The 57,161-nt window shown below is 52.3% G+C and carries 60 protein-coding genes (1 of these 60 running past the window's edge); 39 read left to right on the top strand and 21 right to left on the bottom strand.

The window, feature by feature from the left end; genetic code table 11:
* The 15 genes from HOL66_14390 to HOL66_14320 form a co-directional block, all read left to right on the top strand.
* On the top strand, positions 1–241 hold the final stretch of the coding sequence (locus tag HOL66_14390) for a triose-phosphate isomerase (GenBank protein ID MBT5245422.1). The gene continues 524 nt to the left of window position 1, outside the view; the window shows 241 of its 765 coding nt (coding positions 525–765); its start codon lies beyond the left edge, outside the window; it ends in the stop codon at positions 239–241.
* 110 nt (positions 242–351) lie between these two features.
* Positions 352–687, top strand: coding sequence for a preprotein translocase subunit SecG (secG, locus tag HOL66_14385; protein MBT5245421.1), 336 nt, complete (start codon positions 352–354; stop codon positions 685–687).
* 165 nt (positions 688–852) lie between these two features.
* Positions 853–2,478 carry a CTP synthase gene (locus tag HOL66_14380; protein ID MBT5245420.1) on the top strand — a complete coding sequence of 542 codons (1,626 nt, stop codon included), beginning with the start codon at positions 853–855 and terminating at the stop codon, positions 2,476–2,478.
* Positions 2,479–2,493: 15 nt separating this feature from the next.
* Positions 2,494–3,342: a 3-deoxy-8-phosphooctulonate synthase gene (gene kdsA, locus HOL66_14375; GenBank protein ID MBT5245419.1), complete on the top strand. Its 849-nt coding sequence runs from the start codon at positions 2,494–2,496 to the stop codon at positions 3,340–3,342.
* 18 nt (positions 3,343–3,360) lie between these two features.
* A complete protein-coding gene (gene eno / locus HOL66_14370) occupies positions 3,361–4,623 on the top strand; it encodes a phosphopyruvate hydratase (protein MBT5245418.1) in 1,263 nt (420 codons plus the stop codon).
* A 277-nt stretch (positions 4,624–4,900) separates the two neighbouring features.
* The gene (locus HOL66_14365) at positions 4,901–6,928 is read left to right on the top strand and encodes a hypothetical protein (GenBank protein ID MBT5245417.1); all 2,028 of its coding nucleotides are present in this window, start codon (positions 4,901–4,903) and stop codon (positions 6,926–6,928) included.
* Positions 6,929–7,088: 160 nt separating this feature from the next.
* Positions 7,089–7,442 carry a septum formation initiator family protein gene (locus HOL66_14360; protein ID MBT5245416.1) on the top strand — a complete coding sequence of 118 codons (354 nt, stop codon included), beginning with the start codon at positions 7,089–7,091 and terminating at the stop codon, positions 7,440–7,442.
* A complete protein-coding gene (locus tag HOL66_14355) occupies positions 7,439–7,756 on the top strand; it encodes an antibiotic biosynthesis monooxygenase (GenBank protein MBT5245415.1) in 318 nt (105 codons plus the stop codon). Before HOL66_14360 ends, HOL66_14355 begins: the two co-directional genes overlap by 4 nt.
* 330 nt (positions 7,757–8,086) lie before the next feature.
* Positions 8,087–9,121 carry a pyruvate dehydrogenase (acetyl-transferring) E1 component subunit alpha gene (pdhA, locus tag HOL66_14350; protein MBT5245414.1) on the top strand — a complete coding sequence of 345 codons (1,035 nt, stop codon included), beginning with the start codon at positions 8,087–8,089 and terminating at the stop codon, positions 9,119–9,121.
* A gap of 5 nt (positions 9,122–9,126) precedes the next feature.
* Positions 9,127–10,485 (top strand): pyruvate dehydrogenase complex E1 component subunit beta, encoded by a 1,359-nt coding sequence (locus tag HOL66_14345; GenBank protein ID MBT5245413.1) that lies wholly within the window; start codon positions 9,127–9,129, stop codon positions 10,483–10,485.
* A gap of 14 nt (positions 10,486–10,499) precedes the next feature.
* Complete coding sequence (locus HOL66_14340; protein ID MBT5245412.1) at positions 10,500–11,753, top strand: pyruvate dehydrogenase complex dihydrolipoamide acetyltransferase; 1,254 nt, start codon at positions 10,500–10,502, stop codon at positions 11,751–11,753.
* Between the two features lie 12 nt (positions 11,754–11,765).
* A complete protein-coding gene (lpdA, locus tag HOL66_14335; protein MBT5245411.1) occupies positions 11,766–13,151 on the top strand; it encodes a dihydrolipoyl dehydrogenase in 1,386 nt (461 codons plus the stop codon).
* A 2-nt stretch (positions 13,152–13,153) separates the two neighbouring features.
* Entirely contained in the window at positions 13,154–13,594 is a 441-nt protein-coding gene (locus tag HOL66_14330) for a GNAT family N-acetyltransferase (protein ID MBT5245410.1), read from the top strand.
* Positions 13,595–13,635: 41 nt separating this feature from the next.
* Positions 13,636–14,583: a lipoyl synthase gene (gene lipA, locus HOL66_14325; GenBank protein MBT5245409.1), complete on the top strand. Its 948-nt coding sequence runs from the start codon at positions 13,636–13,638 to the stop codon at positions 14,581–14,583.
* Positions 14,584–14,677: 94 nt separating this feature from the next.
* Complete coding sequence (locus HOL66_14320) at positions 14,678–15,109, top strand: type II toxin-antitoxin system RatA family toxin (GenBank protein ID MBT5245408.1); 432 nt, start codon at positions 14,678–14,680, stop codon at positions 15,107–15,109.
* Here the strand turns inward: HOL66_14320 and HOL66_14315 are convergent.
* Both HOL66_14315 and HOL66_14310 read right to left on the bottom strand, forming a co-directional pair.
* The gene (locus HOL66_14315; protein MBT5245407.1) at positions 15,090–15,581 is read right to left on the bottom strand and encodes a CinA family protein; all 492 of its coding nucleotides are present in this window, start codon (positions 15,579–15,581) and stop codon (positions 15,090–15,092) included. The genes HOL66_14320 and HOL66_14315 overlap by 20 nt on opposite strands.
* Before the next feature lie 4 nt (positions 15,582–15,585).
* Positions 15,586–16,101, bottom strand: coding sequence for a phosphatidylglycerophosphatase A (locus HOL66_14310; protein ID MBT5245406.1), 516 nt, complete (start codon positions 16,099–16,101; stop codon positions 15,586–15,588).
* 257 nt (positions 16,102–16,358) lie between these two features.
* On the opposite strand from HOL66_14310, the gene HOL66_14305 reads away from it, so the two are divergent.
* Both HOL66_14305 and HOL66_14300 read left to right on the top strand, forming a co-directional pair.
* Complete coding sequence (locus tag HOL66_14305) at positions 16,359–17,660, top strand: peptidoglycan DD-metalloendopeptidase family protein (protein MBT5245405.1); 1,302 nt, start codon at positions 16,359–16,361, stop codon at positions 17,658–17,660.
* On the top strand, positions 17,644–18,120 hold the full coding sequence (locus HOL66_14300) for a polymer-forming cytoskeletal protein (GenBank protein ID MBT5245404.1): 477 nt from the start codon (positions 17,644–17,646) through the stop codon (positions 18,118–18,120). Before HOL66_14305 ends, HOL66_14300 begins: the two co-directional genes overlap by 17 nt.
* On the opposite strand, the gene HOL66_14295 is transcribed toward HOL66_14300, so the two are convergent.
* The 3 genes from HOL66_14295 to HOL66_14285 are packed head-to-tail and all read right to left on the bottom strand — an operon-like array spanning position 18,117 to position 21,801.
* A complete protein-coding gene (locus HOL66_14295) occupies positions 18,117–19,097 on the bottom strand; it encodes a threonine/serine dehydratase (protein MBT5245403.1) in 981 nt (326 codons plus the stop codon). The genes HOL66_14300 and HOL66_14295 overlap by 4 nt on opposite strands.
* Entirely contained in the window at positions 19,098–19,778 is a 681-nt protein-coding gene (locus HOL66_14290) for a haloacid dehalogenase type II (protein ID MBT5245402.1), read from the bottom strand. It abuts the gene before it with no gap.
* A 34-nt stretch (positions 19,779–19,812) separates the two neighbouring features.
* Positions 19,813–21,801: a lytic transglycosylase domain-containing protein gene (locus HOL66_14285; protein ID MBT5245401.1), complete on the bottom strand. Its 1,989-nt coding sequence runs from the start codon at positions 21,799–21,801 to the stop codon at positions 19,813–19,815.
* 167 nt (positions 21,802–21,968) lie between these two features.
* On the opposite strand from HOL66_14285, the gene HOL66_14280 reads away from it, so the two are divergent.
* The 3 genes from HOL66_14280 (at position 21,969) to HOL66_14270 (ending at position 23,680) form a co-directional block, all read left to right on the top strand.
* A complete protein-coding gene (locus HOL66_14280; protein MBT5245400.1) occupies positions 21,969–22,844 on the top strand; it encodes a 4-hydroxy-tetrahydrodipicolinate synthase in 876 nt (291 codons plus the stop codon).
* 10 nt (positions 22,845–22,854) lie between these two features.
* Complete coding sequence (gene smpB / locus HOL66_14275; protein ID MBT5245399.1) at positions 22,855–23,331, top strand: SsrA-binding protein SmpB; 477 nt, start codon at positions 22,855–22,857, stop codon at positions 23,329–23,331.
* Between the two features lie 85 nt (positions 23,332–23,416).
* Positions 23,417–23,680: a DUF4170 domain-containing protein gene (locus tag HOL66_14270; GenBank protein ID MBT5245398.1), complete on the top strand. Its 264-nt coding sequence runs from the start codon at positions 23,417–23,419 to the stop codon at positions 23,678–23,680.
* 3 nt (positions 23,681–23,683) lie between these two features.
* Here HOL66_14270 and HOL66_14265 read toward each other — a convergent pair whose 3' ends face one another.
* Together HOL66_14265 and HOL66_14260 are read right to left on the bottom strand one after the other, a co-directional pair.
* The gene (locus HOL66_14265) at positions 23,684–24,826 is read right to left on the bottom strand and encodes a PQQ-binding-like beta-propeller repeat protein (GenBank protein MBT5245397.1); all 1,143 of its coding nucleotides are present in this window, start codon (positions 24,824–24,826) and stop codon (positions 23,684–23,686) included.
* A gap of 70 nt (positions 24,827–24,896) precedes the next feature.
* Positions 24,897–25,805, bottom strand: a complete 909-nt coding sequence (locus HOL66_14260) for a hypothetical protein (GenBank protein MBT5245396.1) — start codon at positions 25,803–25,805, stop codon at positions 24,897–24,899.
* A 536-nt stretch (positions 25,806–26,341) separates the two neighbouring features.
* Here HOL66_14260 and HOL66_14255 point away from each other — a divergent pair.
* Positions 26,342–26,908 (top strand): helix-turn-helix transcriptional regulator, encoded by a 567-nt coding sequence (locus tag HOL66_14255; protein MBT5245395.1) that lies wholly within the window; start codon positions 26,342–26,344, stop codon positions 26,906–26,908.
* On the opposite strand, the gene thrH is transcribed toward HOL66_14255, so the two are convergent.
* From thrH to HOL66_14240, 3 genes are read right to left on the bottom strand one after another with little or no spacing between them, the layout of a single operon-like run.
* Positions 26,905–27,507 (bottom strand): bifunctional phosphoserine phosphatase/homoserine phosphotransferase ThrH, encoded by a 603-nt coding sequence (thrH, locus tag HOL66_14250; GenBank protein MBT5245394.1) that lies wholly within the window; start codon positions 27,505–27,507, stop codon positions 26,905–26,907. The genes HOL66_14255 and thrH overlap by 4 nt on opposite strands.
* Positions 27,488–28,135 (bottom strand): uracil-DNA glycosylase, encoded by a 648-nt coding sequence (locus HOL66_14245; protein MBT5245393.1) that lies wholly within the window; start codon positions 28,133–28,135, stop codon positions 27,488–27,490. The genes thrH and HOL66_14245 overlap by 20 nt, the downstream gene beginning before the upstream one ends.
* Entirely contained in the window at positions 28,136–28,732 is a 597-nt protein-coding gene (locus HOL66_14240; GenBank protein MBT5245392.1) for an NYN domain-containing protein, read from the bottom strand.
* 164 nt (positions 28,733–28,896) lie between these two features.
* Here HOL66_14240 and folK point away from each other — a divergent pair, with 164 nt between their 5' ends.
* From folK to era, 8 genes are all read left to right on the top strand, one after another.
* The gene (folK, locus tag HOL66_14235; protein ID MBT5245391.1) at positions 28,897–29,454 is read left to right on the top strand and encodes a 2-amino-4-hydroxy-6-hydroxymethyldihydropteridine diphosphokinase; all 558 of its coding nucleotides are present in this window, start codon (positions 28,897–28,899) and stop codon (positions 29,452–29,454) included.
* 90 nt (positions 29,455–29,544) lie between these two features.
* The gene (locus HOL66_14230) at positions 29,545–29,937 is read left to right on the top strand and encodes a DNA-directed RNA polymerase subunit omega (protein ID MBT5245390.1); all 393 of its coding nucleotides are present in this window, start codon (positions 29,545–29,547) and stop codon (positions 29,935–29,937) included.
* Between the two features lie 41 nt (positions 29,938–29,978).
* Complete coding sequence (locus HOL66_14225; GenBank protein ID MBT5245389.1) at positions 29,979–32,126, top strand: bifunctional (p)ppGpp synthetase/guanosine-3',5'-bis(diphosphate) 3'-pyrophosphohydrolase; 2,148 nt, start codon at positions 29,979–29,981, stop codon at positions 32,124–32,126.
* Positions 32,127–32,319: 193 nt separating this feature from the next.
* A complete protein-coding gene (locus HOL66_14220; protein MBT5245388.1) occupies positions 32,320–32,811 on the top strand; it encodes a DUF2062 domain-containing protein in 492 nt (163 codons plus the stop codon).
* Complete coding sequence (locus tag HOL66_14215) at positions 32,808–33,545, top strand: pyridoxine 5'-phosphate synthase (protein MBT5245387.1); 738 nt, start codon at positions 32,808–32,810, stop codon at positions 33,543–33,545. Before HOL66_14220 ends, HOL66_14215 begins: the two co-directional genes overlap by 4 nt.
* A 99-nt stretch (positions 33,546–33,644) precedes the next feature.
* Positions 33,645–34,421 (top strand): signal peptidase I, encoded by a 777-nt coding sequence (gene lepB / locus HOL66_14210; GenBank protein ID MBT5245386.1) that lies wholly within the window; start codon positions 33,645–33,647, stop codon positions 34,419–34,421.
* Positions 34,422–34,432: 11 nt separating this feature from the next.
* Entirely contained in the window at positions 34,433–35,134 is a 702-nt protein-coding gene (gene rnc / locus HOL66_14205) for a ribonuclease III (protein ID MBT5245385.1), read from the top strand.
* The gene (gene era, locus HOL66_14200) at positions 35,135–36,043 is read left to right on the top strand and encodes a GTPase Era (protein MBT5245384.1); all 909 of its coding nucleotides are present in this window, start codon (positions 35,135–35,137) and stop codon (positions 36,041–36,043) included. It begins immediately after the preceding gene.
* 10 nt (positions 36,044–36,053) lie between these two features.
* Here era and HOL66_14195 read toward each other — a convergent pair whose 3' ends face one another.
* Positions 36,054–36,617, bottom strand: coding sequence for a hypothetical protein (locus tag HOL66_14195; protein MBT5245383.1), 564 nt, complete (start codon positions 36,615–36,617; stop codon positions 36,054–36,056).
* A gap of 60 nt (positions 36,618–36,677) precedes the next feature.
* On the opposite strand from HOL66_14195, the gene recO reads away from it, so the two are divergent.
* From recO to HOL66_14165, 6 genes are all read left to right on the top strand, one after another.
* Positions 36,678–37,403, top strand: coding sequence for a DNA repair protein RecO (recO, locus tag HOL66_14190; GenBank protein MBT5245382.1), 726 nt, complete (start codon positions 36,678–36,680; stop codon positions 37,401–37,403).
* Positions 37,404–37,442: 39 nt separating this feature from the next.
* Positions 37,443–37,943, top strand: a complete 501-nt coding sequence (locus HOL66_14185) for a thioredoxin fold domain-containing protein (GenBank protein MBT5245381.1) — start codon at positions 37,443–37,445, stop codon at positions 37,941–37,943.
* A gap of 3 nt (positions 37,944–37,946) precedes the next feature.
* Entirely contained in the window at positions 37,947–39,332 is a 1,386-nt protein-coding gene (locus HOL66_14180; GenBank protein MBT5245380.1) for a TolC family protein, read from the top strand.
* The gene (locus tag HOL66_14175; GenBank protein MBT5245379.1) at positions 39,332–39,865 is read left to right on the top strand and encodes a biotin/lipoyl-binding protein; all 534 of its coding nucleotides are present in this window, start codon (positions 39,332–39,334) and stop codon (positions 39,863–39,865) included. The genes HOL66_14180 and HOL66_14175 overlap by 1 nt, the downstream gene beginning before the upstream one ends.
* Before the next feature lie 98 nt (positions 39,866–39,963).
* Complete coding sequence (gene parC / locus HOL66_14170) at positions 39,964–42,192, top strand: DNA topoisomerase IV subunit A (GenBank protein ID MBT5245378.1); 2,229 nt, start codon at positions 39,964–39,966, stop codon at positions 42,190–42,192.
* A 238-nt stretch (positions 42,193–42,430) separates the two neighbouring features.
* Entirely contained in the window at positions 42,431–43,369 is a 939-nt protein-coding gene (locus HOL66_14165) for a hypothetical protein (protein MBT5245377.1), read from the top strand.
* Positions 43,370–43,434: 65 nt separating this feature from the next.
* Here the strand turns inward: HOL66_14165 and HOL66_14160 are convergent, their stop codons facing one another.
* The 6 genes from HOL66_14160 to motA all read right to left on the bottom strand — a co-directional run bounded on the left by HOL66_14160 (position 43,435) and on the right by motA (position 51,167).
* Positions 43,435–46,080 (bottom strand): TRAP transporter large permease subunit, encoded by a 2,646-nt coding sequence (locus HOL66_14160; GenBank protein ID MBT5245376.1) that lies wholly within the window; start codon positions 46,078–46,080, stop codon positions 43,435–43,437.
* 8 nt (positions 46,081–46,088) lie between these two features.
* Entirely contained in the window at positions 46,089–47,093 is a 1,005-nt protein-coding gene (locus tag HOL66_14155) for a TRAP transporter small permease subunit (GenBank protein ID MBT5245375.1), read from the bottom strand.
* 192 nt (positions 47,094–47,285) lie between these two features.
* Positions 47,286–48,383, bottom strand: coding sequence for a TRAP transporter substrate-binding protein (locus tag HOL66_14150; protein MBT5245374.1), 1,098 nt, complete (start codon positions 48,381–48,383; stop codon positions 47,286–47,288).
* 135 nt (positions 48,384–48,518) lie between these two features.
* Positions 48,519–49,277, bottom strand: a complete 759-nt coding sequence (locus tag HOL66_14145; protein MBT5245373.1) for an arginyltransferase — start codon at positions 49,275–49,277, stop codon at positions 48,519–48,521.
* Positions 49,278–49,286: 9 nt separating this feature from the next.
* Positions 49,287–50,309 carry a flagellar motor protein MotB gene (gene motB, locus HOL66_14140; protein MBT5245372.1) on the bottom strand — a complete coding sequence of 341 codons (1,023 nt, stop codon included), beginning with the start codon at positions 50,307–50,309 and terminating at the stop codon, positions 49,287–49,289.
* A gap of 3 nt (positions 50,310–50,312) precedes the next feature.
* Positions 50,313–51,167, bottom strand: coding sequence for a flagellar motor stator protein MotA (gene motA / locus HOL66_14135; GenBank protein MBT5245371.1), 855 nt, complete (start codon positions 51,165–51,167; stop codon positions 50,313–50,315).
* 224 nt (positions 51,168–51,391) lie between these two features.
* On the opposite strand from motA, the gene HOL66_14130 reads away from it, so the two are divergent.
* Positions 51,392–51,868, top strand: coding sequence for a flavin reductase family protein (locus HOL66_14130; protein ID MBT5245370.1), 477 nt, complete (start codon positions 51,392–51,394; stop codon positions 51,866–51,868).
* 8 nt (positions 51,869–51,876) lie between these two features.
* Positions 51,877–52,665, top strand: coding sequence for a class I SAM-dependent methyltransferase (locus HOL66_14125; GenBank protein MBT5245369.1), 789 nt, complete (start codon positions 51,877–51,879; stop codon positions 52,663–52,665).
* On the opposite strand, the gene HOL66_14120 is transcribed toward HOL66_14125, so the two are convergent.
* Positions 52,662–53,819: a CoA transferase gene (locus tag HOL66_14120; GenBank protein MBT5245368.1), complete on the bottom strand. Its 1,158-nt coding sequence runs from the start codon at positions 53,817–53,819 to the stop codon at positions 52,662–52,664. The genes HOL66_14125 and HOL66_14120 overlap by 4 nt on opposite strands.
* Before the next feature lie 4 nt (positions 53,820–53,823).
* The gene (locus tag HOL66_14115; GenBank protein MBT5245367.1) at positions 53,824–54,456 is read right to left on the bottom strand and encodes a BON domain-containing protein; all 633 of its coding nucleotides are present in this window, start codon (positions 54,454–54,456) and stop codon (positions 53,824–53,826) included.
* A 113-nt stretch (positions 54,457–54,569) separates the two neighbouring features.
* Between HOL66_14115 and HOL66_14110 the strand changes: the two genes are divergently transcribed.
* Complete coding sequence (locus HOL66_14110; protein MBT5245366.1) at positions 54,570–55,436, top strand: alpha/beta hydrolase; 867 nt, start codon at positions 54,570–54,572, stop codon at positions 55,434–55,436.
* 104 nt (positions 55,437–55,540) lie between these two features.
* A complete protein-coding gene (locus HOL66_14105) occupies positions 55,541–56,029 on the top strand; it encodes a chemotaxis protein CheW (GenBank protein MBT5245365.1) in 489 nt (162 codons plus the stop codon).
* 50 nt (positions 56,030–56,079) lie between these two features.
* On the opposite strand, the gene HOL66_14100 is transcribed toward HOL66_14105, so the two are convergent.
* Positions 56,080–56,400 (bottom strand): hypothetical protein, encoded by a 321-nt coding sequence (locus HOL66_14100; protein MBT5245364.1) that lies wholly within the window; start codon positions 56,398–56,400, stop codon positions 56,080–56,082.
* A partial coding sequence (locus HOL66_14095) for a chemotaxis protein (protein MBT5245363.1) occupies positions 56,397–57,161 on the bottom strand: 765 nt, incomplete at its 5' end. The genes HOL66_14100 and HOL66_14095, both read right to left, overlap by 4 nt.

Genomic DNA, 57,161 nt, shown 5'->3' with positions numbered 1-57,161 from the left:
CGGCACTGGTCGCACACCAACCAGCGACGAAGTGCAGGAAGTACATGCCTTCATCCGCGCAGAGCTGGCCAGCAAGTTGGGCCAGGATGTAGCCGATGGTGTGCGGCTTTTGTACGGCGGTTCCATGAACCCGGGCAACGCCGAAGAATTATTGGCCCTGGCCGATGTCGACGGCGGCCTGATCGGCGGCGCCAGCCTGAAGCCCGAAGATTTCTGGACGATTGGCGAGAGTTGCCCTTAAGGGAAAATACATGGCGCAAACTTTCTCCTAGCAATCCCTGTCAACAGGGATTAAAAGCTGCGCCAACACTTGTTTTTATTTTAAGCCCTTAATCAATCCGGAACCTGATCATGCTCACGGTCATTATTGTTATTCATCTTATTCTCGCGATCGCCCTTGTTGGCACCGTCCTGCTTCAACGCAGTGAAGGCGGTGGCCTTGGTATGGGCGGCGGAGGCGGTGGCGGCGGTGGTATGGGCGGTTTTATGACCGGCCGCGATACGGCTAATTTTCTGACCCGGACAACGGGGGTTCTGGCTGCCGGGTTTATGTCGACATCCCTGATCCTGGCGATCATGGCCGGGGGTGATCGCAATCCGACATCGATTATGGATAAACCGGCTGCTGTTGAGGAGCCAGCCGAACCCGTTGAGCCTGATGGGCCAAAAGTTCCACAAGCCCAATAGACTTTAAGAGCCCCAACAAAAACAAAAAGAAAGAGGCGAAATGAAGCATTCCAGGGAAATAAATATGAAGGCGGCAAGTCAGCCGCCTTTTCTTTTGCATTTATTTTCGATTTCGGTGTTTCTGCTCTTCCCGTCGCCCACCCGAATCCTGTACAAAGTAATTCCATGACGCGGTTTATCTTCATCACTGGCGGCGTGGTTTCATCGCTCGGAAAAGGTTTGGCATCAGCGGCCCTGGGCGCGTTGCTTCAGGCACGTGGATTCAAGGTCCGCCTGCGCAAGCTCGATCCCTATATTAACGTCGATCCGGGGACCATGAGCCCCTATCAGCACGGCGAGGTCTTCGTCACCGACGACGGCGCTGAAACGGATCTGGACCTTGGTCACTATGAGCGCTTCACCGGCGTTCATGCCCGTCAAAGCGATAACATCACCACCGGTCGTATCTATTCTGACGTGATCGCCAAGGAGAGGCGGGGCGACTATCTGGGGGCGACCATTCAGGTCATTCCCCACATCACCGACGCCATTAAGGAATTCGTCCTTGGCAATATCGAGGATGAGGATTTCATTCTTTGCGAGATCGGCGGCACCGTCGGCGATATTGAAGGTTTGCCTTTCCTTGAAGCCATTCGTCAGCTTGGCAACGAGTTGGGCCGGGAACGGGCGATGTATTTGCACCTGACCTTGCTGCCCTATATTCCAACGGCCGGTGAGCTCAAGACTAAGCCTACCCAGCACTCGGTCAAGGAATTGCTAGGGGTTGGTATTCAGGCGGACATGCTGTTGTGTCGGGCCGACCGGGAGATCCCCGCCGACGAGAAACGCAAGATCGCCCTGTTCTGCAACATTCGCCCCGACAATGTGATCTCCGCCCTTGATGTGAACAGTATCTACGGGGTGCCGATCAGCTACCATGAAGAGGGTCTGGACCAGCAGGTCTGTCAGTACTTTGGTATCGATGCCCCTGCACCAAGCCTGGAGCGCTGGCAGGATATCCTGATGCGTGTCCTGCAACCCGAAGGTGAAGTCAACATCGCCGTTGTCGGCAAGTACACAGGGCTTCTGGAAGCCTACAAATCCCTGGCCGAGGCGCTTACCCATGGCGGTATCGCCAATAACGTCAAGGTCAAGTTGAACTGGATTGATTCGGAAGTCTTTGAAAGCGAGGACACTGTTCATTATCTGGACGGGGTTCACGGTATTCTTGTTCCCGGCGGTTTTGGTGAGCGTGGTGTAGAAGGCAAAATCGCCGCCGCCACATTCGCCCGCGAACATGAGGTGCCGTATTTTGGTATTTGTTTGGGCATGCAGATGGCGGTGATCGAGGCGGCCCGCAACCTGGCTGGCATCAAGGGTGCCGGTTCGACCGAGTTCGGCCCGTGCGACGATCCCATTGTTGGTCTGCTTACCGAATGGGAGCGCGACGGTATTATTGAAAAACGTCACGAAGAAGGTGACAAGGGCGGCACCATGCGGCTTGGCGGTTATGACGCGGTGTTGCAGCCCAACAGCCATATTCGCCAGATTTACGGCTCCGACAACATCAACGAGCGACATCGCCATCGTTACGAGGTCAACCTCGCCTACGAAGGACAATTGGCCAAGGCTGGTATGGTATTTTCAGCCAAATCACCTGACGGGGTGCTACCGGAAATTATTGAAATTCCCGGTCATCCGTGGTTTATCGGTGTTCAGTTCCACCCGGAATTGAAATCAAAGCCGTTTGCGCCCCATCCGTTGTTCGAATCCTTCATCGCCGCTGCGCTAGAGCAGTCGCGACTGGTTTAAAGGTCTGGCTAATCAATGAGTGAAAGCCGTCACGTCTCTGCCGGTTCCGTGACCTTCGGTAATGACATGCCGCTGGTCCTGATTGCCGGTCCTTGCGCCATGGAAAGTCATGACCACGCTATGGATATGGCAGGGAAGCTCAAGGAAATCTGTGCAAAACTGGAATTGGGTCTGGTTTTCAAAACCTCGTTTGACAAGGCCAACCGGACCAGCGCCGACAGCCCGCGCGGCGTTGGTGTCGACGAAGCGCTGATGGCCTTTGCCGACATTCGCAAAACTTACGGGATCCCCGTCCTGACCGACGTACATTCGGCCGACCAGTGCGGCGTTCTTGAGCGTTCCGGCGTTGTCGATGTCTTGCAAATACCGGCCTTTCTGTGCCGCCAGACTGATTTGCTGCTGGCCGCCGGCAATACCGGGCTGACCATCAACGTTAAAAAGGGCCAGTTTCTGGCTCCCTGGGATATGGCCAACGTGGTTGCCAAGGTTCGCGGCACCGGAAATGACAATGTCATGGTCTGCGAACGCGGCGCCAGCTTCGGCTACAATACCCTGGTTTCCGATATGCGGGCGCTGCCGGTGCTGGCCAGGACCGGCTGCCCGGTGATCTTTGACGCCACTCATTCGGTCCAGCAGCCGGGCGGGCAGGGTGACACGTCGGGTGGTCAGCGCGAGTTTGCTGCCGTCCTCGCCCGGGCCGCCGTTTCCATCGGCGTCGCCGGGGTCTTTATCGAGACTCATGAAAACCCTGATGAGGGTCTCAGCGATGGACCAAACATGATTCCGGTCAAGCAGTTACCGGAAATTCTTGAGACATTGATTCAATTTGACCGGCTCGCAAAAGAGCGCCCGGTTAGCGTCTAAATCTGAAAGTGAAATAACATGACCGCCATTATCGATATTCACGCCCGCGAAATTCTCGACAGCCGGGGCAACCCCACCGTTGAGGTCGACGTCACCCTTGAGAGTGGTGCTTTTGGCCGTGCCGCCGTTCCTTCGGGCGCATCCACCGGCGCGCACGAAGCTGTCGAATTGCGTGACGCCGACAAGGGGCGCTATGGCGGCAAAGGTGTGCAGACGGCTTGCGCCGCCGTTGATGGCGAGATTTTCGAGACCCTGTCAGGCATGGACGCCGAAGACCAGCTGCTTATTGACCAATTGATGATCGAACTGGACGGCACCGAAAACAAATCCCGCCTGGGCGCTAACGCCATGCTGGGTGTGTCGCTTGCGGTTGCCAAGGCGGCGGCTGACGAGGTGGCCCAGCCTCTTTACAATTATATTGGTGGCACCAACGCGCAGCTGCTTCCGGTGCCAATGATGAATATCATCAATGGCGGTGCCCACGCCGATAACCCCATCGATATTCAGGAATTCATGATTATGCCTGATGGCGCGACAAGCATTGTCGATGCCGTGCGCATGGGTGCGGAGGTTTTCCACGCCCTGAAAAAAGCGCTCCAGGACGATGGTCACAACACCAACGTGGGTGACGAAGGCGGCTTTGCGCCGGGTCTTTCCAGTACCGACGATGCCTTGAGCTACATCATGAAGGCTATTGAGGCCGCTGGATACAAGCCGGGCGAGGATATGACGTTGGCGCTGGACGCCGCTTCCAGCGAGTTTTACAAGGACGGCAAATATGAACTGGCCGGTGAGGGTAAAAGTCTGGACGCCGCCGGAATGTGCGACTACTACGCCGACCTTGTTAACCGCTATCCTATTGTTTCCATCGAAGACGGCTTGGATGAAGATGACTGGGATGGCTGGAAACAATTGACCGACGCTATCGGCTCCAAGGTCCAGCTTGTCGGTGACGATCTTTTTGTGACCAATCCAAAGCGTTTAAGAAACGGCATCGATAAGGGCATCGCCAACTCAATCCTGATCAAGGTCAACCAGATCGGCACCTTGAGCGAAACCCTGGAAGCCGTGGAAATGGCCCACAAGGCGGGTTACACGGCAGTGATTTCCCACCGTTCGGGCGAAACCGAAGACTCGACGATCGCCGATATCGCTGTCGCCACCAATGCCGGGCAGATCAAAACCGGCTCCCTAAGTCGTTCGGACCGGCTGGCAAAATACAACCAGCTGATCCGCATCGAAGAAGCACTGGGACCGGTGGCCCGTTTCGGAAGGTCATAAGCCAGGCACCCAAACCCCGGACGGGCGCATTCGCGCCATTAAGATCAAGCGATAACAGCCTCCGCTATGTGGATTGGGGGGAAGTTAATCGAGGCATGAAATTATGTCTTCTTTTGACCCTGAGCGAAATTGCAAGTCCCCCGCCCTGTTGCTTGGTCAGTTCAGAATGTTTACAAAGATTCAATTGCCGTTTTTATTTTGATTGCTTGCACATCTTTATTTCATGCGGAAGGGCAAAACGAGATGTTGTTCTACCCGCATTTAAAGGGGTCAATAATTGGCAAAGCTAAAGATATTTTTGGGTGATTTAAGCTATATCAACGCCCAAAATCGTTTCAATCTGTTTGTGCCGTTAAACATCGGATATGTGGCGGCGTATGCAAAGAAACTGTACGCCGAAGATATCGACATTACCCTGTTCAAAGACCCCGAGGAGATGCTTGAGCAGATCAAAATCCAGAAACCCGATGTGTTGGGCCTGTCCTTTTACTATTGGAATACCGCCTTAAACCAAGCCATGACAGAGAAGGCGAGGGATGTTCTGGGTGACCAGTTGCTGGTCGTTTGGGGTGGGCCTTCCGTCGATACGGACACCACCCAGCAATCCAGACTTTTTGACAGGTTCCCCCAGGTTGACGCCTTTGTCGCCAACGAGGGCGAGTTGGGGTTCGCCGGTCTGCTTGGCGAAAGACTGGCCAATGATAAGCAGGATATGTGGCAAGCGCCCATTGACGGCGTCGTTTTCAAACAAGGCGGTGAGCTTGTGCAAGGAGCGGTTGTCGGTTTGTCTCTCGACCTTGCAGAGCTGGATTCCCCATACCTGACAGGGCTCATGGACCCGTTTATTGGTGGCGACTATTTGGCCGAGTTGCAAACCTCCAGGCTTTGTCCCTACACCTGTACTTTTTGTGTTTCCGGCAAAAATCGCGGCAAGCTACGGGCATTTCCTTACGCCCAGGTGAGCGATGAAATCACCTTCATTGTCGATCACTATAAGGACAAGCCACACCTGCCCATGCATCTGGTCGATGAAAACTTTGGCATCATTGAACGCGATGGTGCGTTGTCTGAAATGATCCTGGAAAGTTCCAAAACCCGGGGCTATCCCAAGGGCATTTATTTTTATAACGACAAGCGTTTTGGTGAAACGGCTAAAAAAGTTATCGGCAACTTGGGCAATATGACGCTCTACGGCATGGCCCTATCCCTGCAGACGGAAAATCCCGATACCTTAAAAGAGATCAAGCGGCGCAATCTGACCCCTGAGCAACTTGATGAAGCGATTGGGTGGGCTTCATCACAGGGCCTTAATTCCACGACAGAGCTGATTTTTGGCCTTCCTTATGAAACCAAAGACAGTTTCATTCAGCTATTGAACAACGCTCTGGACCGCGGTTTTGACGCCATCAACATCAATAACCTAATCATGCTCGATGGTGTCGAGATGGCCCGCGACGGCTATCGCGAGAAGCATCAGGTGCAATCCCGGTTCCGCCTTATCAATGCCAATCAGGGCTATCTGGGTGACATCTTTTGCGTTGAACTGGACGAAGTTGTGGTTTCAACAAACAGCTTTTCCTTCGATGATTTCAAGTTCATGCGGCGTTTGAACTTCATGTTTTACGCCATTTTCTCACTGGGTTTTTATACGTGGTTCTTCCAGTTTGTGCGCCATAGCGGTATTCCGCTTGTCGATTACATTGCCCATTTATGCGACACCGACAGCGTCAATTCATCGATTGCCAACTGGACAAACTTTGTCAAAAATCTTGAAGCCGCCGCCCTGGACGAACTGTACGAAACACCGGAAGCGGCGAAGCAGGCGGCCTATGAGGCGTTCTGTGAAAACGGCAATCAGGTGGGGCCGCCAACGCTGTTAAATGTTTCATACGGGGCGAGAATGATTTGCCTGGACGGGGACAGCATCGCCGCCGCCCTGATCGCTACGCTTGAGAACTTTATCGACCGGCAGGAAAACCCATCTGTGTTTGAGACAGCCGAAACCCTGATCACCTTGTGCCATCAGGAGCGTATAAATCTGAAAGACAGAAAAACCCCTGAGGCACTGATCTGCGACTTTGATCTGGTCAGCTGGAAGAAGGATAAATTCAGGCGCCCATTGGATCACTACAAAATTGGACCGAAAGAGCTGAAATTCAGCGAGAATCACGAATTTGTCGCAAAATTTCCAAAATTTGAGCAATCTTTTTCTGACCTGCCTGCGTCTGAATTTTATTTTCAGGCACTTCAATTTATGGTCCCGAGATCACAGCTTAAATACGATCTGTCAATGACTGCCGATTAATATCCTAACGTCGCCTTTTGGCTATTATTTAACGAAATTGATGATTGGGAAGGGGATTTAATTCCCCTGCTAATCTCTTGTTAACTTTTCCGGCGTGATAATAGCCGTGGGTAAGGGACTGTGGGCGCTCTGTTAATAATAACAATGGCGCTCAAGTCTAATGGGTCTATTTTCTGAACTACGATTACGCGCACGCTATATTGTCGGGCCAGTCCTGGGTATTTGCGCAATCGGTTACTTCGCTTTTCACGCCATTCGGGGTGATCGCGGCCTTTTGGCTTTGCGCCAACTGTCACACCGTGTTGAAGTCGCCCGCCTTGAATACGCGACGATCAAATCAAAACGCATGGAACTTGAACACAAAGTTAGCCTTCTTAATCCCAACAGCCTGGATCCGGACATGCTCGATGAGCGGGCCCGGATTATGCTCAATTACGGTTTTGAAGATGAAGTGATCATCATTCCTGATGTGGATGTCATTTGGACAGATGACAAAGCCGGTAAAACCGAATGAGCAAACCCTGTACGTGCCCCGAACCACCGTACTACAGCGTTATCTTCGCCAATCAACGAACAGCCGAAGACCCTGCTGGCTACGACGCCATGGCTGAGCGAATGTTTGAACTGGCCCAGAGGCAACCGGGTTATCTGGGCGTCGATACGGCCCGCGACGCAGAGGGTTTCGGTATCACGGTCTCTTACTGGCGTGATCTTGAGGCCATAGAGAACTGGCGTATCAACAGCGACCACCTTGAAGCCCAGCAGTTGGGTCGTGAAAAGTGGTACGAAACCTTTTCCCTGCGTGTCGCCAGGGTCGAACGGGCCTAGCATCCACCAAATTTTTCCAACATTTTGAACTTTTTTCATTTGCTGCATTTGCGAAGGCAAAAGTGCGGTGTTTTTGCGATTGTTTCAATATCGGCTTAAGCCTTTGAAACAAAACTGCATTTGCAGTGCTGTGCAGCGAATAGATCGTTCGCGTCGATTAATCGTATTTCAGTTAAATTAGAATTTCCTTTTATTTACAAGGACTTTCATGGAATTTGTTGCTTGCCTGAGTGTCTGACAATCCCTAGATTACCAGTTCATGGCCTGCAAAGTTCCCCACTTAAGGAAGCGTTGGCAATCCGGACGCGTACAATTGAGGTATTTATAACCATGCCCAAAACCGCCAAGAAATCTGCCGCCAAAAAACCGGCTCGTATTAAATCTGACAAGAAGGCGCCTGCGGCATCCGCCGATGAGCTTCTGGATTACTATCGGCAAATGCTGATGATCCGCCGCTTCGAGGAAAAGGCCGGCCAGTTGTACGGCATGGGCCTGATCGGTGGTTTCTGCCATCTGTATATTGGTCAGGAGGCGGTCGTTGTCGGCATGCAGTCAGCGGCCAAGGATGTGGACTCGGTGATTACCAGTTACCGCGATCATGGTCATATGCTGGCCTGCGGCATGGATCCGAAAGGCGTCATGGCTGAACTGACCGGACGCGCAGGTGGTTATTCCAGGGGCAAGGGCGGCTCCATGCACATGTTCTCGAGCGAGAAGAACTTCTACGGCGGTCATGGCATCGTCGGGGCCCAGGTTCCGCTGGGTACGGGCCTCGCCTTTGCTCACAAATACAAAGGCGACGGCGGCGTCAACATGGCCTACTTCGGCGACGGGGCGATCAACCAGGGCCAGGTCTATGAATCATTCAACATGGCGCAATTGTGGTCCTTACCGGTGATCTACGTCATTGAAAACAACAAGTACGGCATGGGCACGGCCATTGAGCGTGCCTCGGCGACGACAGAGCTTTTCCAGCGTGGTTCAGCGCACGGAATTCCCGGCGTCAAGATCGACGGCATGGACGTACTGGCGGTCAGGAGCGCTGCCGAAAAAGCCCTGAAATACTGCCGTACCGGCAAGGGTCCGTACATTCTGGAGATGGAAACCTATCGTTACCGTGGTCATTCCATGTCCGACCCGGCCAAATACCGCTCCAAGGATGAAGTTTCCAAGGTGCGCAAGGAGAGCGATCCCATCGACAATCTGCGTCAGTTGATGATGAAACACAAAACCACAACCGAAGAGGCGCTCAAGGAAATTGATCGTGAGATCAAGGCGTTGGTGACCGAAGCGGCCAACTTTGCCCAAGAAAGCCCGGAACCTGATCCAAGCGAACTTTATACAGATATTCTGGTGGAGGCATAAAGATTATGGCTGTTCAAGTACTCATGCCCGCCCTGTCTCCGACAATGACTGAAGGCAATCTGGCCAAGTGGCTCAAAAAAGAAGGCGACGCCGTCGAAAGCGGCGATGCCTTATGTGAAATCGAAACCGACAAGGCGACCATGGAAGTCGAAGCCGTCGATGAAGGCATTTTAGGCAAAATCATAGTTCCCGAAGGCACCGAAGGGGTGCTGGTCAACATGCCCATCGCCATCATTCTTGAAGATGGTGAAAGCGCCGCCGACATTGGCGATGTCGCCGCAGCCTCTGTAGCGGCACCGGCCATCGAAGCGGCTCCGGCCCAACCAACTGCCGCGGCTCCTGCTGTGGCCCCCGTGGCGGCTGAGGCCGTATACGACGGACCAATGGTCAATATCACCGTTCGTGAAGCCTTACGGGACGCCATGGCTGAAGAAATGCGCGCCGATGAGAACGTCTTTCTGATTGGTGAGGAGGTCGCGCAGTACCAGGGTGCTTACAAAATCTCTCAAGGGTTGCTCGATGAATTCGGCGACAAACGGGTTATCGACACGCCGATCACCGAAATCGGTTTTTCGGGTTTGAGTGTCGGGGCCGCTTTTTCAGGCCTTAAGCCGATTGTTGAATTCATGACCTTTAATTTCTCCATGCAGGCCATCGATCACATCATCAACTCTGCCGCCAAGACTTTGTATATGTCTGGCGGTCAGATGGGCTGTCCGATTGTTTTTCGAGGCGCCAACGGTGCTGCTTCGCGGGTTGGGGCCCAGCATTCACAGTGCTACGCCTCGTGGTACGCCCATTGCCCCGGCCTCAAGGTTGTCGCACCGTGGTCGGCGGCGGATGCCAAGGGTTTGCTTAAAGCATCCATTCGCGACCCCAACCCGGTGGTGTTTCTGGAAAATGAAATCCTCTACGGGGCCAGCTTCGATGTTCCTGACGATCCGGACTTTACCGTGCCCATCGGCAAGGCCAAAATTGAACGGGCCGGTGCGGATGTCACCATCGTCGCCTTTTCAATCATGGTCGGTAAAGCCCTGGAAGCCGCGGAACTGCTGGCTGCCGAAGGCATTGATGCGGAAGTTATTAACCTTCGCACCTTACGTCCGCTGGATACGGAAACCATCGTCAATTCGGTTAAAAAGACCAATCGTCTGGTTTCAGTTGAGGAAGGCTGGCCGGTTGCCGGAATGGGTGCGGAAATGGCCGCGATCATAATGGAACAGGCCTTTGATTATCTCGACGCACCGGTCGTGCGGGTTTGTGGCGAGGATATTCCCATGCCTTATGCGGCTAATCTGGAAGCGCTGTCGTTACCGAAACCTGACGGCATCGCCGCGGCGGCTAAATCCGTCTGTTATCGTTAGGGGAGGGAAAAATAATGCCCATTCAAGTTCTCATGCCCGCCCTGTCACCGACAATGACCGAAGGCAATCTGGCCAAGTGGCACAAAAAAGAAGGCGACACCGTCGAAAGCGGTGATGTCTTGTGCGAAATCGAAACCGACAAGGCGACGATGGAAGTCGAAGCCGTCGATGAAGGCGTGCTGGGCAAAGTCATCGTCCCTGAAGGCACCGAAGGGGTTCTGGTCAACGCACCCATCGCCATTATTCTCGAAGACGGTGAAAGCGCTGCGGACATTGGGGATGTCGCCGCTGCACCGGCCCCGGCACCTGTCGCTTCAGCTGAACCGGTTGCAGAGACACCAACCGCTCCCGTTGCTGCTCCTGCTGCGGCTCCTGTCGCTAAAGGTTCACGGGTCTTTGCCAGTCCGCTTGCGCGTCGTATCGCCGAACAGGCAGGGCTTGATCTTGGCGGTGTCACCGGCAGTGGTCCAAACGGTCGTATCGTTAAACGCGATGTCGAGGGCGCTGTTTCTGGTGGCGTTCCAGCCATCGCTCCGACCGCCACTGCGGCCCCGGCAGTTGTCGAAGGAACCGGCGGTTATACCGAGGTCCCCAATTCGACCATGCGCAAAATCATCGCATCAAGATTGCTGGAATCCAAACAAACCGTGCCGCATTTTTACCTAAGCGTAGATTGTCAACTCGATCAGTTGTTGGCCATGCGGGCGAAGCTGAACGCGGCTGCCCCGGAAGGCGACGGCGGATACAAAATATCAGTCAATGATTTCGTTATCCGGGCAACGGCGCTTGCCTTGCGTCAGGTCCCCGCCGCCAACGCCACCTGGACCGATGCCGCCATCCGTCTTTTCAACGATGTCGATGTTTCCGTTGCTGTCGCCACACCCAACGGTCTGATCACGCCAGTGGTGCGCCGTGCCGATGAAAAGGGATTGGCGATGATTTCAAACGAGATCAAGGACCTGGCGGCCCGTGGCCGTGACGGTAAATTGATGCCCGAAGAATACCAGGGTGGCGGTTTCACCATTTCCAACCTGGGCATGTTCGGGGTCAAGGACTTCGCCGCCATTATCAACCCGCCGCAGTCATGCATTCTGGCCGTTGGCGCCGGTGAGCAAAGGCCCATCGTCAAGGACGGGGCGCTCGCCGTGGCCACCGTCATGACCTGCACGCTATCAGTCGATCACCGTTCCGTAGACGGCGCTGTCGGCGCCCAGTTCCTCGCCGCCTTCAAGCGGATGATTGAGGAACCGCTGACGATGATGCTGTAGGAGGAGACGGATATGGCAGACACTTCATTCGATCTTATTGTTATCGGCGGCGGACCCGGTGGTTATGTCGCCGCCATTCGCGCTGCCCAGCTTAAAATGAAGGTGGCGCTGGTCGAGCGTGAACACCTGGGCGGTATCTGCCTCAACTGGGGTTGCATCCCGACCAAGGCGCTACTGCGTTCGGCGGAAATCTATGAAGGCATCAAACACGCCGGTGATTATGGTTTGAGCGTCAAGGGGCAGGGCTTTGATCTGGCCAAGATCGTTGAGCGCTCGCGCAAGATCGCCGGTCAACTGAGCGGCGGCGTCGGTCATTTGCTCAAAAAGAACAAGGTCACGGTTTTTGACGGCACGGCCAAGCTGGCCGGACCGGGCAAAGTACAGGTCGATAAAACCACGCTCAGCGCCAAACATATTATTCTGGCCACCGGTGCCCGGGCTCGTACTTTGCCGGGGTTGGAGCCTGACGGTAAGTTGATCTGGACCTACAAGAACGCGCTGGTTCCGGACACCGTGCCCAAGCGCCTTCTGGTTGTTGGATCGGGCGCCATTGGCATCGAATTCGCCAGCTTCTTTAATTCCATGGGCTCCGATGTCACGGTTGTCGAAGTGATGGACCGGGTGTTGCCGGTCGAAGATGCCGAAATCTCAGATCATGCCCACAAGGCGTTTGAAAAAGAGGGCATGAAGATCATGACCTCGGCCACGGTCAAGGCCCTGAAAAAGGGCAAGAATACAGTCACCGCTACCATCGAAGCCGGGGGCAAGTCATCCGAATTAACGGTCGATCGGGTTATTCTCGCCGTTGGCATTGTCGGAAATGTTGAGGATCTGGGACTGGAAGGCACCAAGGTTAAGGTTGATCGCACCCACATTGAAATCGACCAGTGGTGCCAGACGGGCGAGCCCGGAGTCTATGCCATCGGCGATATCGCAGGTCCGCCGTGGCTTGCCCACAAGGCTTCCCATGAAGGTTTTATCTGTGTCGAGAAGATCGCCGGGGTTAAAGACGTGCACCCGCTCGATACCTTACGCATACCCGGTTGTACTTATTGTCGTCCGCAGGTCGCCAGTATTGGTCTTACCGAACAAGCGGCCAAGGATCAGGGCTACAAGGTCAAGGTCGGGCGCTTCCCGTTCATGGGCAACGGCAAGGCGATTGCTCTGGGCGAGCCGGAAGGACTGGTTAAAACGGTGTTTGATGAAAAGACTGGCGAGCTATTGGGCGCCCACATGATCGGCGCGGAAGTGACCGAGCTGATTCAGGGGTACTCCGTCGCCAAGACCTTGGAAACCACCGAAGCCGAGCTCATGCATACGGTTTTCCCGCACCCGACGCTGTCGGAAATGATGCACGAAAGTGTGCTCGACGCCTTCGGGCGGGCCATTCATTTCTGATGATCACAGTCCGCCCGCCATCCCCATCTGACTTCGAGACCTGGAAGCAATTGTGGCAGGGGTATTGTGATTTTTACGAGGAGTCGGTGCCGCCGGTGGTTACCGAGAACACCTGGACCCGCCTGCTCGATGAAGAAAGCCCGCTGTTCGGTTTACTGGCCGAGGACGAAAACGGAAACGTGGTCGGCTTCACCAACTGTGTCGTTCATGCGGGCACCTGGTCGAAAAGGGATATGTGTTATCTGGAAGACCTGTTCGTTGCACCCGAAGCACGGGGCAAGGGTGGCGGTCGCGCCCTGATTGAGGCCGTTGTCGCCAAAAGCCGCACCCAGGGCTGGCAGCGCGTCTACTGGCAAACCAAACAGGACAACGCCACCGCACGCGCCCTCTACGAAAAGATCACCGCCGCCAGCGACTGGGTGATCTACGAAGTCAGCACCTGAGGACTTGACCCGAAACCACATTCACGCCATGTCATAAAGCCATGAGTACCGCAACCACCCTTCGTCATCCTGAAAAGGCCCGCAAAGCCGATAACCCGAGCCCGCGCAAACCTACGTGGATCAGGGTCAAGGCGCCGACGTCCAAGGCTTACGGGGAAACCCGCAGGCTCATGCGCGAGCATGGCCTGAACACGGTCTGCGAGGAAGCGGCGTGCCCCAATATCGGCGAGTGCTGGGGCAACAAACACGCAACGATGATGATTCTGGGTGATATCTGCACCCGCGCCTGTGCCTTCTGCAACGTTGCAACCGGCAAGCCGGGGGCTGTCGATGCACTGGAACCTGCAAATGTTGGGCTTTCCGTCGCCAAACTGGGGCTGCGCCATGTGGTTGTGACCTCTGTTGACCGGGATGATCTGGCTGATGGCGGGGCGGCGCAGTTCGTTGAGACGATCAGGGCGCTCCGCAAGGAAGCACCGGATACCACCGTTGAGGTGCTGACACCGGATTTTCGCGATAAGGAAGGCGCGTTGGAGGCTGTTGTGGCGGCCAAGCCTGATGTGTTTAACCACAATCTTGAAACCGTGCCCCGTCTTTATCCGGCAATCAGGCCCGGGGCCCGTTATTTTCATTCTTTGAAAATTCTCGATCAGGCAAAAAAAATGGACCCTGAAATTTTCACTAAATCCGGAATCATGGTCGGTTTGGGGGAGGAAAAGGCGGAAATTATGCAGGTCATGGATGATTTGCGCAGTGCCAATGTGGATTTCCTGACCATCGGACAATACCTGCAACCAACACCCAAACATGCCGGTATTGAGCGCTTCGTCACCCCTGAGGAGTTTGATGGCCTGAAGAATATTGGTCTTTCAAAAGGCTTCCTGCTGGTCGCGGCAACACCGCTAACACGCTCGTCCTATCATGCGGATGCGGATTTTGCCGCCCTTAGATCAAACCGCCTTCAAATGGAGTCATTTGATGGCGGATAATTTGATCGAAATATATGAGTTAGGGCAATTTATCTGCCCTCATCCGAGGGCAGGTTGCACTAAAGCCAACCGTCTTAAGTTGAACGCCCGTTAGATGCATTCTCACGCCGAAAAGAAAGTCCTGCCCTACACACCAGATCAGATGTTCGACATGGTCGCCGATGTAGCGGCTTATCCTGATTTCCTGCCCTGGTGTATCGCCACCCGTATTCGTTCGGAAGATGAAACCCACCTGATTGCCGACATGGTCATCGGTTTCAAAATGTTTCGTGAACAGTTTACTTCGCGCGTCACCCTGGATCGCCCCGGCAGTATTAAGGTAGAGTATGAAAGAGGGCCATTTAAGTATTTGAAAAATCAATGGAAATTTGCATCGGACAAGGACGGCAATTGCCTTGTTGATTTCAGCGTTGAATTTGAATTCCGTTCCTCGTTGCTCGAGATGGCCATTGGTAAAGTTTTTACCGAGGCGGTCTTGATGATGGTCGCCGCCTTTGAAAAAAGGGCTAAGTCTCTTTACGGCTGAGTATCAGCCTGAACGCAGCTTCAATGGTTTGCAGGCGTACGGCGTTGCGATCGCCTGAAAAAACATGGCGTTCATGCAGGGTTTCCTGGCCTTTTTGAGCAACCGAGATATAAACCAGGCCGACCGGTTTTTCAGCCGAACCACCACCGGGGCCGGCAATACCGGTGACCGATACGGCGACATCGGCGTGTTCATCCGATATGGCGCCTTCAGCCATGGCCCGTGATACGGTTTCACTAACAGCGCCATGTTTAACCAATTGATCTTGCGTTATGCCCAGAAGGTTGATTTTTGCCTGATTGGCATATGTGACATAGCCGTGCGTTAACACCTCTGAAGCACCGGCAACGGCGGTCAAACATCCTGCAATCAGCCCACCAGTGCAGGATTCAGCTGTCGCCAGGTGAAGATTTTGCGCCTTAAATAACTTGATGACGTCTTCCGCCAGAGCCATGAGTTGGTTGTTGAACATCTGCTCAATTTCCCAAATATTGAATGTAAACGGTTAGGCACAGACCGGAATAAATGGCGGCAATGATGTCATCGAGCATGATGCCCAAACCGCCATGGATGGTTCTGTCTGCCCACGAGGCTGGCCATGGTTTGAAGATATCGGCAATGCGAAACAATATGAATGCGATCAGATAGGTGATCAGATCAGGGGTTGAAGGAGCCAGATAGGCTGCCGGAACCAGTGTTAGCCACTGTCCGGCGACTTCATCAATGACGACAGGCCCCGGATCATCACCGCCCAGGCGCGTGACGTATCCGTTTGAGGCCCAAATCCCGATCACAAAGGCGACAATCGTCGCAAGGGCCAATCCAGCCCAACCAAACGTTATATGCAGGGCCCAGGCAAAGGGCAGGGCGGCCAGTGAACCCCATGTTCCCGGTATCATTGGCAACAAACCTGAACCGAACCACGTCGCCAGCAGGACCGCCGGATCCGATAATGCCTGGAAATGCTTTGTTTCCGGTATGTTACTGTTCATTTTTTAGCGCTCTAAAAACGGATTCGTGAACGGTTCAAGAATCACTGATCCACCTTAAACCTCATTGGGCACCGCCGAAATCAGGAAAATTAATCTTTTGACGGTCAATTTTGGGTGGTATTTTGTTTTAATCCAGAGACTTAGGTCAATTGGGCTTGCATGTTGCTCCGGCAGCCGATATTTTCTCATTTACGAAAGTGCTAAAGAAGCAGGGGTTGTTTCTAAAAGCGGGATTGATAGCAGGGGCTACTTAACACGTGCCGATTCAAGAAGGTAAAATTTCCAGGGCTTTGGACCGCTGGTTCCCTGAGCGTCAACTGATGCTCCGAAGCGAAGGCCGGGTTTCCTATCTGGTGCTTTCAAAGCATCTACAATTGACCGCTTTTGCGGCTGTGCTGGCGTTGGTTGGCTGGTCTGCATTTGCTTCGGTCAGTTATGTATTTTACGGCCAGTTCCTGGACAACAAGGACAATCAGGTCGCCAACGCCCGTTTGGCCTACCGTAGCCTGCTCTCACAGGTATCTGCATATCAGCGTAAATTCTCGACGATCACAGGCGATCTTGAATCCAATCATTCGATGATGCTGGAACTGGTCGAAAAAAACGCCTCGTTACAGCAAAATCTGAAAACCGTCTCAAGCCAGCTTAAGACCACCGAACAGGAACGCGAAAGCGTCCTCGCCGTCCGTCAGGCTTTGCGGGAAAAGCTGGCTGTTAACGAAAACGATTTACGTTCTTTAAACAGCCGAAATTTTGCTCTTAAGGATAATCTTGAAACTGTCGAGTCTGATTTGCAGATTGCCTTAAGCGAACGCAATGACGCGCTGTTTAATGGCACCCGTATGCGCCGCCAAATCAAAGAGCTTGATACCCGTCTGTCGGATCTGGAGACCACCGAGCAAGGTGCTGTCCAGCAATTGACTGAACGGACCATTAACCTGAACGATTCCATGGAACGGGTCGTGGAAATGGCGGGGCTTGACGTTGAAAAACTGGTGCGAGCCAACAAATCATTACCCAAAGGCCAGGGTGGACCCTTCATCGCCGCCACACCGGATGGTAAATCCGCAAGCAAGCTAAAGGCCGGATTGACCGATCTGGAGCAGCATTTGCAGCAAAGTGAGGGACTGCAGGACATCATGCGCAGACTGCCCATGGCGCCGCCGCTGACGTCCTACCGGGTGACCAGTTCGTTCGGCAAGCGTCGCGATCCGATCAACAAGAAATGGGCCGCTCATTACGGTCTGGACATGGGTTCACCGTTCAAGTCACCGGTTTATGTGGCCGCACCCGGTGTGGTCAAGTTCGCCGGCTGGAATGGCAAATTCGGAAAGATGATCGAAATCGACCATGGCGCCGGATTGAAAACCCGTTTTGGTCATTTGAATAAAATTCTTGTCAAAAAGGGACAGCAGGTCAATTTCCGTGATAAGGTTGGACTGCTTGGTTCAACCGGACGCAGTACCGGTGCTCATCTTCATTATGAAGTTATCTTCAAGGGCAGAAGTATGAACCCGTTGAAATTTTTTAAGGCCGGACGATATGTTTTCCAGGAATAACAAAAACGCACCAAAGCCAGGCGACCCAAAACAGGCGCTACCTGTGAAACCGTCCGTTCCGTCCATCATCAGCGGTGATTTGAAAATGACCGGCGATCTGAACAGCGATGGTGAAATTCAGGTTGATGGCACCATCGTTGGTGATATCCGCACCAAGACGCTGCTCATTGGCAAGACCGCCAACATTAAAGGCGAGATTTTTGCCGATAACGTGCGCGTCCATGGCAATGTGAGTGGCCAAATCAAGGCCCGTTCGGTGATTTTGGCCAAGACGGCCCACGTAATTGGCGATATTCTGCATGAAGACCTGTCCATTGAAACCGGTGCCTTCCTTGAAGGGTTGAGCAAACGCATGACGGGATCGCAATTGGCCGACAGTGCAAAGATCAATCTTGTTGAAGGCAAGCCTGCCCCTGCAGCGCTGGCAACCGACGACAAGAAGACGGCTACCGGAAGTTAGGTTTCGAGCGCTTTTCGGAAAACTTCTTCATCAACATTTCCACCCGATAGAATAATGCCGACGGTTTTACCGCGTCCGTCGTACTGACCTGAAAGCAGGGCAGCCAAAGCCACCGCACCCCCCGGTTCTACGACAAGTTTCAGATACCTGAAGGCAATCTGCATGGCCTGGGTGACGGCCTTGTCACTGACCGTTAACCCTCCTGACAAAAGCCGGCTGTTGATTTGCAATGTTAATCTGCCCGGTTCAGGCGACAGCAGGGCGTCACAAAAGGATGTTGCTCCGGGTTCAATACTCAGGCGTTCTCCGGCGACCATCGAGCGGGCCGTGTCATCGAAGTCCTCAGGCTCGACCGCGTAGACTTCCGTTTGCGGGCTTTCAGAAGCAAGCGCAAGTGCTGATCCACCTACCAGGCCACCACCGCCACACGGGCTTAATACGGCGTCCAGTGTGGTGTCCAGGGCCCGTGCCTGTTGCGCCATTTCCAGGCCAACAGTTCCTTGTCCGGCGATAATCATCGGGTCATCAAAGGGGCGAACGAGTGTTGCTTTTTTCTCCGCGACCAGTTTTTCGGCTATTGCCTCGCGGTCCTCGCCGAAACGGTCATAAAAAACGATCTCTGCACCGTAGGCACGGGTATTGGCGATTTTTATTTCCGGGGTATCGCTGGGCATGACAATAAGTGCCGGAAGGTCATGTATTTGGGCTGCTGCAGCGACACCCTGAGCATGATTGCCTGATGAAAAAGCAACAACGCCGCCTTGCTGCTGATCTTCGGGAATACGCGATATGCGGTTATAGGCTCCGCGGAATTTGAACGAACCGGTCCGTTGCAGGGTTTCGGGTTTGACCAGCAGACGAAAACCGAGGTGTTCATTCAACAGTGGGACTTCGAGCAGCGGCGTCTTGTAGGCTTTGCCTTCGATGCGCAAGGCGGCGCTACGCACATCAGTGGCGTTAGGAAGCGTATCCAACATTTACAGTCCCAGCAGCGGCGGCAGGTCGCTTAATGTCGAAATTTCATGTTCGGGCGTACCGGGAAGGCGTTCCTTTTTTTGACCGAAGCGATTGACCCAGACCACCCGGAAACCGAAATTAGCCGCGGCGGCGGCGTCCCAGGCATTGGACGACATGAAACAAATTCTTTCCTTGGGCACATTCAGTCCATCGACGGCCATCTGGTACACCTTGGGGGTTGGCTTGTAGATACCCAGTTGATCGACTGAATAGTTGTCGACCAGATCATCAGAAATTCCCGCATTTTCGACGGCGGATGCCAGCATTTTTGGCGATCCGTTTGATAGAATGGCGCATTTCAGTCCGCCCCCGTTAAGGGCTTTCAACATGGCCGGAACTTCTGGATAGCAATCCAGTTTCATGTACAGGCTTTGTAATTTCTCACGCAGCGCTTCATCACCATCCAGCCCCAGTGTTTCCAGCGCGTAATCCAGGCCGTCGCTTGTGACCTGCCAAAAATCGATATATTCACCCATCAGGCTGCGAAGCCAGGTGTATTCCAGTTGTTTTGTACGCCAGATGGCGCTTAAGGAATCGGCCTTGTCACCAAGATCATCCCGGCAATGGGCCGCAGCGGCGGCGACATCGAACAAGGTTCCGTAGGCGTCAAATACACAGGCATCGATATCTTGCATCATCATCATTTTCCTAATTATTTTGACGGGAGGAGTGACCTTAACGAACCAGATCCTGGTCCAGGGATTCGGCGACTTCCGTATCGGCCAGTTTAAGCCGGTAAATTTGCAGGTTCTCAAGAACCCGCTGAACGTAATTTCGGGTTTCGTTAAAGGGTATCATTTCAATCCAGTCAATGGTGTCTATCGTTCTTTCACGGGGATTGCCGTTTTGTCTTTCCCATTTTCGGGCCCTGCCGGGACCGGCGTTATAACCGGCCAGCGCCAATACGTAGGAACCATTGAATTCATCAATCAAACCGGCAAGGTAAGTTTGACCAATGGTCATGTTATAGGCCGGGTCGCTGGTCAGTCTGCTTTTTGAATAGTTTATTTTTAGGCTGCGAGCGACTTTCTTTGCGGTGCGCGGCAAAACTTGCATCAACCCACGAGCGTTGGCGTGACTTTTAGCGCCAACGAAGAAGGCGCTTTCCTGACGGATCATCGCCAGGACAAGAGGTGTCTCAAGAGCGTATTTTGATGATCGCGTTCTTAGCTTCGGCGGCTCAACCCGGGGATACCCCGCATCAATCAGTTCCGTACCCTGACGGCTTGATTTTTTGGCGATGGATATACCGACATCAGGCCTTCCATGAAGACCTGCCAACCCGGCGCTTAAGGCGTGCCAGCCTGGTGTATCCTTGTAACTGTTGAGGGCCAAAAGGAAGGGTTTCAGGCGTTCTTTCTCGCCAATCCCGTCGAGAATTTTTATGACCCGCACCAGATCCAGGTCCTGAAATTCCTTACTTTCATCGGCATCAGCATCCAGTTGCACGGGCAACAAAAGTCCATGGCCGACACTTAAACGGGCGGCGGCTAACTGGCCATAATAGGCAGTCGGGTGTTCGGCTGCGATATGGAACCACATCTTTGCCGCCTCATCATTGCCCATGGCCATTGCAGCGCGGCCGGTCCAATAGGCGCCTCTGGCCCGGCTGATGGGAAAGTTGACGTACTGATACATGGTCTGGAAATGGGTGAAGGCGGTTTTAGGCTCTTTCATAAAGCGAAGCGCTATCCAGCCAGCCAGCCATTCAGCATCTGCAAAACCGGAGCCTTCTTTTAGCTTGTGATCATTGACCAGTCGGTAAGCATCCGTGATATGGCCTTTTTGCAGAGCCATCCTGGCCAGGTAGGCCCGTTCCTGCCACCACTTTTCAGGTCGAACAAGATTGTCTGGCGGCGGCATCAGCAGTTCTAACGATTGCTCATAGCGGCCTTTACGGCGCCGCCAGCGCAGACGTTCATAGATCAGGCCCGGATCGTCGAGCAATTCTTCGGGAACCTTTTTGATGGCCGTATCGACGTTTCCGAAACGGTGGCGCAACATCAGGCGCGCTTCGGCGAGTGCCTTGATACCCGGTTTGACCTTCCACAACATGCGCCTGACCGGCCAGTTGCGCCCTTCCCAAAGTAGGCGATCAAGACGTTTGACGTGATCTTCAGCACTTAAGTACCTGCGGTATCGCTTGTAAAAAATCTTTTCCGGGCGTTTGGCAAAATTTCTGTTGATCCAGGTGTCGCGAATAACCTGCCTGGCTTTTTCCTTTTCGCCTGATGCCAAAAGAGCACGGCCGTACTGTACCCAGCCATCGGTACTGACCGGATCATGGCCATCAAACCATTGAAGAATACGCGTATGGTATAAGTCGTCTCGCATGGCTGCTTCGGCACGTTTACGAAGTGTCTTGTAGGAAGGCCAATGCGGGTTTTCGTCGATAAATGAAGCAATATCCTTAAATGAGGCCTTTGTTTCGCGGCGCTCAAGATCGAAATAATGGACGATTTTTTTTGTCAGCGGGTCCTTTAATCGTTTTGCAAAGGCGCGCGCGTTCTTCCATTGGTTCTTCGAGGCGGCACCTAGCGCTGCCTTGAGGTTTTTTTCATCATTCTGGCCAAGACCAGTGCTGTCCGCATGACTTAAGGCGGGCGCATCGATGGCGACGATGGCGAAGATCAGCAAAGTAAAAATGAAGCGGCCTGGCCGCATCGGTCATGCTCCTGTTTCGACGACACTATAGTCTTCTAAAGATTAAAGAAACTCTACGATGGGGCAGGGAGCTATAGCAAGTTGTACCATTACATAAGCGTACTTGCTCCCCAGTGGTGCTAGGGCTATTGTGCGCGCCTTGTTATTCGAGACTTTAGGAGGTAGCCATGTTTCAGGGATCCATGCCCGCACTAATGACACCAATGGCCAACGGCAAAGTGGATACGGCTGCCTTTAAAAAACTCGTTGATTGGCAGATCCAGGAAGGCTCCAACGGTCTCGTTCCCTGCGGCACCACCGGCGAGTCACCGACCTTGAGCCATGAAGAACACATGCACGTCACCGAATTGTGCATCGAGGTTGCGGCTGGCCGTGTGCCGGTTATCGCCGGGGCTGGCTCCAATTCAACGGATGAAGCGATCATGTTGGCCGTGCACGCCAAGAAGGCTGGCGCCGATGCCGCCCTGGTTGTCATGCCTTATTACAACAAGCCGACACCCGAGGGGCAATATCAGCACTTCAAGGCCGTTCACGATGCCTGTGAGCTGCCGATCATTATTTACAACATTCCCGGCCGTAGCGTCGTCGATATGACGATGGAAACAATGGCTCGGCTGGCCGAATTGCCGAATATTGTCGGCGTCAAGGACGCGACGGGTGACCTGGTGCGACCAATCCAGACCCGTAACACCCTTGGCGAAGGCTTCTGTCAACTTTCTGGGGAAGACGCGACCGCATTAGCGCACCTGATTGGCGGCGGCGTCGGCTGTATTTCTGTCAGTGCCAATGTGGCGCCGCGGCTGTGTTCAGACATGCAGCGGGCATGGCGCGAAGGTGATCTGAAAACCGCCATGGAGTTGCAGTTCCGTTTGATGCCCCTGCACGACGCCATGTTCTGTGAATCCAGTCCGGGTCCTGTCAAATACGCAGGCGAGCTGCTTGGTCTTTGCTCATCAGAAGCGCGATTGCCGATTTGCGAGATTTCCGAACCTCACAAGAAGCAGGTCAAGGACGCGCTTGTTCACGTCGGCCTGCTAAACTGAAATTAATCTAATGGCAGCCAAGAAAAAGAAAACGGCAGTCAATTTCGCCGCCCAGAACCGTAAGGCCCGTCACAATTATTTTATCGAAGAGAACTTCGAGGCTGGCATCATGCTCGCGGGCTCCGAGGTTAAATCCCTGCGCGCCGGCCGGGCCACTATTACCGAGGCTTTTGCCGGTGATCAGGATGGCGAGTTATATCTGTTTAACGCCTATATCCCCGAATACGACTCGGCCAAGCACTTCAATCACGACCCCAAGCGGCCACGCAAACTGTTGATGCACCACCGCGAGATTGAAAAACTGCTCAATGCCATAAATCGCAAAGGCATGACACTTGTCGCGCTCGGTGTTTATTTCAACGAACGCGGCATCGCCAAGGTTGATTTGGGGCTGGCGCGCGGTAAGCAACACCACGATAAACGCGCCGACATCAAGGAACGTGACTGGAAGCGCGACAAGGCAAGATTGATGCGGGACAAAAGGTAAGGGCTTCGACAATCAACTTGTTCACTCTGCAGACCATGCTTATGTTTCAGGTGCATTCACATTATTAGTTAAGGAAATATCCTGAATGACTGAAAAGCCGCTTCTGCACCTGGTTTTCGGCGGTCACGTCGAAGATCCGCTCAAACTGGAATTCACCAGTTGCGACAATATTGATGTTGTCGGGATTTTTCCAAATTACCAAGATGCGCTGGATGCCTGGCGCGGGGCGTCACATGCCCGCGTTGATGAAGCTGACATCAAGTACGTGATCGTCCACCTGCATCGCCTGTTCGACCCTGAAACGGGAGAGGCAACAGAGGATCATGAACACGGCCCTGCCGACGAATAAAGGCTACTTCAAAATTTTGTAAGCGTAGACTGTGCCCGATGAGTCACCCATAAACAGGGTGTCGCCGCTAATACTGGGGCCAGTGCGAGAGTCCATGCCTGTCGGTTGAGACCAAAGCTCCGTACCATCTTCAAGATCAAGGGCAAAGACCGTGCCGCGTTGACTCAAGAAGTACATTTTTGCGTCTGCAATGACCGGTTTGATCAGCAGATAATTGAAGTTTCCGCCCGGAATGTTAAATTCCCAGCGGGAATTGCCATCTTTGGTGTTCCAGGCATGGACCTTGGTGTTAGCCGAACCATAGTAGAGCACGTCTCCCTGACCAATGACCGAGGGAACCCAGTTGCCGGTATCACGACGCCAGACCAATTTGCCAGTGGTGGTGTCCAATCCGTTCATGTAATCCTGATAGCCGACAAAAACGAGCCGGTTTTTGGTCGCGTACGAGGCTTTTGGCAAGCCGTCATCGGACTCATAAATCCATTTTTGCTGTCCCGTCTGGCTGTTCAGGGCGTAAAAACGCGCCGGGCCACCTTCATCCACCACAATTTTTGGATTAATGTAACTTCCACCAACATAGACGGTTCCGGCCTTTTGGAAGGCGGTTTGCAGAAGATAATTTTCGCTGGTGAAGACCCAATTTAATTTGCCGTCGACCGGATTGATGGAAAACAGCTTGGCACCGCTGTAGGTTTCTGTGGTGATGCCCTGACCGACCAGCGCGGTTGATACATAAAGGCTGCCCTCAGAAATATGTGGTTGGCGTTGGCAATTGATGCCGAGCTTGATCCTCCACAACAAACGTCCGTCTTTGCCATCAAGGGCAGCCAGATCACCACCTTTCAGGCAGACAAAAACCCGCTTGCCGTCAGTCCCCATGGCGCGGCTCCAAAGTCCTTCGGCCGGTGCGTATTGCCATTTCTCGGCACCATTGGATTTGTCGTAGGCGACCAGGGGTAAGCCCTTGGGTATGACCAGCACATGGTTGCCAATGACCAGGGGAGGCTGGTTGATCGCCTTGCCTGTATCAACACGCCAAGCCAGTTTGATGGAGTCACTGCCTGCTTTCGAGATGGTGCTCAATCCCACCCAGGCCAAGGCACTGGTAAGGATCAAAAAGGCAAATATTTTACGGGGTCGGGTCATCGTCAATATCCAAAAAAAAAGGCGGGAGGAAAAACCTCCCGCCTTTATAACTTAACGAAGTGTCTTGTGACTACATCCCGTGAGCAACAATCGGGCCGTCACGGTTTTCTTCGGTAATGTCAAACTCGATGCTAGGAGGCATACGGTTGTTACGCAGACGCTCCTTCATCTTAGAATGACCCCAGTCATAGTCGGTAGCACCAATACTTGACTGACCGAAAAGCGGAACTCCCGGAGGCTGGGAAAGAACGTCGCCGCCCTTCATGATGCCTTCGTACGAGGAAAGATCCATTTCGTGATAGGACTCTTCGCTGTTGTCGAAGTGGCAAGAGGTGCAAGCATCTGTGCCTTCGCCCCATGCACCATCCATGGTGAACAGCGGAAGGATTTTGCTGCTAAAGGTGCTGTCGTTCTTGGCGCCAGCAGCAACCCATGCCTTGATCATGCCAACCTCGGTACCGGTCGGGCCGTCACGATTTTCTTCGGTGATGTCAAATTCAACGCCCGGGGGCATACGGTTGTTACGCAGACGTGCCCTCATCTTTGAATGACCCCAGTCATAATCGGCAGCGCCGATTTGAGACTGACCGAAAAGCGGAACTCCCGGAGGCTGGGAAAGAACGTCGCCGCCCTTCATGATGCCTTCGTACGAGGAAAGATCCATTTCGTGATAGGATTCTTCGCTGTTGTCAAAATGACAGGAAGTGCAAGAGGCGGTACCTTCGCCCCAAATACCTTCCGCGGTAAAGAGCGGCAGGATGTCAGTGGTAAAATCACCCAACGTGGAATTGCCGCTCATGTCTGTGTAGGAAAAGCCGGTCTTTGGCGCACCGGAATCAACCCAGGCACCGATAAGATCAACTGCTTTGATCGCACCAGGGGTGCTTTCTGTAACCATTTTGTTGCTGCTAACGCAGGCTGTGGCCATGGTCGCCATGATGGCCCCCACAACGAGACCCTTAAGTGGAAACTTCTTCATTCGTCTCTCCTCTCCTCAGTTATTTAGAAACGCCTAAGCTTTTCTGCCGTTTTTAAATGAATTAGCAAGAGACATTGGAGGCTTATATTTTTAACAGCCTCTCTTTGGATTGTTTAGCGCACGAAAACACATCACCCATGTTGTATGAGTATGGGCCGCCCATAGAACTGAACGGACCTTTTTCTCGAATGTGTGGTGTTCCCCTGTGCCCCTCTCGTTATTCTTAATGTACACTCCCCCGACATATTGACGCGACTATACATGATAAAAGCGCTTCTAAGAAATTTATACTGGCCTTGGTTGCCTATAAACCTCAATCAACAAAAGTATGAATGGGGAAATCGTCCATAAACTAAAGTTTGAATGGTAAAAATTGAAAGCCTTGAGTTTTTGGGGGAAGAAAATTTTTTCACGCTTAAGTATTTTGATAATTTCACTAATAATTTCAATTAATTAACGGCAAAAATACAGAGCTGTTCATATCTGCCTTATGCATGATAGTGTAGGCCGAATTCAATTTTAGGACGGAGCCTTGAATGGCCAATGCCAGCCTTCATAATTTTCGCAACTCCTGGCGAATTAAGTTCCTTGGGGGCTCATTAATCGTATTACTGGTTTGTGAAATTCTGTTAATTCTCGATGTCGTCTCCGAGTCTCTGTATTTTGATTTTGATATATACAGTGAATATCACGGCATTATTGAAGCTTCGGCGGTTTTTTTTCTTGGTTTGACGCTGATCGTCCTCGGGGCCGATTTTTGGCGCCTCATTATTGAAAACCGTCAATTCCGATCACTCCTTGGTATCGCCTCGGGCGAGTTCCTGTTCATCCTTGGCGGCAAGTTTACAGACTGGAAACTTTCTGTTTCGGAACGCGAGGTCGCCTTGCTGCTGATCAAAGGCTTATCGATACAGGAAATCGCCGATATCAGAGAGACCAAAACGGGCACCATCAAAAGCCAGTGCAGCGCCATTTACAGGAAGGCAGAGGTTAAAGGCCGCAATGAACTGGTCGCCTATTTTGTCGAAGACCTGCTGTCAGGCGAGTCGTTGAGTGATATCATGAATGCCTTGCCTCCTCAGGTAGAGGGTGCCAATTCTTAACCGGCTTTGGCCTTTTCAAAAATTTCACTCAATTCCTGATAGCTGTGACTTAAGGGCAGGTGAGGGAATTCGGCAATGACATTGTCGGGTGCCTGAAACAGGACCCCCAGTTCGGCTTCTTCCAGCATGGCTGTGTCGTTGTAGGAATCACCGGCAGCAAAAACCTTGAAATTCAATGTCTTAAAGGCCATTACAGCGGCCCGTTTATGGTCGGCCATACGTAATGTGTAACCAGATATTCTGGCATTTTCTACATGCAGGCGATGGCAAAACAACGTAGGCCAGTTGAGCTGCGCCATCAGAGGTTTGGCAAATTCGTAAAATGTGTCTGACAAAATGACAACCTGATAGCGGGTTCTCAGGCTTTCAACGAATTCAAGGGCACCCTCCATAGGGGCCATGGTGGCGATAACTTTCTGAATGTCCTCAATCCCCAAATCGTGCTGGTCAAGAATGGCCAGCCGCTGGGCCATCAACTGGTCATAATCAGGTATATCGCGGGTGGTTGCCCGCAATTCATCAATGCCGGTTCGTTCGGCAAAATTGATCCAGATTTCAGGAACCAGCACCCCTTCAAGGTCAAGACAAACGATCTCCACGAATTTCCCCCACAAGACTATTAAAGACGCCTTCAAACATTTCAGTCGTCAAACGACCCGTATTGGTGTTGTAGCGCGAGCAGTGATAGCTGTCCATCAGGGTCAGGCCACCCGTTAACTGGTGGCGGGCAGCGTGGGCGAAGGGGATCGCACTTTTTTTCTCGCCAAGGCATGACAACACAGCGCCATGGGCGACAACACCAAGTGCTAAAATTACTTTTAGTTTCTTCATGTTGGCAATCTCGGTCGAAAGGAAGGGCCTGCAAGCCGCTATTTCCGGTCCCGTTACCTTGTTTTGGGGTGGGGCGCAGCGAACGGCATTGGTGATCCGGCAGTCGCGCAATTCAAGGCCGTCATCTGGTTCCGCCCCAAATGTTCCGTGGGCCAGGCCGAACTTGATCAGTGTTGGATAGAGCAAATCACCGGCAACATCGCCGGTAAATGGTCGTCCGGTGCGGTTGGCGCCTTTCAGGCCAGGTGCCAATCCGACGATCAAAAGGCAAGCATCCGGGCTGCCAAAGGAGACAACCGGCCCATTGTGCCAGTCGGGAAACCGTTGGCGATTGTCATTTCGGTAGGCGAGTAAGCGCGGACATAGCGGGCACTCGTGTTCAGGCTGGTCACTCACTCAAGCAGATTCCAGGTTGAAATCTTCTTCGTCAGGATGAGGCGGGTGGTCATCATTGCCTTGAGCGTTGGAAGAACGGGCAATTTTTTCACGCAGATCATCAAGTTCGATGAAGGCATCGGCTTGTCGGCGTAATTCATCGGCTGCCATGGGGGGGTGCGAACGAACGGTGCTGACAACGCTGACCCGGGTTCCGCGCCTTTGCACGGCCTCAACAAGCCGCCGGAAGTCGCCATCACCGGAAAATAACACGATATGATCAAGTTGTTCGCACATCTCCAGCGCATCAATGGCGATTTCGATGTCCATATTGCCCTTGATTTTACGCCGCCCGGCTGAATCGGTAAATTCCTTGGTCGGCTTGGTGACCATGGTGTAACCGTTATAATCGAGCCAGTCGACAAGCGGTCTGATCGGAGAGTATTCCTGATCTTCCAGAAGCGCCGTGTAATAAAGCGCACGAACCAGACGTCCTTCTCCCTGAAATATCTTCAGCAGCTGTTTGTAGTCGATATCAAAGCCCAGCGCCCGCGCCGCTGCGTACAAATTGGATCCATCAATAAAAAGTGCAATTTTTTCGTCTTTGTAAATAATCATAACTAAAATATCCTTTAAAAATAATTACATACATAATTTTAATGATTTAACTTATTAAAATAATTTTTAGCTGTTTTGACCCCGAAAAAATGTCCGTGGCCGCAACCTGTCTAATCAGGTTAACTATAGGTAGGTATCATTTAAGCGACTGGCAAGATGAAATTATGAGCTCAGAAAATCCTGTAACGAAATCCCAATCACCAATTCTGATTGGCATTGGCGCCAACCTTTCCAGTAAGCAGTGGGGCTCTCCACGGGCGACTTGCGAGGCAGCGCTCAAAGCCTTGAAACAGGCCGGCCTGGTCATTTTAGAACAGTCCAATTGGTATAAATCAGCGCCCGTCCCCATTTCATCACAACCCTGGTTTATCAATGGCGTTATCGCCGTTGAAACGTCTATAGAACCCACCGGGTTGCTGGCTTTGATGGCCGGTATCGAGGCTGATTTCGGGCGTACTCGCGAACACAGAAACGCCGCCCGAACGCTGGACCTTGATCTGATTGCATATGGCGAAACGATCACCGGTTGGGATGATGACGAGACAGCAGAGTTGATCATTCCACACCCGCGCATGAATGAGCGGGGGTTCGTGCTTTTGCCGTTACAGGAAATCGCCCCTGACTGGTCGCATCCGGTCCTGCTCCTGTCATTGGATGAAATGATTGCCGCCCTTGATCCCGATCAGCAGACAATTCGTGACAAAAGCAGCAAAAATGGCTGATAATTTCAGTCTATTTCCTTGCTTTGTTAGCCAATGCCCAATATATAATCGGCGATTCATTTACAGTTTTGTTGGTAGAGAGAGAAACCTATGGCCCGCGTTACAGTTGAAGATTGCGTTCTAAAAATTCCCAATCGTTTCGATTTGGTGATGCTGGCTGCCCAAAGGGCCCGTAATATCACTGCTGGCGCAGGCTTGACCATCGAAAGGGATGATGACAAGAACCCGGTTATAGCGCTTCGCGAAATCGCCGATGAAACCATCGAAATCGATGAATTGCAGGAATCCCTGATCAAGGGTCTGCAACAGCATGTCGAAACGGAAGAGCCCGAAGAAGATGATATGGACTTGTTGTCTGTTCAGCAGGACCAGGACGGCGATGAAGAAGGCGCAAATCCGCCCATGGAGAAACTTTCTTCCATGTACGAAGATGCCGATCTGTCGGCTAACCCGAATGACGAGGCGACCACAAAGGGCGCGTGACGAATGCACAGAACCTCCGCTGAATATATCCGGGGGGTCTGATGATCCGGCAATTTGAACTTGTCGATCTGGTAAAATCTTACGACCCCAATGCGGATGAAAAGGCGCTTGATCGCGCCTATGTTTTTTCCATGAAGGCGCACGGAAATCAAAAGCGCGCCTCGGGTGATCCCTATTTCCTGCATCCCCTGGAAGTTGCCGGCATTCTGACCGAATACAAGCTGGATGGTTCAACCATCATCACGGCACTTCTGCACGACACCATCGAAGATACCCTGGCGACCCAGGAAGAAATCGACAAGCTGTTCGGTAAAGAAGTTGGCCGCCTGGTTGACGGGGTCACCAAGCTGACCCGCATTGAAATGCAGTCGGACCACGCCAAGCAGGCCGAAAACTTCCGCAAATTGCTGTTGGCGATGTCCGATGACATTCGCGTCTTGCTGGTCAAGCTGGCTGACCGTCTACACAACATGCGCACCCTTCATTACATAAAAAACGAAGAGAAGCGTTTGCGCATCGCCATGGAAACCATGGAAATTTATGCGCCGCTGGCCGAGCGCATCGGTATGCAGGAAATGAAAAACGAACTCGAAGATCTGGCTTTCTCACAAACCAATCCAGAGGCTCGCAGGTCGATTATGGCGCGGCTGGAATTCCTGCGTGAAGAAGGCAGTGATCTGGTTTCGCGGATCAAGACGGAATTAACGCAAACCCTGGCTAAGGCCGGAATAAAGGTAGAAATCAGGGGCCGGGAAAAACTGCCGTTCTCCATCTGGCGCAAGATGCAACACAAGGATGTCGCCTTCGAGCAATTGTCCGACATTATGGCTTTCCGCGTGCTGGTTGGTTCGGTCGAAGATTGCTATCACGCCCTTGGCATCATCCACAGTGCTTACCGGGTCGTTCCGGGACGCTTTAAGGATTACATCTCGACGGCCAAGCCAAATGGCTACCGCTCCCTCCATACAGGGGTGTTGGGGCCTGAACAGCACCGTATTGAAATCCAGATCAAGTCTCATGAAATGCATGACATCGCTGAAAACGGTGTCGCCGCCCACTGGACGTATAAACAGAAGACCGGCAAAACCGAAGGGCGGCAGTATCGCTGGATCAGGGAATTGCTTGATATTCTTGACCACGCCGCCTCACCCGATGAATTTCTTGAGCATACCAAGCTGGAAATGTATCAGGATCAGGTCTTCTGCTTCACCCCGCGTGGTGATTTGATCAATATGCCGCAAGGGGCGACACCCGTTGACTTTGCCTACGCCGTCCATTCGGAAGTGGGCGACAGGTGTGTTGGCGCAAAGGTCAATGGCCGGATGATCCCGTTGCGCAAGGAGTTGCGAAATGGTGATCAGGTTGAAATTCTGACCTCAAAGGTTCAGACCCCGTCACCGACGTGGGAGCGATTTGTCGTAACCGGCAAGGCGCGTGCCCGTATTCGTCGCTTTGTTCATTCCCAGGAACGTGAACAGTATCAACAACTGGGCCGGGCGATCCTGCAGCGGGCTTTTCGCGAGGAAGGTTATGAGTACGCCGATAAAGCGCTCTCTGGTGTGCTCAAGGTCTTTAATCAGGGATCGACAGATGACCTGACATCACAGGTCGGGGCCGGACACATACACGCCCGCGACATTGTTGAAGCCGTATTTCCCGGCAGCAAGAAGAAACGCGATCAGAATGTTGTCCCCCTAACCAAGGCAAAGTCGAAAACAGGCAAGAAAAAATCGCAAAACGCCATTCCCATCAAGGGCTTGATTGCCGGTATGGCCGTTCATTACGCGGGATGCTGTCACCCGCTGCCAGGGGACAGGATCGTTGGCATCATTACCACAGGTAAAGGCGTCACCATTCACACCATCGATTGCGACAGCCTTGAAACCTATGCCGATACGCCTGAACGCTGGCTTGATGTATCCTGGCAACAGCAAACAGAAACACCTGACATTTATGTTGGTCGCGTTCATTTGACGGTGATTAACGAACCTGGTGTTCTGGGCACGTTGTCCATGGTTATCGGCAAGAATGGCGGCAATATTTCTAATCTTAAAATCATTAACCGGTCGCAGGAATTTTATGATCTTCTGATCGATATCGAGGTCGAGAACCTTAAACACCTGACAGAAATCATCGCCGCCCTGCGTGCCACCCCAGCTATTGATATGGTCGAGCGTGCACGGGGATAAGCGGCCTCGTAATATATAATATTGTATCCTAAGACGTTCTTTTCCTTCACCTTATCTGATCTATAGGCGTATATTCTCGTCTATGTTCAAGCGTCGTGAAAAGCCAAAATTACACCACAGGGCACGGGATTTCTTGTGGCCCAGCTTGGGGTGGAAACGTTCGACGGAGTATCTTTTTCACAGAATTGGCAGGTTGCCGGGCTCATCTCATACCATTGCCGCTGGTTTTGCCTGTGGTGCAGCGATCTCATTTACCCCCTTTGTCGGCTTACATTTTGTTTTCGGTGGTATCTGTGCGTGGGCTATTCGCGCCAATATCATGGCCTCGATCATTGGCACAGCCGTTGGCAACCCGTGGTCGTTCCCTTTTATCTGGACGTTGATTTATAACCTGGGCGTCTGGATGGGGGCAGGGGGCAATGGTTCGGCGGCCAGCGATCCTGATTTTCCGACAATCTTTTCATCCTGCATGGACGCTTTATTGAGGTTCGATCTGGTTTACCTTATGGAAACCGCGTGGCCCGTGTTATGGCCTATGTTTATTGGCGGGATACCGGCTTTTGCCATCGTCTGGATGGTGTTTTATTTTACCCTTAGACCGCTCATAGATAACTATCAGGCCAAACGCAGAGAGCAAAGAATGCGCAAAGAAATAGAAACCAAAATACAGGAAACAGAACAATGACCATACCTTTGCGTCTGGGGGTCAACATTGACCACGTCGCCACCATCCGCAATGCCCGTGGCGGCATTCACCCCGATCCTGTTGACGCTGCAAAGCTGGCCGTGAAGGCGGGCGCCGATGGCATCACCGCCCATCTGCGTGAGGACCGTCGGCATATCTCCGATAACGACATCACCCGCCTGTGCAACGAAGTCGACAAACCCCTGAATTTTGAAATGGCCGCGACCGATGAAATGTTGGAAATCGCCTTGGGCCATGTTCCCCACGCCGCCTGTATTGTTCCTGAAAAACGCGAGGAAAGAACGACGGAAGGTGGGCTGAATGTGGTTTCAGGCCACAATCGCCTGATGCCCTATGTTGACGTTCTGGTAAAGGCCGGCATTCGGGTTTCAGTGTTTATCGAGCCCGACATTGGCCAGCTTGATGGCGCCAAAGCACTGGGAGCGCCAGTTGTTGAACTGCATGTCGGGGCCTATTGCGATTCGACGGGTGCTGATCAGGAAAGAGAATTCGCCCGTATTGTGGCCGCCGCCGCTCATGCAGAAAAAATCGGCCTTGAATGCCACGCCGGACACGGCCTTACTTTTGACACCGTCGCCCCGGTCGCTGCCATCCAGACAATTGCCGAGCTCAATATTGGCCACTTTCTTATTGGCGAGGCCATCTTCATCGGCCTTGAAGACAGTATCCATTCCATGCGCAGGCTCATGGATGAAGCGAGAGCATCGGCTTAAACTTGACATCGAGGCACCGCGATGGCTTGATCGCGGCGCTTTTCAGGCGAGACTTATCAAATCCTTGCCCATGCGATTTATTTAAATGAATGGACATCCATGAATCCGACCGATGGCGACAGCCCAACCCACGAGAGCGGAAATGCAGCAGAGAGCGGCGGTATCAAGGATACGCTTATTACAATCGTCTATGCAGGCCTGATCGCCCTGGGTATTCGCTCTTTCGCCTATGAGCCGTTTTCAATTCCTTCAGGATCGATGATTCCAACTTTGGTTGTTGGTGATTATTTATTCGTTTCAAAACTTTCCTATGGCTACAGTCGCTTTTCACTTCCCTTAAGCCTGCCGCTCATTCCTGACCGTATCCTGTTTAGCGAACCCGAGCGCGGCGATGTTGTTGTTTTCAGGCTGCCCACGGATACGGATAAAGATTACATCAAGCGCTTCGTTGGTCTTCCGGGTGATACAATTCAGGTCAAGCAAGGCATCCTGCATATCAACGCAACAGCCGTGAAACGTGAAAAGGTTGATGATTACCTGATTGATAATGGTTTTGGCAGCGTCCGTCGGGTGCCAAGATACATTGAGACTCTGCCGGGTGGTCGCAAGCATTATATTAATGAAGCACAGGGCGACACCGGGCCCAGTGACAACACCCCTGTCTATACAGTTCCCGAAGGCCATTATTTTGCCATGGGCGACAACCGGGACAATTCCTCTGACAGTCGTTATCTTGACAGGGTTGGTTATATTCCCCGTCAAAATCTGATCGGTCGGGCGGAGGTTAAATTTTTCTCGGTTGATGGTGATGGCTGGAAATTCTGGCAATGGCCATCAACGGCACGTTTTGATCGTTTCTTCGACGGTATTGAATAAGACCCGTTAAGATGGCAGGACCTCTCTCAGAACTTGAATTAATCCTGGATTACACGTTTTCCAGCCCCCAGCTGCTGAGCCTTGCGTTATCCCATTCAAGCCTTGCTAAAAGTCGTGCCGATCGGGACCAGACAAATCAACGCCTCGAATTTCTTGGTGACAGGGTTCTGGGGCTGGTGATAGCGGGCATGATCTACGAAACCTTTCCAGACGAAGAAGAAGGCGCCATGGCGCGCCGCCACACGGCGCTTGTGCGCAAGGAAGCCCTGGCCCGTGTCGCCCTTGATTTGAGACTGGGTAGTTTTATCCTGATGGCGCCGTCTGAAGAAGAAAGCGGGGGGCGCGACAATGAAGCCCTGCTGGCCGACACCTGTGAAGCGATTATCGCGGCCCTGTTTATGGACGGTGGACTGGGCACAGCAGAATCCTTTATTCGACGCCACTGGACACCACTTATGTCCGAAGATTTATCACCGCCCAAGGATGCAAAGACGACCTTGCAGGAATATGTTCAGTCCAAGGGAATGAATTTGCCCACCTACCGTGAAGCCTTGCGTGAAGGCCCGCCCCATGATCCGATTTTCACCATCGAGGTTTCCATCGATAATGATCAGTTTCTGTCAGGTAAGGGAAGATCCAAACGTCAGGCCGAACAAGGCGCCGCCTCTGCCATGTTGCATCATCTGGGTATCGATGTTGAGGAAACCCAGTAGGTGACCGGTTCGTCAAAAACACGCTGCGGCTTCTTTGCCCTGATTGGCGCACCCAACGTTGGTAAATCGACACTCGTCAATCGCCTTGTCGGGGCCAAGGTTTCCATCGTCTCGCCGAAAGTACAAACAACAAGAACACGGGTACTGGGCATAGCGATCAAGGATCAGGCGCAGGTTATTTTTATTGATACGCCGGGTATTTTCGCGCCCAAACGCCGGTTGGACCGGGCCATGGTCGCCAGCGCTTGGGGCGGCGTGTCCGATGCCGACGGTGTGCTTTTGCTGGTAGATGCCCAACGCGGCATCAATGCCGATACACAAGTCATACTGGACGGCCTGAAAAAACAAAATCGACAGGTTATGCTCGGCATCAACAAGGTTGATCTGGTTAAAAAACCGGTCCTGCTGGATCTTGCCGCGACCTTATCAGCGACCGGACTTTTTACCGAAATATTCATGATTTCGGCTGAAACCGGCGATGGTGTCGAAGACTTGATGAATTATCTGTCGGCCAGTGCGGGCGAAAGTCCGTGGATGTATCCCGAAGATCAGATTTCAGATATGCCGTCCAGACTTTTGGCTGCCGAAATCACCCGCGAGAAGGTTTTCCTGCAACTGCATCAGGAATTACCCTACGCGGTAACTGTCGAAACGGAAAAGTGGGAACAGCGCGATGATGGCTCGGCCAGGGTCGATCAGGTCATTTTTGTTGAACGTCCGGGGCAGAAGGCCATCGTGCTGGGTAAAAAAGGCTCACGCATTAAAAAAATTGGCGAGGCCTCTCGCAAAGAACTGGAAAACCTGTTGGGCCATCGCGTCCACCTTTTCCTATTCGTCAAAGTGCGTGAAAAATGGGGGGATGACCCCGAGCGCTATCATGAATGGGGGTTGGACTTTAACGCCAAATAACAGGCGTTGATTATTCTTCCGGGTCAGCTTTTTTTGAGGCCTTGTTCACCACATCTTCAATACGCGCAGCCCCTGAACTGCGCCGATCCACACCACCATTTTCCAGCCGCCATTTCTCGTTTTTCGACAAAGCCTCAGCCCAGGCATCGGGTTCTTCTTCCGGGTCGACGACATCGGTGTCCCTGTATGGCCATGTTAATGTATGAACGCTGAGTTTGGCTTCCTCGATTTCACCGTCATCGTGTTTTTTCAATGATATCTTGACGATTTGATGAACGAATGCACCGGTCACGGCCCGCAGTGAAGAAGGATGGTGAATAAATTCGGGATCGTAGAGGGCGGCTTTCAGGCTTGCGTAATTTTTATTGGTAAACTCAAGCAGCTGGTTGATCAGTTCCTTTTCCTCAAGATAGAGGGGTAATTCCAGCATCACGTCCTTGAGAACGGAAAATACCAGATTGGCATTGTTTTCGATGCGGGGATCTTCATCCAGCTTGTTGGCGATCGCACCAAAATAGGACGCCCGGTCAGGGTCCATGTTAGCCAAGGCTTTCTCGATAATTTTTTTATGCACCGTTACACTCTAATCTGATTCGTTGATTATTTTATAACATGTAGGGCATCGCGGTATCAGATGGAATGGTCGGACCAGGCAATCGTGCTATCGGCAAGAAAGCATGGTGAAACATCAGCAATTGTCACTTTGATGACAAGCACCTACGGCGTTCACGCAGGCCTGGTCAGGGGCGGGGCGGGAAAACGCAAGCGTGGTGACTTGCAACCGGGAAACCGTGTTCAGGCACATTGGCGCGGGCGATTGGCCGAACACTTAGGCTCATATGTATGTGAAGTTCATAAAGCCCACGCCGCCCTGCTGATGGATGATCCGGACGCACTGGCCTGTTTGAGCGCCGCCCTTGCGACCTGTGAAAGCGCTTTGCCCGAACGCGAACCACACCCATCCGTCTATGAGGGGCTGGGGATCTTGCTTGCATCCCTGGAAGGCGAGGACTGGCCCAGCGTCTATGTAAAGTGGGAACTCGGGTTGTTGGGAGAACTGGGTTTTGGGCTTGATTTCAGTTGCTGCGCGTCCACCGGGGTTACGGAAGAACTGATTTATGTATCGCCGAAGTCAGGACGGGCGGTATCTGCCGAGGCCGGCGACATCTACAAAGCTAAAATGCTTAAATTGCCACCGTTCCTGCTTCGAGCGGGCGTAAGCGGAGAGCCTGGGGAAATTGTCGACGGCCTTGTCCTGACCGGTTTTTTCCTGGAACGTCATGTATACGGACATTTACGCTCCAAATCCCTGCCGGCGGCCCGTCATCGGTTGCTTGAACGGTTGCGCAGGAATATATAAAGACCCTAATATAGTATTCTCGCGGGATGGGAGTTGGAATTGAGACAGGTTTTACGATTGGCGTTTTTGGCGGTCTTGTTGCTGATCCCTACTATTGGGCAAAGCGAATACCGTGAAGAGAGTCTCGACAACGATTATCAGGGCGAAATTGAAGCCCTGGCCGAGGAAGGCAAGTTTCTTGTCTTGTTCTTCCATCAAGCTGGCTGCCCCTATTGCGACAAAATGCGTGCCCGCGTCCACCCTGTTGCCAAAGTGATGGATTATTTCACTGATAATTTTGTCATGATGGAAAGCAACATCCGGGGCAACCTTGATATTGTCACACCCGATGGAACGCAAAGCACCGAAGTCGATTTTGCCAAAAAGGTCAGGGTCCGGGCGACCCCGGTTTTTATATTTTATGATACGGATGGCACGCCGGCCCTTAGAACAACCGGTTTTCTTGATCCTGACAAATTCCTTCTGGCAGGTAAATATGTCGTTGAAGGGGTTCATAAAACAAAGAAATCCTTTTTCCGCTACCTTCAGGAACAGAACTGAGCGATGAAATTATTCGGGTTCGTTGCTGCCTTTTTTTTCGCATGGATCAGTGTTTCCCACGCCCAGGAAGAAATCCCGGAACTGAACGTCCACCAGATTATCGAGCTCATTGAAAGCAACGGCAGTTACGCATTCGCCGCAGCTGCGGCTGATATTGATATCGCCCGGGCAAGGCGTGACCAGGCCAAGTCAGCTCTTTACCCCAGGCTGTCCCTTAACGCCACGGGTCAAGGTTACCAATCGACACAAAAGTGGCTTGAAGACAATGCCGAAATTTACGGTGGCCTGGAAGTTGTTCAGCCGATCTACGATTTCGGTAAATCAGGTGCCGCTATTGATGCCGCCGGTTCGGACGTGGAAGCCGCAGAAATGGCCTTGGTGAGCGCCCGTAATGCGGTCTTGCTTGAAGGCATGGCCTTGTTTTTTGAACTTCATGCTTCTGAATTGCAACTGCGCGCCTATAATGAAATTCATGCCTCGGCTTACGTGCGCTGGGACCGGGCTAAAGAACAGCTTGATCTGGGGCGGGCAAGCCCGTTAGACGTTGCCAAGGCGCTGGCGCTGGTCGAGAAAACCCGCCTTGATTATTACCGCGAACGCAGTCGTAACAACACCTTCCGCATTCGCCTGGAGGAATTGATCGCCCAGGAACTTCCCCAAGAGCTCATATCACCGCCGCCACCACCGCAAAAAGCGCCCATGGAAGTGGACCGGGAAGAATTCGCCCTTGTCGTTATCAAACGCAACCCGCAAACGGCGGCCTTGGTCAAACAGGTTCAGGCAACGCGTTTGCGTCGGGGCGGTGTTTCAAATTTTCCCAATCTTGAGGCCTTCGGTAACCTGGGTCATTCAAGTCGTGATATGCGTGGCCGTAACGAATATGCGCTTGGCGCACGATTATCATGGTCAATCTTTAATGGCGGTATTGAAAAAGCCGAGCGAAATCAGTTAGCGGCCGAGGAAAGTCGTTTCGGTGCCATGCTGGAAGTGAAACGTCGGCATTTGCGCAGACAGGCCTTTGCTGTCCTGATGGACCGTCACGATGCCTATCAAAGAGTGATTGCGGCCAGGGCAGGGCTGGATTATGCCCAGAAGAACCTGCTTCGACGTCAGCAATTGTATTCTCAGGAAAGGGTTGCTGATCTGGGACGGGCGATGATTGACAACTCAACGGCCGAGGCTGAATTGATCAGGGCAACCGGTGCCTATAATGTCGAAATGGCCCGTATCGCTGTCCTTCTGGGCCTTAATCCTGCTCAGGGGCTTGAGGATGGTTTGCTCGCTTCGGTGCTTGATGGACAAGCGGGACCTGCGGAAGATTTCGTCCCCAAGGGCGGCAGTGGTTTTGGTCAGGATGATCAGGACAAGGTGAACAGGAATATCGAATAATGAACTCCAAATTAAATGTCGTTTTGCGCCCATTGGCTCTCCTTTTATTGACACTGTTTTTGACATTGGGAGCCAACCCTGCCCAGGCCGTTGACAGAAAACTGTCTTTTGGTGTTTCCGGTGTCGTCATCGCGTTAAAAGTTAAAGTTGGCGACCACGTCAAGGCGGGGGACGTTTTGGCGATCCTTGACCCGACTGTCCATAAAGCCCGCAAGCGTTCCGCAGATGCCAATGCCAAGGCGAGCAAACTCATTGTTGAATTGGCGGAAGTAAAACTGACCCAAATGCGGGACCTGTTTGATGCGCTTTCGACCTCGCAAGAAGAGGTTGAAAAGGCTGAAATTGCTCATGCCCATGCCTTTGCGACGTATGAGAAAGCGCGCTCACGTGCCGAAATTACAGGGTGGCGATTGCACAATACGGCCCTCAAAAGCCCCTTTTCCGGAACGGTGACAGACGTTGCCGGTTATCCCGGAATGGTCATCAATAAATTCGCCGGAACCCAAACAGTGGTGATCGTTAATGACAAATAAGGCGTTTTTTTTAAACACGACAGTTTGACGATTTAGTCCTATCGGGTACTATATGTGGTAGATTTCACCACAATGCGGACCATCTTTTAGGACATTCCATGAGCAAGATCGCCCCGATCGGGGAAATTCGTGACACCCGACTCGCCGATGCTCTCGGCGAACGTTATTTGAGCTATGCGCTTTCGACCATCATGTCGCGCTCACTGCCTGATGTACGTGACGGTCTGAAACCGGTTCACCGCCGACTGCTTTACGCCATGCGCCAGTTAAAACTGGACCCGGCTTCCGGTTTCAAGAAATGCGCCCGCGTCGTTGGTGATGTGATGGGTAAATATCATCCGCACGGCGATGTCGCCATTTATGACACGTTGGTCCGTCTGGCCCAGGATTTTTCCGTGCGCTATCCCCTGATCGACGGGCAGGGTAATTTTGGCAATGTCGATGGCGATAACGCGGCGGCCATGCGCTACACGGAATCGCGGATGACGACGGCGGCCACGGCCCTGCTGGACGGCATTGATGAGGACGCCGTTGATTTTCGTGATACCTATGACGGCGAGGATTCCGAACCTGTCGTTCTACCCGCCCGTATTCCCAATTTGCTGGCTAACGGATCGGCCGGAATCGCCGTTGGCATGGCGACCTCCATTGCTCCTCATAACATAGACGAGCTGGCGACGGCGCTGGCCCACATGATCAAGTTTCCCAATGTCACATTCGATAAGCTGGTTGATCTGATCCCCGGGCCGGATTTTCCGACCGGCGGTGAACTGGTCGAGCCGCGCGAGGCTATCGTCGAGTCCTATCGGACCGGGCGCGGCGGCTTTCGGTTGCGTGCACGCTGGAAAAAAGAAAAGCTCAGCCATGGTCTTTATCAGATCGTTGTCACTGAAATTCCCTATCAGGTTCAAAAATCCAGACTGATAGAAAAAATTGCTGAACTGATGAACTTGCGAAAATTACCCATGCTGGCCGATATTCGAGACGAATCAACGGACGAGTTACGCATCGTTCTGGAGCCTAAAAACCGCACGGTTGAACCGGCCATGTTGATGGAACACCTGTTCAAGCAAACCGATATGGAAACCCGCTTTGGCCTGAACATGAATGTGCTGGACGCCCAGGGCGTGCCGCGGGTGATGAACTTGCGTGAAGTCCTGCAGGCGTTTCTCGATCATCGTCATGATGTTCTGGTCCGCCGTTCCGAATTCCGTCTGGGCAAAATTGAGCACCGGCTTGAAATTCTGGGCGGCTTCCTGGCTGCTTTTCTCAATTTGGATGAGGTGATCCGCATTATCCGCGAGGAGGATGACGCCAAGTCTTCATTGATCAAGGCTTTCGAGTTAAGCGAAATCCAGGCCGAGGCGATCCTCAACATGCGCTTGCGCCAATTGCGCAAGCTTGAGGAAATCGAAATCCAGAAAGAAAACATAAAGCTGAGTGCTGAGAAAAAAGAAATCCAATCCCTGCTTAAGGATGAAAAGGCACGCTGGAAGGTGATCGCCGGGGAAATATCCGAAATCAAAAAGCAATTTGGTGCCAAGACCGACATTGGCAAACGCCGTACCGTCATTGGTGCGCCACCAAGTGCGGTCATTGTCCCGCTGGAAGCGATGATTGAACGCGAGCCGATTACCGTGGTCTGTTCCGCCAAGGGCTGGATCAGGGCTATCAAAGGTCACGCTGATGACGGCGGTGACCTGAAATACAAGGAAGGAGACGACGGCAAGTTCTTCCTGCACGCCCAAACCACCGACAAGTTGCTCGTCTTCGCCACCAATGGCCGCTTTTACACCATCGGCTGTGACAAGTTGCCCGGTGGCCGTGGTCATGGGGAGCCGCTGCGGCTGATGATCGATCTTGGCAACGAAGATGAACTGGTCGCCATGTTCGTCCATGCACCGGACCGGCGCTTGCTGGTTGTTTCAGATGCAGGGCGCGGTTTCATCGTTGGCGAGAACGATGTGATAGCCCAGACCAAGAACGGCAAGCTGGTTCTGAATTTGAGCCCGGATGAGGAGGGCACGGTGGCCGCCATCGTCGAGAAGGATGCCGATCACGTCGCCGCCGTTGGCCAGAACCGTAAGCTGCTGGTTTTCCCGATTGATGAGTTGCCGGAAATGACCCGCGGACGCGGCAACATTCTGCAACGCTTCGCCAAGGGCGGTCTCGCCGACGCCAAAACCTTCAAACTGGCCGATGGACTAAGCTGGAAAACCGGCGAACGAACCCGCACCGAACCCGATATCAAGACCTGGGTCGGTAAGCGCGCCGGGGCCGGACTAAAAGTCCCCCGCGGCTTCCCGACAACGGGCAGGTTTAGCTGAGAGTATTCTTGGCTAAACCCTACATTTTTTGGAATGCTATAAAGCTTAAAAACCTTGTTGATGCACTTTGAAGTAATAAGCTTTGGTATTTTCTCCAATTCATTTTACAGAAATGTAAATGCGAAATTGGATCGACAAAATTCTTTATAGATTGTTTTTATAATTCCTAAAGTTGATAATCACCGAGTCTGCATGTATAATTACGAGCGTGATAAAATGCTTGTAAAAGGTGATTATTATGGCCAAAAGCAGTACTTCAAAAAATCCACGTTCCGCCAAAACTCCCAAGAGCAAGACTTCTCAAAACGAATCGCAAAGTAGTAAAGCCGTAGCTAAAACGACTCACAAAAATGATGTCGATAAAGAAAAATTAAAAAAGCGAAACGATAGAAGATCTGACCGACGCGGAGTGTTGGATACCATACTAAAGTTTAAGAACTTTATTAGTTGCTCATTTGAGCCTGAAATCACCGACACTGAAATATTCGTTTGTTTTGCAGATGTTCGTGGTTTTACTGAATATTGCAGAAAATTACAGGTAGAAATGCAAGACAGGAAAGTTCAAAACTTTCTAAAATCATTTTCTAAAATCTTTAACCAGGGCTTACTTGACTGGTTCGTTGAACATACAGATGAAGAATTTCGAACCGTCCAGCAACGGAACCTGGATATCAAGGAACTGGTTATTCCTACCAGTTACAAGAATCTTGGTGATGGAGCTATGATGGTATGGGAAGTGCCACCATCTTTATCGTTAATTGATCAGGGAAACCTTGCCCAACAAATAATGCAAGTTGTGGAAAATATAGAGTGGCGCTTTAATATAAATTTCGTTGACTCACTATTGCCATACGAAATGGACGCTTATTCTCAACATGTTCAAGAGCTCAGGATCGGTTTTGGAGTAGCAAAAGGGCATGCTTGGCGGCTTGATTACGGCACAAATATTGACTACGCCGGGTCTGTACTTAATCTTGCGGCAAGACTAGAGTCATTAGCTCGTCCTGCTGGTGCAATCTATCACTTCGATATGTCTCCATGGTTATTCGAAAAACTCATGGATGCAGACACCGGCAATATATTAAAAATAAGTGGAATTAAAGGTTACAGCGGTTCACTAAAAGTTTATGCGGACGAGACAATTGATTTTACGCAACCGGGATTCAAAAGGTTATGAAAAAACCTTTGTTGTCACCAAGAAATGACGAAGAGTTAAAGAGCAAAGGTAGCGGCGTTCAAACCCTAGAAATCCAGAGAAATATCCCGGTGCACGGCCCTGCAGCTGGCGACTTCTGTTGCCTGTTCGGGGCTTAGGCGTTCTTGCTGGCGCAGGCCGATGGTGTCGCGGATAACCATGTCATAGTCATTCAGGCCTGCCGCCAGTTCACTGGCCGCCCGTTTGCGCCATGTCACTTCCGAGGCGTAGGTGGCGAGAGCCTTGGTCAGTTCCTTGGCGGCTTTTTCAGGATTGGGCGTGTTGCCCCTGAATGCCCGCCTGACTTTGGAAAGCCCTGACCTGATCGGGTTTGCGCCCTTGATCGCGCCAAGGGATTTTTCGACAAGTTTTATGTCCTCGGCTGCTTCCTTATGGGGTTTGCTGGCAATGATCCCCACCAGCGCCTTGATCTGGCTTTCCATTGCCGCCAGGGCGTCGGCGTCGGCGATGATTTTTATCACTTCGGCAAGCGGCTCATAGGCATCATCAACAGTGCGGCGGTACTTCCTGCGTGCGTCCTTGTTTGCCTTGGCCAGTTTCAGATAACCATCACGTGATGCTTTCCAGTTTTCCGGAATGGTTTTCTCAAGTTCGGCAACGGCGGCATTTATGGAGTCAATTTCCTGCTCCATTGCCCGACTGTCTCCGCCGGACTGTCTGCGCATCAGCTCTTGCTGCTTTTTGCTTGCGGCTTTCATACGGCGAATTTTTGCCTCAATATCACGAGCTTCACGGTGCAGGGGTGTGTAGTCGGGGATATAGGAGCTGAGCGCTGTATCTGCTTGGCGGACACGATCAACAAGGCTGAAAGTTTTTGTCGCCGCAACAAAACCTTCTTCAAGGGCGGTGCGCTGCTTCGGGGGAAGATAGCTGATATCGAGGGTTTGAGCTGCCGCAAAGGCGCTCTTCAACGCTTCACCCTTAACGTCATATTGGGCAAAGAGCATTTCCTCGACACACAACTGCAAGCGGGGATTACGCGGTGGTGGCGCGGTTTCTGAGGTTAAATTGACCCGGTTGGGAAGGTAATTCACCAGCGACGGGAACACGCCAACAATTGCCAGACCTGCAAGTTGCAGCAAAATGAAGGGGATGACGCCCTTGTACATCTGAATAGTGCGAACCGTCGCCGGGGCAACGCCGCGAAGATAGAAAAGGGCAAAACCGAAAGGTGGCGTTAAGAACGAGGTTTGCATGTTGACCCCGATCATCACACCAAGCCAGACACCGGTGACGTTGGCCGATGTATCGGCGAGTAGGATCGGGGCGATAATCGGCACCACGACGACGGCGATTTCAATGAAATCAAGAAAGAAACCAAGCAGGAAAATAACAAACATGACGACAAGAAATTTGGTGATAAAACCGCCCGGCAACCCGTTCAGGAAGTGCTTGACCAGTTCTTCTCCGCCAAAGGCGCGGAACGCCGCTGTCAGCATGGCGGCCCCCAGCAGAATAATGAACACCAGCGACGTCGTCTTTGCCGTCTCAATCATCACACCGCCCAGGGTGTCATTGATGGTGTAAGTGCGCCATGCCGTCCAGCCGATGGCAAACAGGAAAACAGTAACAGCCGCTAATGCCAGGAAGATGACGACGACGTCTTCGGTGGTTTTTGCCGCCTTGATGTTGATATCGAAGTTGTTGAGCAACAATCCGATAATCACGACCGAGATGATGGCCATAATGGCCGGTGTGAAGGCCCCCTTTTTGCCATCCATCAACCGGTATCCAGCCATCACCATGGCGCCAACGGCGCCAATGGCGCCGGCCTGGTTGACCGTGGCGACGCCAAGAACAATCGAGCCCAGAACAACAAAAATAAGCGTCAGCGGTGGCACCAGTGACAAAACTACCCGCTTGTAGAATTCACGGTCGTACTTCCCCTTGTAGGGAACCGGCGGGGCGGCCTTTGGCTTGATAAGGGCATAAATCAGGATGTAAGCCATGTACAGGCCGACCAGAACCAGCCCGGGGAACAGTGCGCCCAGGAACATTTCCCCGGCGCTGGTTGATGTCAGGCCGAATTCCGCCGGCATGGACGATGAGCCAGTGGTGTCCATGAATTCCTGCTTGCGAAGCGTGCCGGCGCGGTCAGTAGCGCTGGACAGCTGATCGGCCAGAATAATCAGGACAATAGACGGCGGGATAATTTGCCCCAGCGTTCCCGAAGCGGCGATGGTACCCGTAGCCAAGGGAACGTTGTAATTATTACGCAGCATCACCGGCAGGGAAATCAGCCCCATGGCGATCACTGTCGCGCCAACGATGCCGGTCGTGGCGGCCAGCAAGGCGCCAACAAAAACCACAGAAATTCCAAGTCCACCCGGAACCGGCCCGAACAACTGGGCCATGGCGATCAACAGGTCTTCGGCGATTTTCGAGCGCTGCAGCATGATGCCCATGAAAACAAACAGCGGAATGGCGATCAGGGTGTCGCGTTCGACCTCGAAATAAATCCCCCGGAAATTGGTGATGGCGGCATTGATCCATTGCATGGGGCCGCCCTGGGCGAAGAAAGCACCGGCATCACCGGCAAACAGATAACCGAATAATGACGCCGCACCGATTGTGATAATGGCCGAGCCGGGCAGGGCAAAGGCAACGGGGAATCCTGAAGCCAGGGCAGAAATCAGCAGAATAACCAGCAGCAAGAGAAAAATGACTTCCATGGTTTCTTTTAAGCCTTCTGCTCGTTTGGTTCGAGGGCATCTAAAAGCACGGAGCCACTGTTCATGTTATCAATCGGCTTTTCTTTTTTGGGTGGCTGGGGTTCGCCTATTAGAATGGAGGCGTTGCTCAAAAAATAACCGATAAACTGCACCATCATTGAGACCGCGTAGATCATCAGGAAACCCGCCATCAGGTATTTGACGAACATACCGTAGCCATTCTGGGTCACTTCGTAACTGAGGAGCGGAGCATTAATCAGGTTGGATTTACCCCACATGCCAAAAATCAAAATAATCCAGCACACCGGTAATCCTAAAATCAGCGAGCCAATGGCGTTGGACCAGGCCTTGCCTCGATCACTGAAGCTCGTATACAAAATATCAACACGTACATGGCCTTCCTCGATCAGGGTGTAGGCGCTGGCAAACAGGAACAGGCCGGCGTACCAAAAACGCACCAGATCACCCATGAAAGCCTGCTCGTAGGAAAAGACAAAGCGGGTGATAACGATCAGCAACTCAGCCAGGACAATTAAAAACGCCAACCAGATAAAGCCCAGTGAACGGGTGAACAGGCCGATGATGAAGCCAATCGCAATCAGGGGATAATGAATGTGGATGCCCCGGTAACTGGCCCGTCCCAGCTCCTTGGTCATTTCCAGGCCGAACATCTGTTCCATAAAATCTTCAACCCTGAGAAATGAAATGGTGATATCGGCAATACCAATGAGCAAGATAGACCAAAAGGCAGAGCGAACGATGTAGGCAGCCAGGAACGCCATGGTCTCTGAATCCGCAAGCATGGAGCGTGAACGGGTCATCATGACAAAGACAATGCTGGCCACAATTGAACCTGAATAGATAAAGAACTGCAACCAGCCCAGGGTTAATCTCGTACCCTCAAGTGGCGATTTTGGCGGTTCCATCCCCAATAGGCCATAATGGGCGAACAGGACATCAACCCCTGGCCAACCTTGCCAGAAAATCAGAAAATTATTAAAAATAAACAGCAGACAAAATGCTATCGCGACGTATGCCAGAGCGCGCAAGCCCAAGGCTGTCGGCTTTATTTCATAAGCAACTGAATTGTCAGATAACGCTGTCATAAATGAATGGTCGTTATTGAAATTTGCAAAGGATAGATAGCGTAAAGCGGAGCCCTTGTTTTATGGGCTCCGCTTTCGCATGGTCTTGGCAGTCTCGACTTAAACGCCGAGGACGCGGTTACGTTGGGCCACATAGGCCTGATCGGAAATTTTCGACCAGGCACCCAGATCTTTACGGGCTGCCAGGAAACTTTCGTGAATTTCACCAGCAAGCGGGCTGTGTGAACGAACGGTTTCAAATACTTCAGCCGCGGCAACGCCGAAGCTGTCATAGACGTCATCGTTGAATTCACGCAGCTTGACGCCCTGGTTCTGGACCAGATCGGCAAGTGCTTCACCACTTTTGGCGTTGTATTCAGCCATCATGACATCATTTTCCATGGAGGCGGCAGCTTCGATGATGGTTTGATCCGTCTTCGAAAGGGTACCCCACCAGGAAGCATTCATGCCCAGGGCCAACGTCGAGCCGGGTTCATGCATACCGGGGAAGTAGTAGTATTTGGCCGCTTCGTAGAACTTCATAAAGCGATCATTCCAGGGACCAACCCACTCGGTCGCGTCAATGGCGCCGGAAACCAGGTTTTCATAAATCTGACCACCGGGAATTGAAACAGGTGAGGCGCCCAATTTGGCCAGCACGTCGCCGCCCAGACCGGGAATACGCATTTTCAGGCCCTTGAAATCGTCGGCTGAATTGATTTCCTTGTTGAACCAACCGCCCATCTGGACACCGGTGTTACCGGCCATCAGGTTTTTCAGGCCAAATTTACCGGCCAGTTTGTCCCACAATTGCTGGCCGCCACCGAAGCGGATCCAGGCATTCATTTCTGTGTAGGTGAGGCCGAAGGGAACGGCGGTAAAGTAGGCCCAACCCAGATGCTTGCCTTTCCAGTAGTAATCGGCGGCATGATAAGCCTGTGCATTACCCGATGCGACTTCATCAAAGGAGTCAAAGGCGCCAACACGTTCTTTGGCGGCGAAGTACTGCACATTGATGCGGCCTTCGGTCATGTCATTGATACGCTGGGCAAGACGCTGGGCGCCGGTGCCGAGGCCGGGGAAATCCCGTGGCCAGGTAGCAACCATAACCATATCAATGCGTGATTGCGCGATGGCGGGTGCAGCCAACGTCGAGGCTGCTGCGGCACCTGCAACGCCAGCAACACTGGCTTTTTTCAAAAATTCTCTACGTTTCATGGAAATAAATCCTCCCTGGAATTTGACAAATTATTGGTTTTAAACTTCGAGCTTTGGTTCTTGCCAAAGTTAAGAATTTAAAATGCCCGATTGTGCCGCTCACTTCAATAAACTTATACCTTTTTACATATTATATTATTCTGAAGGCTCTTGATCCTGCTTGCTTTGTGGCACTTGCCAGCCATTGGAGGAATACATCTCAAGGGGCTGGAAACTTGTTTTATAAGACATCTTTCGGCAGCCATCGATCCAGAAGCCCAAATAGACATAGCGTAACCCCTGTGCACGGGCGTGCTGAGCAAGCCACAAAATCATATATGTACCAAGGCTTCTGCGTGTTTCCATGTCAGTGTCGAAGAAGCTGTAAACGGCAGATAATCCGTCGCTGAGCTTATCGATCAAAATAACGCCTACCAGTCTGTTTTCGTGGCGGAATTCGACCAGCGCCGTATCAATGATGTTTTCTTCGACAAGGGATTGATAATCGGAAAAATCCATACTTTCCATGTCGCCACCGGCGTGACGCGAATTTTGATAGGTCGTAAACAGTGCAAACTGTTCTTCATTAGCGAGGGGGGCGACTTCAATCACTTCAAGTTCAGAATTGCGGGACAGTATTTTGCGCTGGGTGCGTGAAGGTGTGAACTGGTCGGCGAGAATTCTGACGGCAACGCAATCATCACAACCGGGACAGGCCGGGGCGTAGGCGATGCCGTGCGAACGCCTGTATCCGGCGCGAGTCAGGGTTTCATGCAGGGGTTGGGCGTGACCGCCGCCAAGTTCGGTTATAACGCGACGCTCGACCCTGTCGGCAAAATACGGGCAAGGCAAAGGGGCGGTGGTGAAGAAGTAATGGGTGCCACTTGTCGGGGCCAGTAGGCGGCTATGACGCATGTCGGTGACCTATTGCTGAGTTTCCTCATCATCAAACAATGGACTGCTCTCAGGCTGTTCATCTTCCGCAGCAGCGTTATCAGGTGCCGCAATGGGTGCGACGATTGGGGTAGAAGCTGCGGGTTGTTCCTGAGTGCTCTCTTGAGTTTGCTGGGGTACAGGCTGGATACCGGTGCCGCGCAAAAGGACGATGGACAGGCGGCGGTTGCGAGCATTCTTGGGGTCATCGGGCATCAGGGGTTCGGTATCGGCGCGACCGACGACCCGGGCGACTCTATTTTCATCGACGCCCAATCCTTTTAAGACCCGGCGGGCATTATTGGCCCGGTCAGCTGACAGTTCCCAGTTGCTAAAACCATCGTTCCTGACGAAAGGTACCGCGTCCGTATGACCTGAAATGGCAATGTTTTGCGGCATTTCCAAAATCACCTGGGCGACAAGTTCAAGCACCTTTTGGGCATGAAGGTACATATCTGATCCGCCACTGGGGAACATCGCCAGCCCCTCCTGATCAACCAGTTGAATGCGCAAGCCTTCAGGGGTGTTGTCGATCATCAGGCTTTCTGCCAGCTGTTTGAGCTGTGGCGCGGCCTGAATGGCTTCATTAAGAGCATCTTCGGCTTTGTCGAACTGGGCTTCTTCTTGTTGTTTTTGCAGTTCTTCAAGTTGTTGGGCCGAAGCCTCACCATCCTCGATATCCTTGATGTCAGCGGCCCCGATTTTTGGCGGTGGCAAATCGACGACAACACTGGGCCTTGAAGCGTCTTGTTCGGAGACACCTTCCTCGCCAATCGTCTTGCCGGCCAGGACGTCGCCGCTACCTGAAGTACTTGTTGAAGCCGTCGACGGTGCGAAGTAATTGCCGATGCCTTCGAGTTGTTCCTGGGTCACCGAATTGAGCAACCACATAAGCAGGAAAAAGGCCATCATCGCGGTCACGAAATCGGCGTAAGCGATTTTCCAGGCGCCACCGCCATGTCCACCACCGGACTTGTAGACTTTCTTGATGATAATGGGTTGTTGATCTGCCATGTGCTAACTCGGTAGTTCGCCAATCATTTCTTCGACTTCGGCAAACGTTGGCCGCACGCCTCCGGGAAGACTTTTACGGACGAATTCCACCGATACCTGCGGTGCATACCCCTGCATATGGGCTATCAGGCCAGCCTTGATGCAACTAAGGTATTTTGAATCGGCTTCAAAACTTGAGCCGACGGATTGGGCGATGGGGGCGAGGAAACCATAGGCGATAAGGATACCGGCAAACGTACCGACCAGCGCGCCGCCAATCAGGTGGCCCAGAACTTCGGGCGGTTCGGTGATCGACCCCATGGTGTGGATAACACCCAACACGGCGGCGACAATACCCAATGCCGGGGTTGCGTCGGCTAGTCCTTGAAGCGCTCCCGCGACGGCATGATCTTCATCATGGTGCAGGCCTAATTCAACATCAATGATTTCTGCGACTTCATGGGCGTTCGACGTGCCAAGGGTCAACATGCGTAAATAATCACATAGGAACTCAACGGCATGGTGATCTTCGATAAAGGTTGGAAAATTTTGAAACAGGGCGCTTTCATGGGGGTTTTCTACATGTGCTTCAAGGGCTAGGTCGCCTTTGCTTTTGGCAAGTTTGAAGACCGAATAAAGAACGCCGATAAGCTCCATATAATCGTCAGCCTTGTATGTCGGACCTTTTAGGAAGGTTCCCAATGCCCCAATTGAGCGTTTTAATACACCGGGATTGCCCGCCACGAACGCTCCCAGGGCGCCGCCGAAGATGATAAGAAATTCAAACGGCATCCAAAGCACGTCCAAATGACCGCCACCAGCCATGTAGACACCGATAACACTGCCTATAACGACAACATACCCAATTATTGCGAACATTTAGGCGAATCCCCCGGGTATCCGTTGCTCATTTTTATTCGTGTCTGGATGTTCTCGCATTTGCAGTCCGAAGGCTATAAGTTTCAAAAATATGTTTATACATTCAATTGTTTGCTGGCAGACAATAGACCAAGTTCGCCCATGGCTGGAACAGTTTTCAATCGAATACTGTGGTAAAGAAAAATGGCCCACCCGCACAAGGTAATTCTATCAGGAAAAAATACGTGAGCATCGATAAATTAACATTCCGAAAAGTTCTTGGCCGCTTTGCCACAGGTATCACCGTCGTAACCGGTAAATCCAAGGATAATATTGCCGTAGGGCTGACCGTCAACGCTTTTACATCCTTGTCGCTGGCGCCGCCACTGGTGCTTTTTTGTCTGGACAAGTCAACGGCCAGTATCCATGCCTTTAACAAAGGTGACGGTTTCGCCCTTAATATGCTGGACGAGGATCAGCAGGAACTGTCGGTTAAGTTTTCTTCTAAAATTGAGGACCGATTCGCAGGAGTGGAATTTGACACCTGGGATACGGGGGTGCCGATTCTGAGCGGTTGTCTGGCCAATCTTGAATGTATTATCGATGCCGTCCACGATGGTGGCGATCACCTGATTATCGTCGGGCGGGTTAATAGGATCGCACAAGTCGAGGAAGGCAAGCCCTTGCTTTATTTCGACGGTGCCTATGGCCGGATAGCCTGATCGCCACCATGGAACACCTGTCGAGCGCCCGCAGTTTCCTGAAAATGCCAGTGGTGATGCTGTTTGGTTCGCAATTCCTGGCAGCTGTCTCACTGTTTTTAGTGATTTTCCCAATTTATACCTCATTTAACGACACGATGCCGTCGCTACCGGTTATTTTTGCCGTTCAGGGTGTTGTCGCAGCCACGATCGGAATATTTTTTGGCTTGGCCAAATGGTGGACTGTGGTTCAGGTGGCGCTTCCCTTTGCCGCTTTTTATTCCGCCCATTTACAAATCCCCGCCTTTGTCTGGCTGCTGCTTTTTGGCCTGTGCGCCTTAATTTATTGGAACAGCGCCCGCGACGGAATTCCGCTTTACCTAAGCAATTCCACGACCTGGGCGGCTTTGGCGCAAGTGTTGCCTGAAAAAGAAGGCATCCGGATTATTGATCTGGGTGGCGGGGTTGGCGGTACGGCCCTGTATCTGGCCCGTAACAGACCGGACGCACAGATACTGTCCATGGAATCTGCCCCCATACCTGCGTTTATTTCAAAGCTTCGCTGGCAGTGGTGCGGCTTGAAAAATGTTGAAATGCGTTCGGAAAATTTCTGGAAAGAGAACCTGTCTGCCTATCAGGTCGTCTATGCGTTCCTGTCGCCGGTTCCCATGAGCCGTTTATACGAGAAAGTGAAGGCGGAAATGGAACCGGGAAGCCTGTTCATCAGTAATTCGTTCGACGTTGAGGACGTTCAGGCCGATGAAGTGCTTGAGCTGAACGACAACCGGCAAACGAAGCTCTATCTCTACCGAAATTAATCGTCTGTTTTTGACAGGTTGTCGATGATTGCCTGTCTGTTCGCGTCAAGGTCCGGGGCAGGGGTGCGGGTTGGCGGATCATCAAAAGCTGACATCTTGATCGGATTGCCGGCCATTTTTAACGAACCGGCGCTGACAATCATATTCCGGGCATTGACCTGCTGATCGGCAAGAACCTGATCGACACTGTTAATCGGTCCTGAAGGAACGCCTGCCTGTTCAAGAATATCCAGCCACTGGGCCACGGGTTTAACGCTCAGGGCCTTTTCCAACTCGTCTTTCAGGGCTGCATTGTGTTCGGTTCTTAATGGATTGCTTTCAAACAGCGGTTTTTTTGCCAAATCAGGCTGACCGATGACCTCGCACAAATTTGCAAAAAGGGTGTCGTTGCCAGCGGCGATGATCAAGTGGCCATCTGAGGCCTTGAAAGCGTCAAAAGGTGTGATCGACGGATGCCGCGCGCCGATGGGGCCCGGGGCTTCACCGGTGGCAGCGTAGCGGGCGATGGCGTTTTCCAGAATAGCAACCTGACAATCAAGCATGGAAACATCAATTTTTTGACCCCGGCCCGTTTGCTGACGATGAAAAAGTGCTGCATTGATGCCGATTGTGGTGAACAGACCTGCCGTAATATCGCCAACTGAGGTGCCAACGCGGGTCGGTTCGCCATCAGGGTGGCCGGTCAAACTCATCACCCCGCCCATACCCTGGACGACAAGATCGTAAGCCGGGCGCTTTGAGTAGGGACCGCTGTGACCAAAGCCGGACGCGGCAGCGTAAATAAGCCGTGGATATGTCCGGCTGAGCGTATCCCACCCGTAACCGAGTTTTTCCATGGTTCCCGGACGATAGTTCTCAACCAGAATGTCGGCTTCGGATAAAAGCTGCTCGAAGACCAGCTTGTCAGCATCATCTTTCAGGTTAAGGGCAATGCTTTCCTTGCCCCGGTTCAATGACATGAAATAGGCGGACTTTTGATCATCGTCCGAACCCATAAAAGGTCCGAAATGGCGGGCGTCGTCTCCCCCGGCAGGGGTTTCCACCTTAATCACCCGGGCGCCAAGATCAGCCAGCACCATGGTGCAATAAGGGCCCGCCAGAACCCGTGTCAGGTCGATAACCGTAATGCCCGATAAAGGACCTGTTGTTTTCATACTGTCAGGATACCGGCCTGATCTCGACAAAGCTTTTGACGTTTTTGACGCCCTTGGTGTCGCGAATAATGGCCAAGACCGTGTCCAGCTCTTCTTGTGAGCGGGCCCGGCCGATGATGTAAATGGTATTGATGACCGAACGCCAGCGGTAGTTGACCGAATGCACATCCTTGGCTGTAAGCAACTGCCCCTTGACCTTTGTTTCAAGCCAGTAGTCATTGACGGTCTGCTGGACGCCACCGCTTTCCGCACTGTCACGGCTTTCCGCCTGTTGGCGACGCTGGTCGCGTTCGCTGGTCGAAACAAGGCGGATTTCATTGTACAGGGTCTTAACCCGACTATCGGCGCTGGCCAGCGATAAAACCTTGTTGATGGTCTCGGTATTATCCAGCCCGCCGGTCAGCAACAGCCGTTGTTCCCAAACATCAATGCCGATATCAAGGGCAAGGTTTTTGTCTGTCTCAATCAGTTGTTTGAGCAGATAACTGGCGATTTTAAGATCGGTAATTTGGTTTTCGGTAATACGGTCTTCAAAAGCCGATTGGGCGGCTTCCTGCAGAATGGTCGGTGTGCAGGCGTTGAGCGAAAAACTTGCCAACAGAATTGCTGTGGCAAAGGCAATTTTTATTTTGCTCATGGTATGATTCCCCCGGACGGCTTGCATAAATAGATATAGAATCCCGTAATGATGTTTGATGTTCGCAAATAACAGACCTGCAAATCAACCGTTTCAAAAAGGCCGAAATTCAAGTGAGTGTTCAACATACAGAAGATGGCTTTCTAAGCCTTGGGCCGCACGGGTTTCACCGTGTAGCCTATTCCCTTTGGGGCGGTGCAGACGCTGAACGGACAGTTGTCTGTGTCCATGGGCTAACTCGTAACGGCAGGGATTTTGACTTTCTCGCTGCCGATCTTGCTGGATCGGACTGCCGGGTCGCTTGTCCCGATTTACCGGGCCGTGGCCATAGCCACTGGCTGGGCGAGCCAACTGATTACGCTCTTCCTGTGTACATGTCTGATATGACCGCGATGATCGCCCGTCTTGGGGTTGAGCAGGTTGACTGGGTCGGCACCTCTCTTGGCGGCTTGATCGGTCTGTCACTGGCTGCCCAGCCCAATTCACCGATCAGATCATTGGTCATCAATGATATCGGCCCCTTTGTTCCGGCAGAGGCCCTGAAACGGATTGCTGAATACGTTGGACATAACGAAACGTTTGCGAGTTATGAATCCCTGAAAACCTATTTAATGAATGTCCATTCAACCTTTGGCCCCTTAAACGACGAGCAATGGGATCACCTGTGCCATCATGGTGGCCGCGAGAACACAGACGGTTCCTGGCGTCTTCATTATGATCCGGCCATAGCCATTCCTTTCCGGCAGGCGGCGGCTCAGAACATTGACCTGTGGCCCCTATGGGAGCAAGTGAGCTGTCCGGTTCTGATCCTGCGAGGCGAGCAATCCGATGTCCTGCCACGCGACGTTGCTCACCAGATGCTGGAGAGGGGCCCGGCTGCTGAATTAATTGAATTTCCTGCTACAGGCCATGCTCCGTCATTGATGGTAGATGAGCAAATTGAAGCCATCAGAACCTGGCTTGATACTGTTAGTGGTTGAAATTTATCGATAAATGTTAAATTTTATGAGTGGGAATAACAAAAAAGCGACTATATTGATCACCAACAGATAGATTTTATTTATTTAGACTTTGGAGACGTGAAATGAACCAAGCTCTCGCAACGACGAGTGGTCACGATATTGATGCCATCGGCGGAGACAATCTCGAGAACTTTGTTACCTTTACAATAAAGGATCAGATGTTCGGCATCCCTGTCTTGCAGGTTCAGGATATTCTGACGCCAACGACCATTGCCTCGGTTCCGCTGGCCCCGCCAGAAGTAAAAGGTTCCATCAATCTGCGTGGACGTATTGTTACGGTCATCGATGTGCGTGTCCGCCTTGGTCTGGGCAAACAGGAAAATCCCAGTGAGAGCATGGGCGTTACCATTGAACATAATCACGAGCTTTACACATTGCTCGTCGATAAGGTAGGCGACGTCGTCGGCCTTGCCAGCGACCTTTATGAAAGCAATCCCGGCACCCTGGATTCACTATGGCGAGAATTCGCCAGCGGTGTTTTTCGGCTTGAAGGCAAGTTAATGGTGGTGCTGGATGTGGAGCGATTACTAGGAACCATGAAAGAAGTATAAAAAAAGGGCTCCATTATCTTTTTAGAGCTCCAGATGTAATTCCTACACCTTCAGGATCGTTTCTTCGATATTCGGCTTTCTAGGCAATCCCGAAATTCAACAAGCTCCTCAAAATCCAGGCGATCAAGAGTCTGCTGACATTTCTCGTTAAACATTAAGGATTGTCGGCAAGCCAACTGCTGCTCGTGCAGTTTAAAATTAAATAACCTTAAGGTATTGCTGTACTTATCAAGCCATTGACCAATGGTTGTTAGGTGAGGGCGGTTGCTGTTTAAGTGCAAGCGCACCGTCGCCGCCTGCCGGGAAAAGTATCCTAGCAGGCGGTTGGTGCGGTAAGTGCAAAAGTCATATAACTGGGCCATCAGGCTCAAGACTTTCTGACCTGATCCATGAACTTGTCGACCTCGACTTTCAGCAACTCGGATTGCTCGGAAAGCTCGTTGGCCGCACCGAGCACCTGCGAGGACGTCGAGCCCGCTTCACCGGCGGCCTGGGTGACACCCTGAATGTTGGATGATACCTCGCCGGTACCGGCTGCCGCCTGCTCAACATTGCGGGCGATTTCAGATGTCGCCGCACCCTGTTCTTCGACCGCCGCCGCAATCGCCGAAGCGATTTCGCTGATCTCGCCGATGGTCTTGGTGATGCCCTGAATGGCCTGAACGGAATCCTGGGTGGCGCTCTGGATGCCGTTGATCTGACCACCGATTTCCTCGGTCGCCTTGGCGGTTTGGTTGGCCAGGTTCTTAACCTCGGAGGCAACAACCGCAAAACCCTTGCCGGCGTCACCGGCGCGGGCCGCTTCAATGGTCGCGTTGAGGGCCAGCAGGTTGGTCTGATCGGCGATGTCGGTGATCATTTCGACAACTTCGCCAATTTTCTGGGCCGACATGGCCAAACCCTGGACCATCTCATCGGCCTTTTGGGCGGCACCCACCGCAGAGCCTGCGATTTCAGTCGACTGTTGAACCTGACGGCTGATCTCGCTAATCGACGAGGACAGTTCTTCGGCTGCCGAGGCTACCGTCTGAACGTTGGTCGAGGCTTCTTCGGAAGCCGCGGCCACCGCCGTCGCCTGGGTCGAGGTTTCTTCGGAAATTGCCGTCATCGACTGGGCCGAGGACTGCAATTC

The organism is Rhodospirillaceae bacterium, from assembly GCA_018662005.1.
In the GTDB taxonomy this organism is placed as follows: domain Bacteria; phylum Pseudomonadota; class Alphaproteobacteria; order Rhodospirillales; family JABHCV01; genus JACNJU01.
This window is presented reverse-complemented; position numbering and strand designations above follow the sequence as displayed.

What these genes read in the sequence shown, in the direction of transcription:
- secG (MBT5245421.1), top strand. Translation starts at nt 352, where the DNA reads ATGCTCACGGTCATTATTGTTATTCATCTTATTCTCGCGATCGCCCTT.
- HOL66_14380 (MBT5245420.1), top strand. Translation starts at nt 853, where the DNA reads ATGACGCGGTTTATCTTCATCACTGGCGGCGTGGTTTCATCGCTCGGA.
- kdsA (MBT5245419.1), top strand. Translation starts at nt 2,494, where the DNA reads ATGAGTGAAAGCCGTCACGTCTCTGCCGGTTCCGTGACCTTCGGTAAT.
- eno (MBT5245418.1), top strand. Translation starts at nt 3,361, where the DNA reads ATGACCGCCATTATCGATATTCACGCCCGCGAAATTCTCGACAGCCGG.
- HOL66_14360 (MBT5245416.1), top strand. Translation starts at nt 7,089, where the DNA reads ATGGGTCTATTTTCTGAACTACGATTACGCGCACGCTATATTGTCGGG.
- HOL66_14355 (MBT5245415.1), top strand. Translation starts at nt 7,439, where the DNA reads ATGAGCAAACCCTGTACGTGCCCCGAACCACCGTACTACAGCGTTATC.
- pdhA (MBT5245414.1), top strand. Translation starts at nt 8,087, where the DNA reads ATGCCCAAAACCGCCAAGAAATCTGCCGCCAAAAAACCGGCTCGTATT.
- HOL66_14345 (MBT5245413.1), top strand. Translation starts at nt 9,127, where the DNA reads ATGGCTGTTCAAGTACTCATGCCCGCCCTGTCTCCGACAATGACTGAA.
- HOL66_14340 (MBT5245412.1), top strand. Translation starts at nt 10,500, where the DNA reads ATGCCCATTCAAGTTCTCATGCCCGCCCTGTCACCGACAATGACCGAA.
- lpdA (MBT5245411.1), top strand. Translation starts at nt 11,766, where the DNA reads ATGGCAGACACTTCATTCGATCTTATTGTTATCGGCGGCGGACCCGGT.
- lipA (MBT5245409.1), top strand. Translation starts at nt 13,636, where the DNA reads ATGAGTACCGCAACCACCCTTCGTCATCCTGAAAAGGCCCGCAAAGCC.
- HOL66_14320 (MBT5245408.1), top strand. Translation starts at nt 14,678, where the DNA reads ATGCATTCTCACGCCGAAAAGAAAGTCCTGCCCTACACACCAGATCAG.
- HOL66_14315 (MBT5245407.1), bottom strand. Translation starts at nt 15,581, where the DNA reads ATGTTCAACAACCAACTCATGGCTCTGGCGGAAGACGTCATCAAGTTA.
- HOL66_14310 (MBT5245406.1), bottom strand. Translation starts at nt 16,101, where the DNA reads ATGAACAGTAACATACCGGAAACAAAGCATTTCCAGGCATTATCGGAT.
- HOL66_14300 (MBT5245404.1), top strand. Translation starts at nt 17,644, where the DNA reads ATGTTTTCCAGGAATAACAAAAACGCACCAAAGCCAGGCGACCCAAAA.
- HOL66_14295 (MBT5245403.1), bottom strand. Translation starts at nt 19,097, where the DNA reads ATGTTGGATACGCTTCCTAACGCCACTGATGTGCGTAGCGCCGCCTTG.
- HOL66_14290 (MBT5245402.1), bottom strand. Translation starts at nt 19,778, where the DNA reads ATGATGATGCAAGATATCGATGCCTGTGTATTTGACGCCTACGGAACC.
- HOL66_14285 (MBT5245401.1), bottom strand. Translation starts at nt 21,801, where the DNA reads ATGCGGCCAGGCCGCTTCATTTTTACTTTGCTGATCTTCGCCATCGTC.
- HOL66_14280 (MBT5245400.1), top strand. Translation starts at nt 21,969, where the DNA reads ATGTTTCAGGGATCCATGCCCGCACTAATGACACCAATGGCCAACGGC.
- smpB (MBT5245399.1), top strand. Translation starts at nt 22,855, where the DNA reads ATGGCAGCCAAGAAAAAGAAAACGGCAGTCAATTTCGCCGCCCAGAAC.
- HOL66_14270 (MBT5245398.1), top strand. Translation starts at nt 23,417, where the DNA reads ATGACTGAAAAGCCGCTTCTGCACCTGGTTTTCGGCGGTCACGTCGAA.
- HOL66_14265 (MBT5245397.1), bottom strand. Translation starts at nt 24,826, where the DNA reads ATGACCCGACCCCGTAAAATATTTGCCTTTTTGATCCTTACCAGTGCC.
- HOL66_14260 (MBT5245396.1), bottom strand. Translation starts at nt 25,805, where the DNA reads ATGAAGAAGTTTCCACTTAAGGGTCTCGTTGTGGGGGCCATCATGGCG.
- HOL66_14255 (MBT5245395.1), top strand. Translation starts at nt 26,342, where the DNA reads ATGGCCAATGCCAGCCTTCATAATTTTCGCAACTCCTGGCGAATTAAG.
- HOL66_14240 (MBT5245392.1), bottom strand. Translation starts at nt 28,732, where the DNA reads ATGATTATTTACAAAGACGAAAAAATTGCACTTTTTATTGATGGATCC.
- folK (MBT5245391.1), top strand. Translation starts at nt 28,897, where the DNA reads ATGAGCTCAGAAAATCCTGTAACGAAATCCCAATCACCAATTCTGATT.
- HOL66_14230 (MBT5245390.1), top strand. Translation starts at nt 29,545, where the DNA reads ATGGCCCGCGTTACAGTTGAAGATTGCGTTCTAAAAATTCCCAATCGT.
- HOL66_14225 (MBT5245389.1), top strand. Translation starts at nt 29,979, where the DNA reads ATGATCCGGCAATTTGAACTTGTCGATCTGGTAAAATCTTACGACCCC.
- HOL66_14215 (MBT5245387.1), top strand. Translation starts at nt 32,808, where the DNA reads ATGACCATACCTTTGCGTCTGGGGGTCAACATTGACCACGTCGCCACC.
- lepB (MBT5245386.1), top strand. Translation starts at nt 33,645, where the DNA reads ATGAATCCGACCGATGGCGACAGCCCAACCCACGAGAGCGGAAATGCA.
- rnc (MBT5245385.1), top strand. Translation starts at nt 34,433, where the DNA reads ATGGCAGGACCTCTCTCAGAACTTGAATTAATCCTGGATTACACGTTT.
- recO (MBT5245382.1), top strand. Translation starts at nt 36,678, where the DNA reads ATGGAATGGTCGGACCAGGCAATCGTGCTATCGGCAAGAAAGCATGGT.
- HOL66_14180 (MBT5245380.1), top strand. Translation starts at nt 37,947, where the DNA reads ATGAAATTATTCGGGTTCGTTGCTGCCTTTTTTTTCGCATGGATCAGT.
- HOL66_14175 (MBT5245379.1), top strand. Translation starts at nt 39,332, where the DNA reads ATGAACTCCAAATTAAATGTCGTTTTGCGCCCATTGGCTCTCCTTTTA.
- parC (MBT5245378.1), top strand. Translation starts at nt 39,964, where the DNA reads ATGAGCAAGATCGCCCCGATCGGGGAAATTCGTGACACCCGACTCGCC.
- HOL66_14165 (MBT5245377.1), top strand. Translation starts at nt 42,431, where the DNA reads ATGGCCAAAAGCAGTACTTCAAAAAATCCACGTTCCGCCAAAACTCCC.
- HOL66_14160 (MBT5245376.1), bottom strand. Translation starts at nt 46,080, where the DNA reads ATGGAAGTCATTTTTCTCTTGCTGCTGGTTATTCTGCTGATTTCTGCC.
- HOL66_14150 (MBT5245374.1), bottom strand. Translation starts at nt 48,383, where the DNA reads ATGAAACGTAGAGAATTTTTGAAAAAAGCCAGTGTTGCTGGCGTTGCA.
- HOL66_14145 (MBT5245373.1), bottom strand. Translation starts at nt 49,277, where the DNA reads ATGCGTCATAGCCGCCTACTGGCCCCGACAAGTGGCACCCATTACTTC.
- motB (MBT5245372.1), bottom strand. Translation starts at nt 50,309, where the DNA reads ATGGCAGATCAACAACCCATTATCATCAAGAAAGTCTACAAGTCCGGT.
- motA (MBT5245371.1), bottom strand. Translation starts at nt 51,167, where the DNA reads ATGTTCGCAATAATTGGGTATGTTGTCGTTATAGGCAGTGTTATCGGT.
- HOL66_14125 (MBT5245369.1), top strand. Translation starts at nt 51,877, where the DNA reads ATGGAACACCTGTCGAGCGCCCGCAGTTTCCTGAAAATGCCAGTGGTG.
- HOL66_14120 (MBT5245368.1), bottom strand. Translation starts at nt 53,819, where the DNA reads ATGAAAACAACAGGTCCTTTATCGGGCATTACGGTTATCGACCTGACA.
- HOL66_14115 (MBT5245367.1), bottom strand. Translation starts at nt 54,456, where the DNA reads ATGAGCAAAATAAAAATTGCCTTTGCCACAGCAATTCTGTTGGCAAGT.
- HOL66_14105 (MBT5245365.1), top strand. Translation starts at nt 55,541, where the DNA reads ATGAACCAAGCTCTCGCAACGACGAGTGGTCACGATATTGATGCCATC.